Genomic DNA, 56,496 nt, shown 5'->3' with positions numbered 1-56,496 from the left:
GGGAGTCTCGACCGTGCCGCCGCTCACAGTCACGCTTGCGTACCTAAGAAATGTTGTGTTCGTTGTGCTCGCCGGGTTCGACGCACGTGACGTCGAGTCGGAGGGAACAAGCGGCCCAGACTCCCGTCGTCAATGGGCAAATTATTGTCGCTTCGCGATAAAGGACGAGGTCACCCGTCACTTTGCGACCCCGCTGAGGCTACTGACGTTCACCGCGTCGATGCACAACCGTGATCACTGATCTACGCTCGCGGGCGGCCGGTTTCTTCTCGAACGTCAATAGACCGGCGGATGGGTGGTGCGGCATGGAGGCCAATGGGCCGGACGTCGTCCAAGATGCGCATCCGACCGTGTCGCGGACGTCGTTCGTGGGCTGGCCGTTGCGATGGAAAGTCGCGGCGATCCTGATCCTCCCTGTCCTGCTCGCTGCGACGTTCGGTGCGCTGCGGATCCAGAACGAACTCTCGGCGGCGTCGAAGTTGAGTGTCGCGTCCGGCGACGTCGGGATCGTGGTGCCTGCGGTCGAGTTCGTCGACCGGCTCGACGGTCTTGCCTACGCCGCCGCCACGGGTGCGCCGATCGACGAACCGCTCACAGAGTTCGACGCGGCCGCGGCGGCCCTGACCACATCCGCGGAATTCCATCCATCTGTCGCTGCGGCGCTGGCCACCGCGACCTCGGCGGCGAAGACGTTTCGCGACGAGGTCGCATTGGGCCCCGTGCCGCAGCTACGGATTGCCGAGCAAGCGGAGAGCGCGGCGACCGGTGTCATCACGGCGATCGCCACGACAATGGCGACCGTCGGTGACGGTGCCGTACAGGCGCTCACGGACCGGCTAGTCACCGTCCTTTCGGCGCAACGATCGCTGACAACGCAGCGGGTGTTGTCGGCGGCGCCGGATTTCGTCGACTCCGTCGCGCTGCGGACCAAGGTGGCGAAAGCGGCAGGTGCAGAAGCGGCGGCGATCGATCGACTCGCCCAGCTGACGCCATCTGCGCCGCGGGCGAGCGCCGATCAATATCACGCCATGGCGCAACAACTTTCGGCTGAGCTCGAGCAAACGGTGCATGCTCGGGCCAACGCGCTGCGGTCCGCGGCCCTTCGCGACACCGCCATCATCCTCGGCGCGGTGCTGACCGCACTCGTCGTTGCGCTCGCGGTCGGCCGCTCGCTCATCCGATCGATCGGCGATCTACGCCGCGGCGCACTTCAGGTCGCGCAGGTCCAGCTGCCCGAGGAGATCGAACGACTCAGCAAGGGTGGTGGCGTGCCGGAGATTACGGCGCTGCCGGTGCACACCAACGAAGAGGTGGGGCAGCTGGCGCGCGCGATCGACGACATCCACTTCCAAGCGGTCCGCCTGGCCGGCGAGCACGGCGTCCGCCTGCAGATCGGCGAGATGTTCGAAACCCTCTCCCGCCGAAGCAGATCCCTCGTAGAAGAGCAGCTGGGCCTGATCGAGACACTCGAGCTCGACGAAGACGATCCCGTCCGGCTCGACCACCTGTTTCGGCTCGACCACCTCGTCACGCGCATGCGCCGCAACGGCGACAATCTGCTCGTGCTTGCCGACACGGTGGAACGGCATCGCAGGTCGGCGCCAGTGCGGCTGCCGGAGGTGCTGCGCGCGGCAATGTCCGAGGTCGAGGAGTACGGTCGCGTCACGCTCGGCCCCACCGGCGACGTCTCGATCGTCGGCGCGGCGGCAGGTGACGTCGGCCACCTGATCGCGGAGCTGCTCGACAATGCATTGCGGTACTCGCCGCCCGAATCGTCGGTATCGGTGATGGTCTCGCGCGCGGTCGACGCCGGGATCCTCATCGAGGTGGCCGATCGCGGACTCGGCATGCCCGCGGACGACTTGAGCGCGGCCAACGAACGGCTCGCACTGGGCGGCGAGGTGACCTCCGAAACCGCAAAGCGGATGGGCCTTTTCGTCGTCGGTCGACTTGCTCGACGCCACGATGCGACGGTTCGGCTCCGCACCACCAACGCGTTGAACGGTCAGCCCGGTGTGACGGCGAGTGTGTACCTACCAGGCGCGCTGATCGCCCCGCCGGCCGAAATCGTCGATCCACTCGACGATCCGCTTGCCGGTTCGTTCGGCGACGCGCCGCTTCCGATCGTTGAGCACGCGCTGATACCGGATGTTGAGCTCGCGATTGAACCGGCCACACCGACGAACGGATCAGATGCGTCGTCGCGCAACGGACTCCCGAAGCGGTCGCCTGGTGCAAGCGGTGTCAACGGCGTCGCGGAGCCGGTGGCAGCCGCGGAACAGGCACCGGCACGCCAGTCGACATCGAATTCATTTTCCTACTTCACCAATCGGTCGACGCCCGAGGCGCAGCCTTCGCAGTCCACGCCAGCCGCCGAACCTGTGAGGCCGAACATCGAGGCCGAGACTGCGCCGATCTTCGAGCGGATGGTGTCCGAGTGGCTGATGGATCCGACCGCACTCGAATCACGCGACGGGGCTTGGGCCACCGCCGCCGACGCCGGCTGGGCTGCCGCTGAGCAGGCAGTCGAGCAGAAACCGCAGCGGCACACCGAATCCGGGCTGCCGGTCCGCGAACGCGGCGCGCGGCTAGTGCCGGGCCGTGCCAGGACCGGATCCGACCCCGGCGCCGACGTCGGGCGTGACGCCGCGGCGGTTGGAGACATGCTGAGCCGAGCGCTGGCCGGTGTACGCAGCGGACGAGCCGAAAGCAGTGCGGCACACCGCCGAATCGAAGGAGACGAATGACTGAGGGCACCGAACGGCACGGGCGGTCCGCTAGCTCCGCTGGTGCCACCACCCCGACGCTCGACTGGTTCGTGTCCAACTTCGTCCGTGACGTGCCTGGCGTGTCACACGCGATTCTCGTGTCGGCCGACGGTCTGCGGATGGCGTCGAACTCGCAACTGCCGGCTGATCGCGCGGACCAACTGGCAGCCGTCACATCGGGTTTGGCGAGCCTGTCGAGCGGCGCCGCCCGGTTGTTCGAGGCAGGCGAGGTCCGTCAGTCGCTCGTTGAGATGGACGATGGCTACCTGCTGTTGATGGGTGTCGGGAACGGATCGTATCTCGCTGCGCTGGCGTCGATCTCGTGCGATGTCGGCCAGGTCGGGTACGAGATGGCGCTGCTCGTCGACCGGGTTGGCAAGGCTGTACAGGCGACTCCGCGTGCGGCGGCGCAGGGAGTTCGATGACGCTGAGCATGGACAGGCGTGAGACGAAACGATCACCCAATCCCGCCCGGCCGTACACGCTCACGGGTGGGCGAACCCGCGCCCGGATGGAGCTGCCGATCGAGGTCACGGTGGAGACTCTGGTGTCGAGCGACGAGCTCGATTGGGCGCCAGACGATGTCCGCGCTGTGATCGTCCGGTTGTGCCGCGACCGGCCGTCGATCGCCGAGATCTCGTCCTATGCCGCTCTGCCGATCGGGGTGACCCGGGTGCTGGTGGGGGATCTGGTGGAGAGCGGCCATCTTCGTGTGCACGTCACGCTGACCGACAGTTCGACCGTTTCGGATCGCCGCCGCCTGATCGAAAGGACCCTCGATGGGCTACGCGCACTCTGACCCCGGCGCCACGTTGTCGTCGACGAAGATCGTGATTGCCGGCGGCTTCGGAGTCGGCAAGACCACATTCGTCGGCGCGGTGTCGGAGATCGTGCCGTTGCGCACCGAGGCCCTCGTCACGAACGTCTCGCAGGGTCACGATGACCTCGAGGTGATCCCTGGCAAGGAGAGCACCACCGTCGCAATGGACTTCGGCCGCATCACGATCGCCGACGACCTCGTGCTGTACCTCTTCGGCACACCGGGACAACGTCGGTTCTGGTTCATGTGGGACGACCTGGTGCGTGGCGCGATCGGTGCCGTGGTGCTGATCGACACCCGCAGGCTCGAGGAAAGCTTCGCGGCCGTCGACTTCTTCGAGGCACGCGACCTGCCGTTTCTCATCGCCGTCAACGAGTTCGAGGATGCCCCGACCTATGGCGCCGAGGAGCTGCGCGAGGCCCTGGCCGTGCCGCCGAACGTCCCGATCATCAATGTCGATGCACGGGAACGTGATTCGGCGAAGAACGCGTTGATCGCGATTGCGTCCTATGCACTCGATCGCCTGCCGACGACAGTGCCCTGATCCCTTGTCCGCCTGCGCAATCTCGAGGAACCGACCATGAACATGAACCATGAAATGCACCACTTCGACATGGGTCTGTGGCTGCTGTTTCTGGCGTACATCGTCTCGGTGACCGGTTCGGTCGTCGGGCTCGCGTGCACCCGGCTCAGCGCCGCGGCGTCCGACGAACGGACTCGGCTGCGCTGGCTCGCCATGGCGTCGATCGCCATCGGCGGGGTGGCGATCTGGCTGATGCACTTCATCGCGATGCTCGGCTTCGCGATCCCAAACAGCGCGGTCCGGTACAACCTTGGATGGACGGTCGCGTCGGCGGCGCTGTCGATTTCGGCCGTGTTCGTCGGGCTGATCACCATCGGTCGGACCCTTGATGTGCGCCGGCTCATCGCCGGTGGCGTGATCACGGGCCTGGCCGTCGCCCTGATGCACTACACGGGCATGTGGGCGATGCAGATCCAGGGCGAGATCACCTACGACAAGGGCCTTGTCGCCCTGTCGATCGTGATCGCCGTGGTCGCGGCCACGGCCGCGCTGTGGTTCACGCTCGTCCTCGAGTCCCCGGTGCTGCGATTCGTCGCCGGGCTCGTGATGGGCGTCGCCGTCGTCGGAATGCACTATACGGGCATGGCCGCGGTCCGTGTGACGGTCGATCCCGCTGCGCCTGTACCCGGCGGGCCGGAGGTCTTCTCGTTCCTGTTCCCGGTGTTCGTGATCGGCCTACTCGCGCTTGCCGTCCCGATCACTGCCGTGATGCTGGCTTCCGATCGCGTCGCTGCCGGAAGTCAGCCCGCGCCTGACCCCGTCGCTGCGGGGGCCGGGCGGCATCGGTGAAGAGCCACCTCGTCGGCGCTGCCGTGACCGGCTAACCATTCCCGAGGGCGAAGGCGACCGCCTCGTCGAAGGTGAGCGAATCGCCCTCCCGCTGGGCCGCTTCGAATACGTCCGCGTCGAGCGCGTCCCGTGCCCGGCGCTCGCACTCCTCGTGGAAGACGACCAAATGCGGAAGCACCACGGTGGACGCACCTACGGTGTGGCCAACCGCTTCAGCGGCGGTCATCAATACGGCAGCACGCCGACTGTCGTGCTGGTCCGCGGCGATCCACGCCAGTCCCTCCAGACAGGCGGCGGCCTGGCGCGGGTCGTCCACCAGGTGCGTCACTCGAAGCGCTTCTTTCAGCAGTTCTTCGGCGAGGTCGGGCTTGCGATGCCGCCACCACCCCACTCCCAGCGACCACAAGGCGTAGCCGCGATACACCGACTCGCCGTGGGATTCGGCAAGGGCAAGAGCCTTCTCCTGCCAGATCAGGGCCCGGCCAATCTCGCCGCCGAACTCCAGGCTCCAGCCCAGCAACACCATCGCCGCGGCTCGCGGTGCGGGCGCGTCGACCGCGGTGAGGGCATCCTCGAATCGTGTGCACGCGCGGTCGAATTCACCGCTGACCAAGGCGGTGAGCCCGTCGGCGATGTCGACCATGCCGCGCGCCTCGGCGTCAGCCATCTGCTCGACGAGGGCCCGCGCCTGCCGGACCCAGTCCGTCGCGGCCGGCACGTCGCCCTGCAGCCCGGCGATGAGCACCGCCCCATAGAGCGCTTGGATCCGCTCGATGGTGGGTTCGGGCGCCGTAGCAGCCAGCGCGCGATCCAACCAGCTGCGGGTCATGGTGAGACGTCCGCGGGCTATCCCAAATGGATGGACGGCGCCGATCATTTCCAGCGCGGTCTCGGGTGAGTCGGTCAGGCTGAATTCGAGTGCCTCCCAGATGTTCAGCCCCTCCCGCTCGAGGCGCTGCATCCATTGCACCTGACGCGGACTGAACCAATCTGCCACAGCGTCGTGCACCAACCGCCGGCACCAATCCAGGTGTCGCCGGCGCAGTTCCAGGTAGTCGTCGGTGTCCTGGATCCGCTCCCTGCCGTAGTCCCGAAGCGTCTCGAGCAACCGGAACCGAACCGCGCCGTTGGCTTCGGTGCGGGTCAGGATGGACTTGTCCACCAACGCCGATAGTAGATCGAGGAGTTCGTCTGACGCGGGGTCGCCCTGGCAAACGTCTTCTGCCGCTTCGAGTTCGAAGCTGCCGGCGAAAACAGATAGCTGGCCCCACAGCCGTTGCTCGGCGGGGGTGCACAGGTCGTAGCTCCACCCGACGCTCCACGACAGCGTTTGTTGCCGCGCAGGTGCGCCGCGGCTACCGCGGGTCAGCACCGCATACCGGTCGTCCAATCGCTCCAGGAGTTGCGTGGGCGAGATCGCCCGCAATCGGGCCGCCGCCAACTCGATCGCCAACGGCAACCCGTCCAGCTTCGCGCAAATCCGCGCCACGATTGGCTCGTTGTCGTCGCCGAGTTGGAACTCCGGTACGGCAGCGGCGGCGCGATCGGCGAACAGCGTCATCGCATCGAAGTTCGGCAGGCCACCAAGCATGGGTTCGGCGTTCCCGGACGGGAACGCTAGCGGCGACAGCCGCAGCACCGCTTCCCCGCCGATGCCCAGCGGCTCGCGGCTGGTCGCGAGGACCCGCAGCTCCGGGCAAGCCCGCAGCAGTGTTTCGGTCAGCTTGGCAGTCGACTCCACCACCTGCTCGCAGTTGTCGAGGACCAGCAACAACCTTCGCGAGCCCAGGAAATCGCCAAGCACGTCGCGCAACGGTCTGGCCGACTCGTCACGCACACCAAGACTGGTGGCCACGACGTCCACCAACAGGGATCCGTCGTGCAGGTCGCTCAATTCGACGAGCCACACCCCGTCGGGAAACTCCCGCCCCGACCCGGTTGCGGCCCGCAGCGCCAGTCGGGTCTTGCCGACGCCGCCGATCCCGGCCAATGTCACCAGCCGGGAGGACTTGAGCAGGTCCTTCACCTCCGCCAGTTCGCTGCTGCGGCCGACGAAGCTGGTGAGCTCCAACGGAAGGTTGCCGACGGGACGGCGCGCACCGGCCGCGACTACCCGTGGTTCTTCTCGACCGGTCTCCGGATCCGGGGGCAGCGCCAGTTCGTCGACGGTGTAGCCGTGCCGCTGCTGTATCCGCTGGATCTCCTCACCCAATGACGCGGCGGACGGTCGATCTGCCGGGGCGGGCGACATTGCCCTTTCGACGGCGGTGGAGATGTCGTCGGGGATACCTGTCTCGCGCAGGTCCGGTGCCGACTCGCTGGCGATGCGCAGGAACTGCGCCACCAGCTGCTCACCGCTGAGGCGTTCGAACGCGGCGTGACCGGTGAGTGCGGCGAACAGAGTGGCGCCCAGCCCGTAGACATCGGAAGACTCGCTGGGCGGATCACCGCTGAGAGTTTCCGGGGCGGCGAACGCAGGGGAGCCGGTGAAGGTGCCACTGGCGGTCTCGAATCCGCCTGGCATGTGGGCGATTCCGAAGTCGCCCAACGCCGGTTCTCCGTAGTCGGTGAGCAAGATGTTGGCCGGCTTGACGTCTCGGTGCAGGATCCCGACACGATGCGCAGTCGCCAGTGCGCCTGCCATCTTCACCCCGAGCCGCACCACCTCGTCCAGCGGCAGGGGACCCAACTGGCGAATCCGCGCCTCCAGAGAGCCTTGCTTGTGGTACTGCATCACCAGGTACGGGTGGCCGCTCTCGGTTTCGCCGACCTGCAGGACTCCCACGATGTTCGGATGGCCGGTGAGCCGACCCATGGCTCGTTGCTCACGCAGGAACCGCTCGCGCTTTTCGTCGAGTTTGGCCATGAGCACCTTCACCGCCACCCGGCGGTCCAGTGCAAGCTGGGTGCACCGGTAGACGATGCCGAAACCACCACGCCCCACCTCTTCGGCATAGGCGAATCCGGCCGCGCTCAACTCCGTGACGATGGCTGAGCCCACGTCGCGCTGGGTCGTGAACGGGTCTTTGTCCATCACCGGCTCCCTGCGATGTGCTTGAGCATAGTCCCGGAGCAAACCGCCGAAACGGCTTTTACCAGTGCGGACCGCCCAAGCGAGGTACACACGGGCCGACTGTTGGGGCAGCATCGGTGAAGACAACAGGAACGAGGCACAACCCATGACCACAGATTTGCCTGACAGTGCACTGGAACTGCGTTCGACGGTGACATCGCACGGCACGTTGGAGCTCTCACTGCACGACGTCCCAATTCCAACCCCAGCCGCCAATGAGGTGTTGGTACGTGTGGAAGCCTCGCCGATCAATCCGTCGGACTTGGGCGTGCTCATCCCCGGCGCGGATATGGCCACCGCGACGGTGGCGGGCACGCCGGAGCGCCCCATCGTCACGGCATCGTTGGGAGCCGACGCCCTGACGGGGCTTTCGGCGCGAATCGACAAACCGCTTCCCGTGGGCAATGAGGCCGCGGGCACGGTCGTGGCCGCGGGGTCGTCGTCAGCGGCGCAGGCCCTGTTGGGGAAGACGGTCGGAATTGCCGGCGGAGGGATGTACGCGCAGTACCGCATCGCTGATGCTTCCGCATGTCTCGTCTTGCCGAAGGGGACGACGGCGAAGGATGCGGCGTCGTCGTTCGTCAACCCGTTGACGGCGCTTGGCATGTTGGAAACCATGCGCCGCGAAGGTCATTCAGGCCTGGTGCATACGGCCGCGGCGTCGAATCTTGGCCAGATGCTCGTCAAGCTCTGCATCAAGGACGGGGTGCCGCTCGTCAACATCGTCCGCAAGCCCGACCAAGAGGAGTTGCTCCGCTCGCTCGGCGCGGTGCACGTCTGCAACACGGGATCGCCGTCGTTCACCTCAGATCTCACCGAAGCGCTCAAAGCGACGTCCGCGACGCTTGCCTTCGACGCGACGGGTGGCGGACCGCTCGCCAGTCAGATCCTCAACGGCATGGAGCAAGCGGCCAGTTCAACCGCGGTGGAGTACTCACGCTATGGGTCGTCCGTCCACAAGCAGGTGTACATCTACGGCGGACTCGACACGGGTCCGACGGTGCTCACCAGAAACTTCGGCATGGCGTGGGGTCTTGGTGGGTGGCTGCTCACCCCATTCCTTCAGAGCGCCGGGGCCGAGACCATTGGTCGGCTCCGAGCCAGGGTGGCCGCCGAGCTCACCACGACTTTCGCGAGTACCTACACGCGGGAGGTCTCACTCGCAGGCATGCTCAAGCCCGACGCTTTCGACGCCTACGTGAAGCGTGCGACCGGGGAGAAGTTCCTCGTCACTCCGCAAGCGCTTCCGTGACTGCGCAAGGCTCTGGTCCGCGAAGACCGCTGGGCCGGAAGTGCTATTTTCATGTCACTGCAATGATGCAGTGAAGTGAAAGTACGCGTACCTGGAGGAACACATGACATCGACCGTCGACGAGGTCCTTGCCGGCGTTGACCTGACTGGGAAGATCTGCGTAGTCACCGGCGCCACGAGCGGGCTGGGTCTGATGACTGCCCGCGGTCTTGCCTCGGCTGGCGCCACGATCGTCCTCGCGGGGCGCGACGGTGGGCGGCTCCGGGCAGTGGCCGAGGAGATCAACACCGAGACACCCGCGGCAGCGGTCGAGACGGCCGAAATCGAGCTCGATAGCCTGGCCAGCGTTCGGTCGGCTGCCGCCGATATCGCCAGCAGGTTCCCGCGCCTCGACGTGCTCGTCAACAACGCGGGAGTGATGTTCACGCCTCTTGAACGAACGAAGGACGGGTGTGAACTTCAGTTCGGCGTCAATCACCTCGGCCATTTCGAGCTGACGCGCGGTGTGCTGCCGTCGCTGCTCAACGCCCAGTCAGCGCGGGTGGTGAATCTCAGTTCGGATGGGCACGGGATCTCCGACATCGATCTCGACGATCCCAACTGGGAGCACCGGCCGTACGACAAGTTCAAGGCCTATGGTGCGGCCAAGACGGCCAACGTGTTGTTCACGGTGGCGCTGGACGCGCGGTACCGCGACAGCGGTGTCAGGAGCTTCGCCGTTCATCCCGGCACCGTCGCAACGTCGCTGTCCCGCTACATGTCGAAGGGTGACATGAAGGCGATGATGGCGCTCGGGTCGGTCGGCCGAGATCCATCGGCTGCACCTCCCAGGCTCGAGGTCGTCCCGGTGGAACGAGGCGCGGCAACGTCGGTGTGGGCCGCGACGTCGGACGAGTTGGCCGGCCTGGGCGGCCTCTATCTCGCCGACTGCGCGATCAGCGCGCACGTGGCGGCCCATGCGATCGATCCGCAACGCGCTGAGCGGCTTTGGGCGATATCGGAGCGTTTGTGCGACCTACCCGCTCGACGATGACCCTCCGGCCTGCGCGTGATGGTTGCATATAACTGCACTATTGCGTTTGTCTGCATTTAGTCGTACCGTCTAGGGGTAGTGGCCCCACGGACTGGAGAGCAGATGAGCCTGACGGAGCAGTCAGCACAACCGGTTACCGACTTCATGGACGACCCCATCGGGTTCTTCGGACAGTCACTGACCCAGATGCACGGCATCCCTCGCGCCGAGTTGGAAGACTTCCAGCGAAAGGCCATGAGCATCCGGTTCCAGCAGCACCGCGACAGCATCGAAATGCTGCGCAAGCTCGCCGACCGGCTCGGCATCACGGAAGTGAACGAATTCAATGACGTTGTTCCGCTGTTCTTCTCGCATACGGCGTTCAAGTCCTACCCAGCGGCGCTGATCGACAACAAGCGCTTCGACTTGATGACGAAGTGGCTCGACAAACTCACCAGCCATGACCTGTCCCAGTTCGATGCGAAGGGGTGCAACAGCATCGACGAGTGGATCGACCGGCTCGACGAACACACGCCGCTCGAAGTGATCACGTCCAGCGGCACGACCGGCACCCTGTCGATCCTTCCCAAGGACAAGCACGGGGCGCGCGAGGGCATGGTGCTCTGGAAGATCTGTCTGTTCCAGACGTTCGGCATCGAACCCACTCCAGCGCAACTCAAGCCGGTGGTGGACGTGATCTGGCCAAACTACGCCAGCGGCAAGCTCGGCCACCTGCGCATCGCGAACATGCTCAAGGGTGGGTTCACGGGCGGCGACGAAACCAAGTTCCACTCGCTGTACTCCGACGCGATCGACACCGATCTGATGTTCTTGGCGTCCAAGATGCGTGCGGCCGCGTCCCGCGGCGAACTCGATCGGCTCGTCATCGACCCAGCGCTGGCGGCGCGCAAGGACGAGTTCATCGCCATGCAAATGCGTCAGCCCCAGGAGCTCGACGCGTTCTTCACCGAGATGTCCGAAAAGCTGCGCGGCAAGCGAATCTTCATGATCGGCACCTACAACCTGATGTACGACGTCGCCAAGGCCGGCTTGGAGCGCGGCATCAAGGGTGTGTTCGCCGAGGACTCGGTGATATTGACCGGTGGCGGCTCGAAGGGATTCGTCCTGCCCGACGGGTACATGGACGTCATCCGCGAGTTCCTCGGCGTCGAGCGCATTCAGGAGGGCTACGGCTTCTCCGAACAGAGCGCCTTCCACTTCGCCTGCAGCGAGGGGCGGTATCACGTGCAGCCTTGGGTCATCCCGTTCATCCTGGATCCGGAGACGAGTGAACCGTTGCCGCGCAAGGGCGTACAGACCGGTCGTGCCGCCGTCTACGACGTGCTGCTCAAGGCCCACTGGGGCGGGGTCATCTCCGGCGACGAGGTGACCATCGACTGGGATCTGCAGTGCCCGTGTGGCCAGACCAGCGTCGCGTTCGAGCACGACATCATCCGCTACAGCGAGAAGAAGGGGGTCGAGGACGATCGCATCACATGCGCCGCGACCCACGAAGTCCACAACGAGGCCGTCAACTTCATGAAGGAGTTCGAGTCGTGAGCGGCGCCTTCACCGTTCCGCTATTCCTTCGCGGCGAGGTCATCACCGATGATCTGGTCTCGTTCGGGACCCGTTCGGGCGGTTCGGAATTCCAGGCCCCCGACATGAGCAAGTACGTCGAACGCCTGCCGCTGGCGAACCCCATGCAGATGTCGGACCTGTACGACCTCAGCTTCGACGAGATCCTCGACGTCCTGCAGGCGGTGGGCGACGCGCTGGTGTTCGAGAAGAACACCCACCTGCAGGAGGCGTATGAAGCTGCGCTGCTTGCGAATCCATTGCCGGCGGCGATGCTGAAGAACAGCTACCAGATTCTGCAGCCGCTGTTTGCGCGGGCCAACGTGCTCGAGGTCGCCGACAGTCAGGTCGGTCTCGACTATCTGAACGGGTGGGTTCCGCAGCACCTTGCCGACGGCCGCGAACTCCGGGTGCGGGCCTTCGGTTCACGGGTGCTGCACATTCCCGCGGGTAACGGCGGACTCGTCTCGGCGGTCACCATTCTGCGGTCGGTCATCGCCCGCTGCGACACCATCATCAAGGCACCCTCGAACGACCCGTTGACCGCGATCGCCATCGCAAGAACCCTTGCCGACGTCGCGCCGGATCACCCCATCACCAAGCACCTCGTGGTCGGCTACTGGAAGGGCGGCGACCTCAGCGTCGAAGAGGAGCTGTACCAGCCGCAGCACGTCGAGAAGATCGTCGCGTGGGGAGGTCTGGCCTCGGTCAAGCACGTCACCCGCTACATCCAGCCGGGTCTGGAGCTGATCGCCCTCGACCCCAAGCGCAGCGCGACCATCATCGGGGCGGAGGCGTTCCAGGACGAGGCCACCATGCGCGACGTCGCGGGTCGGGCCGCAGTCGACATCGGAGTCGCCAATCAAGAGGGTTGCGCCAACGCCCGGGTGATCTACGTGATGAGCGGCACCGATGCCGCAGGCATCGCCAACGCCAACCGTCTTGGCGAGATGATCTACGACGCGTTGATCGGGCTGCCGGAGTTCATCAGCACCCCTCCGCTGCATCCGAGCCGTGAGATGTTCGAGCACCTCGAGGCGTCACGCATGACCGAAGACTGGTATCGCGTCATCGGCGGCGAGCACCGCGAGGGCGCGATCATCGTGTCCCAGTTCGATTCCCCCGTCGACTATTCGGCGATGTTGTCCGGTCGCGTCGCCAACATCGTGCCCGTCGATTCCCTCGACAAGGTGACTGCCGCGGTCAATGCCTACACCCAGACCATCGGCATCTTCCCCGAGAGCCTCAAACGCCAACTCCGCGACCAGCTTCCGCTGTTCGGTGCCCAACGGCTGACCACCCTCGGCTACGCGTGCAACGTCGCGATCGCGATGCCGCAGGACGCCATCGAACCGATCCGCCGGATGTGCAAGTGGATCGTGGACGAAGAGTGTGACCCTGCCGTGGTAGTTCCGCTGTGGCGACTGGGCGCGGCCCCCGACGCCGATCTGGCGCAGGTCTAGCCGAACTCGTGCCTGCACTAAGTCCGAAGGTTCGGGCGCACGCCGCCACGGGCAGGATCTTCCGGTACGAGTTGAATGTCATCGCCTCCAGCGGGGCCGACGTCGTACAGGCGGCCGGCGGGTGGTTGTTCGACAGATGCATGGCGGGCTGGGAAGTCAATGTGCTCTTGCCCAACCGAAACGACGCGCGATCGCTACGGATCCTGGGTGCCACGACCGTCGACCTGCACGCCGGGTTGACGTCGTTTCTTCGCGGATCGGACCGCGCGGCCGCACTCGCAGTTGCTGCGGACCTGCTTGCGATCGACGACCGCGTTCGGGAGGAAGTACTCGAAGCGGTGCGATCGGGGCTCACCGAAGTCGCACTCTGGGGAGTCAGCCGGCCAACCAACGTTGGCGGACACGTCGAATCGATGCGATACCGGCTGAGCGCGGCGGCCCGGGTCTTCAAGGGTCACGCCATGGCCGCAGCTGGGCTCGCCGACCAGGAGGTCGGACACACCGAAAGTCTGTATCGCAGTGGGTACCAACCGCTCGATTCCGACCTGACTCCGGTCGGCTGACGGCCGCCGCTGCAGTTCGATGCAAAGATGCATTCGGATAGGGTGGTGACCGTGAACCGCACCGACCGGCGCAAGCAAGAGATCCGAGACCGGATACTGCAGGCCGCGTTCGAGCTGTTCCTCTCCCAGGGTATCGACGCCACCAAGATCGAGGACATCTGCGAGCGGGCCGACGTTGCCAACCGAACCTTCTTCAACCACTTCGCCACGCGGCAGGAAATGATCCAAGCCCTCGCCGAGAAGCGCCTGCTCAATCTGCGCGAGGTGGTGTTGGACCGCTCGGCCGAGCCGGTCCCCAGTCGGCTCACTGGAGTCTTCGGTGACATCGCTGCGGCGCTCGTTGAGGCTGGGGACACTTACCGCGCGATGATCGGCGCGATGCTGGTGACGACCGTCGGCTCGGGCACCCAGCGTGGCTTCGGCCTACACGACGCGTTTCTCGAACTCGTCAAGGACGGCGTCGCCAAGGGGGAGATCAGCTCGAAGCACGATCCCCAGATCCTCGCCGACCTCTTGGTGGGCGGGTTGGTGGTGGGCATCGTGAATTGGACGATCGACACGACGTACAGCCTGGAAACCGGCCTGCGCGACTCGGCCGCGGCACTCGTCGAATTGCTGGCCGCAGAACCGCCGCCACCAAAGTCAGCGCGGCGCCGCGTTCGGTAGCAGTCAGAGAATCCGTTCGAGCAGGTTCTTGAATTCCCGTTGCTGTGCCTTGGTGAGGCGTTCCAGGCGCGCTCCGAACGCGCCCGCTAACAGCGCGAGGCCGGCTTTGGCCGTTCGACGCCCGGCCGGGGTGAGCTGGAGGCGATGGCGTCGCAGATCGGCGGGGTCGATCTCGCGGCTCACGTAGCCGGCGGCCTCAAGGCGTTTGAGGTAGAGCGTCACCGTTGCCTTGGGCATGCTCATCGTCGCTGCCAGTTCGGCAGGGTAGGGATGCTCGTCGATCTCGGCGAGCAGGAACAGATCCTTGGAGTCGAGTCCCAACGCGGTGATGTCGGCCTCGACGGAGGAGACCACCGACACCAGCACGCGATAGTTCAGCGACCAGATCTTCGCCGCATCGTCGGTTGACATGTGACCCTTGCACCTTCGGTAGTTCAGATCTAAACTAGTTCAGAAGTAAACAAACAGGTGAGTGAACAATTTACCAGAAGGAGACCACCAATGGCCTTGGATCACTACGTGACACTCGGACGATCCGGACTGCGCGTGAGCCCGCTGTGCCTAGGGGCGATGACGTTCGGCGAAGACCTCGGCTGGGGGTCCAGTGTCGAGGAATCGCAACAGCTCATCGACCGGTTCGTCGACCTCGGCGGCAACTTCATCGACACCGCCAACTTCTACACCAAGAGCCACTCCGAGAAGATCATCGGCGACCACGTCGGACGCCATCCCGCCCGCCGCGATCGCCTGGTGATCGCCACCAAGTTCAGCGGCAACCTGTATCCGGGCGATCCCAACGGCGGTGGCTCGGGCCGCAAATCACTGATCAACGCGTGCGAGAACTCGCTGCGGCGCCTTCAAACCGACTACATCGACCTGTACTGGCTGCACTTGTGGGACGCCAACACTCCGATCGACGAGACGATGGCCGCACTCGACGACCTCGTTCAGGCCGGAAAGGTGCGCTACCTCGGGGTCTCGGACACCCCGGCGTGGAAGATCGCCGAAGCAAACCTCATCGCGCGTTTCCGCGGCTGGTCGTCGTTCATCGGCCTGCAGATCGAGTACTCGCTACTGCAACGCACCGTCGAACAAGACCTGGTTCCCATGGCCCGCGAATTCGGCCTCGGGATCACGCCGTGGTCACCGCTCTCTGGAGGCGCACTCAGCGGCAAGTACACGCGAAGCAACGCTGGCCAGAACACGTCCGATCGTGCCGCGTTGGTGGACGGGTTCCTCAACGAGAAGACCTACGAGGTCGTCGACGAACTCGAGATCATCGCCAAGGCGCACGAGACCAATGTCGCCAGCGTGGCGCTGGCTTGGCTCCACGGGCAGCCAGGCGTGACGTCGATCATCATTGGGGCGCGCAAACTCTCACAGTTCGAGGACAACATCCGCGCCCTCGACGTGAACCTCACCGCCGAGGAGATCGCCCGGCTCAACGCGATCACCGAGCCGACGTTCGGATTTCCGCAGAGCATGCTGCCGATGGCCCCCGGCATCACCAACGGCGGAACCACGGTCAACGGTGTCACCGCACCAGTCTCCGATTTCGTGATGCCCAAGGGCGATCAGCCCTACTGACGTGTCAGGGCACGACGATGTGGTGTTCGTAGGCGTAGACGATGGCTGCGGCGCGGTCGCGCAGCCCGAGCTTGGTGAAGATGCGGCCGATGTGTGTCTTGACGGTGAGGCCCGAGATGACGAGTTCGTCGGCGATCTCGGAGTTGCTGCGGCCCTTGGCAATCAGCGTCAGCACGTCCTGCTCGCGCGGGGTGAGTTCGTCGACGTCGATCACGCACGCGGCCGGCGAGGTCGTGCTGCGGTAGGTCGTCAGGACGCGAGCCGTCACCGCGGGGTCGAGATAGCTGCTTCCGCTGCCGACGGCCCGGACGGCCCGAATCAGTTCCTCGGCGGGCGAGTCCTTCAGCACGAAGCCGGCGGCGCCGGCCCGCAGCACACCGGAGAGCAGTTCGTCGTCGTGAAACGTGGTGAGCGCCAAGACCGGTGGGCCGCCTGCATCGGTCAGGAGCTTGGTCGCCTCGATTCCGCCGACACGCTTCATGCGTAGATCCATGACGACGACGTCGGGGTGGTGTCGTTCGACGGCGGCAGGCACCTCATCGCCGTCGGAGCATTCTGCGACGACCACGATCCCGTACTTCTCGCGCAGGATCATCGACAGGCCCGACCGCACGAGTTCCTGATCGTCGACGATGAGCGCCGAGACCGTGGGCTGTTCGTCGTTCACGATGCACACGCCGGCATCGGCCAGCGGGTTTCGGGGCGTTCGACCGGGACGGTGGCGCGCACCGACCAACCTTCGGGACTGGGTCCGACATCGATGGTGCCGCCCAACAACTCGATGCGTTGGCGCATACCGCGTATCCCGCGGCCGGGTGTCGATGCGGTCGCCTCGTGAGTCGATGACAGGTGATTGACGACGTACAACTCGGCGCGAGTGGCCGTGACGACGAGGCCGATGGTCGTCGGTGAGCTCGGCGCGTGCTTGGCGATGTTGGCCAGCGACTCCTGCGCGACGCGGTACATCGCGAGCCCGGCGGCCGCCGAGACCCGACTGACGTCTCCACTGGTTTGGAACGTGACGTTCAACCCCGCGCGGACGAATTCTGCTGTGAGGGTGGGGATGTCCGAGATGCACGGCTCGGGCGCGCGCGAACCGGAGTCGTCGTCGAGCAGGCCAACGGTGTGGCGGATGTCGGTCATCGCTTGTCTGCCAGAACTTTCCGCCTGTTGCAGGGCGACGACGGCGAGCTCGTCCTGGCCGTCGTCCTGCAGCGCGTGGCGGGCCGCGGTGAGGTGCAGCAGCGTGATGCTCAAGGTGTGTGCGATGACGTCGTGCACCTCTCGCGCGATGCGGCGGCGTTCGTCGGCGACGGCGTGCGCCGCCAGTTGGGCCTGCGCCTGGTGCTGTTTCGTCAGTAGTTCCTGCTGAAAGCGCATGAGTTGGCCGATGAGCACACCCATGCCGATGAAGGCGAAGTACAGAAGCGGGGTGTCCAGGCGATGCTGTACGGCCGCGACCACGAGTATCGCAGTGGCAGCGGCGGCCGCAATGGCGCCGCCGCGCAACGACGTGAGGGCAGTGACGACGCCGACCGTCAGGCTGAGCAGCAGCGGTGCGAAGTCGCCGGGAATGGGCGTCGACGTGGCGAACAGCAGGATCGCCGTCCCAGCCGTCCACGCCGTTCCGATCGCGAAGCCTTCCATGGTGGAGATGTCGAAGATGAAGAACAGCAGCCACGGCGTGAACGCCACGGCCATCGCGGCCAGGCACATTGGCCATTCCGCGAGGGGGCGCTGAGCGGTGGCGACCGCGCCGATGGCCACCATTGTCGCGTCCACGCTCACGATGAATATCCAGCTGAAGCCGAAGGGGATGATCTGCTCCTTGTGGCGCGCCCAGTTCTGCAGGCCGCGCGTGGCCGCATCCAGCATCGTGTCATGGTACGGCTGGCCGGTGCGGTCCCACATCAGTCCGGGGCAGGACTCGGTGTCCTACTGCGGTAGTACGTCTACAGCCTGAACATTTCTCGTTTCAGGGCGGCGTTCTCGATGAAGGCCTCCCGGTGGGCCGGGTGCGGCTTTGGTGGCGTTGGCGTTCGATCCGTCGACGTTTGGAACGTCGCACGCAGCGCCTTAACGGCTCGCGCCGCGAGGTCGGCGAACGGCCGCGCGACCGAACCGTGGATTCGGAGCACTCCTGATGTCATGCCTCGACGCTACGAATTCGCCACCCGATCCACATCGTGCTGCGGGCTGAACTCCCGGGTGCGACCGTAGTAGGACATCCGTACCACCCTCGGCTGATGAGCGACCGTCAGTAGCGCAGCCCGGAGTACATGACGCCGTCCGGGTCGTACTTGCGCCGGACGTCGGCCAGCCGGCCGAGATTGTCGCCGAAGTAGCGGGCCGCCGGGGTGTCGGGTTCGACGTAGTTGACGTAGCCGCCCACCGAATGCGCTTGCACCGCTTGGTGTGCGCTTGCCAGCCATGTCTCGGCGGAGTCGATCGCGGCCTGCGACGGTGGTTCGGCGTACCACTGCACGCAGGCCGCTTGACGCCGCCATGGAAACGCGGTGTCGCCCGTACCGACGTCGCCGACCGCCCCGGACAGCGACTCGACCACTGCGGTCGCCGCTCCCGCACCCTGGGGCCACGCCGACGTCGCCGCGACGATCGCCTGGGCCGCCGCGGGTGTCAGCTCGCCGATGACGTCGGAACCCGCCACGAAAGCGCGTGGGCGCGTCGCGTCGGCGCCTCCTTCGAAGTAGCGCACGAAGTCCAGATGGCCCAACGTGCGCAGCGCCGTGTCGACCGGCTGCACGCCGATCGCGGCACTGAGTTCTGCTGCGCGGCTTCGCCCGTCGCCCGGGTCGGTCGCCAACACGATGGTGGCTCCGCCCGATCCCGCGCCCACCGTGATGTTGACCATGCCCCAAATCGCGCGATCCGCGTCGCGCAGCCACTCGGCCCAGCCGGCGAGGGCCTGCGCCGTCGCGCCTTCGCCGAAGGTGAGGGTCACGACGTCCCTTTCGGTCACCGGAAACGTCTGGAACGTCAAAGACGTGACCACGCCGATGTTTCCGCCTCCGCCACCACGCAGCGCCCAGAACAGGTCGTCGTGGTCGTCGGGTGCGGCCGTGACCGCTTCGCCACTGGGCAGCACGACGGATGCCGCGACCAACGCATCGCACGTCAGTCCCCACCGTCGGGCCGCAGCCCCCAACCCGCCGCCCAGCGTGAGACCGGCGGCACCGGCGGACGGGCAGCTGCCGGTGGGGATCGACCGCCCGTACGGGGCGAGCGCCGTCTGCACCGAATCCAGTTGTGCTGCAGCGGGAACCGTGGCGAGCCCGCGACTCTCGTCGTAGTCGACGCGGCCCGGCAGCTGCCGCAGGTCGATCACCATGGCGCCGTTCGCGGCCGACGCGCCGATGTAGGAGTGACCGCCGCTGCGCGCCGCGATGGGGATGCCGTGCTCGGCCGCGAACGCGACGGCCTTCCGTACGTCGTCGATCGTCGTCGCGGCGACCACCGCCGCAGGCGTCGAGTCGTCGAACCGCGTGTTGAAGACGTCCTTGGCCGCGGCGAACTCGGGGTTCGACGGCAGCGTGACGCGGCCGTCGACGCCGAGGGCGGCCCAGTCCGGCGGGCGGGCAGGCGCATGCGACGTCGTCGGCCCCAGGGTCTCGGACGGCACGTCGGTCCTTTGAGTTGCGGTAGAGCGGCACGCAACCGACAGCGCGCCAGCGGTCGCCGCACCGAGTGCGTCACGCAGAAACGCTTGACGTGAAAGCTCCCGCGTCATGGTCGGATCGTAGTGGCGGTCACTGACGGCCTCGAGGGCAATCGTGAACGGGAGGCCAACCAGTAGTGACCAGCACGGTTCGGCGCGGCTGTCGCCGTCCTCATGCACGATCGGATGTCGTCACCCTATTGTTTACCCGTGCCTGAGATGAACCGTCGCAAGATCATGATGATGACCGGGTTCGGTGCGCTGGCCGCAGCGCTCCCGATTCCCAAGGCCGCGGCCGAGCCGGTGCCACCGCCGAAGGCAGGAGTGCCGACATACCTCTTCCACGACGAGTTCGACGGCCCGGCAGGCTCAGCCCCGGATCCCTCGAAGTGGACGGTGATGAAGGCCCGCGAAACCATCAGGAACCCCGTGTTCTGGGACCGGCCCGAGAACATGGGCCAGTACCGCGACGACCGTCAGCACGTGTTCCTCGACGGCAATTCCAACCTCGTCATCCGCGCGACGAGGTCGCCGCAGAACAAGTACGTCAGCGGCAAGATCACCGGCAACTGGTGGGGCGGCATCAACACGACCTGGGAAGCACGCATCAAACTCAACTGCCTGACGGCCGGTTGTTGGCCCGCCTGGTGGTTGTCCAACGATCACCCCGTCGCCGGTGGCGAGATCGACATGCTCGAGTGGTACGGCAACGGAAACTGGCCTTCGGGTACCACCGTCCACGCCCGGTCCGATGGCACCTCGTTCGCCACCCAACCCGGCCCGGTGGACGGCGGCTGGCACACGTACCGATGCACGTGGAACGACTCCGGCCTGTTCTTCTGGCAGGACTACGTCGACGGCATGCCGCCGTACTTCGAGGTTCCCGCGAACTCGCTCGAGGATTGGCCGTTCAACCTTCCCGACTACCGGGTGTTCCCGGTGCTCAACGTGGCAGTCGCCGGTTCCGGCGGCGGTGACCCCGCCGGGGGCACGTACCCCGCCGACATGCTCGTCGATTGGGTCCGCGTCTTTTGAGTTCAGACGCCGTGACCCGGCTCGCTGGACGAGCCGTGTCGCGGCGGTGGGGGCTGGGTCCGCCCACGACGCGCTACCGGGTCACGCGCGGCGTGCGCGTGCCGATGCGCGACGGCGTTGAGCTGCTGGCCGACCACTACGCGCCGGTGACGGACGAGCCCGCGGGCACGCTGTTGCTGCGCGGTCCCTACGTGCGGGACGCGCTGCTGACGAAGGTCACCGTCGGCACCTACGCCGCGCGCGGATATCACGTCGTATTGCAAAGCACGCGTGGCAGTTTCGGGTCCGGCGGGACGTTCGAGCCGGGTCATGGCGAGGTGGACGACGGCGTTGACACCGCCGCGTGGCTGCGTCGCCAAACCTGGTTCACCGGCACGTTCGCAACCGTTGGGGGCTCCTACCTTGGATTCACCCAGTGGGCGCTGCTGTCGGATCCGCCGCCCGAGCTCACCACGGCCGTCGTCACGATGGGCCCGCACGACATCGGCCACGCCGCATGGGGCACCGGATCTTTTGCCCTCCTGGACTACCTGACGTGGGGCTACCAGATGGCCTGGCACGAACGCGGGGGAGCGACTCGCCAGCTCATCCGCGGTGCATTGACTCCCCGCCGATTGCGGCCGGTCCTCGACACCCTGCCCCTAGCCGCGGCCGCAGACGCGGTCATGGGTGGTGGCGCACCGTTCTACGAATCCTGGTTGGACAACGCGGACCCCGCCGGGGAGTACTGGCGCGGTCGGGGAGTCCCCATCGCGGCGGCCAGGCCGGTGCTACTCATCGGCGGCTGGCAGGACCTGTTCTTCGACCAGACGATCCGGCAGTTCCACGCGCTGCGGGAGCAAGGCGCCGACGTCGAGCTCGTCATCGGGCCCTGGACGCATGGCGAAGGCGGCGGCGTAGCGATCCGTGAGTCGCTCGACTGGCTGGCCGGGCGTCGTCGAACGGAGCCCGTCCGAATCTGCGTCACCGGCGACGGCGGCTGGCGCGACCTGGCCGACTGGCCGCCTCCCTCGACCGACGTGGTGTGCTACCCACACCCGGACGGCGTGCTGACCGACGCGCCGGCCTCGGATGCCTCGCCGGCGCACTTCGTCTACGACCCGGCCGATCCGACGCCGACCATCGGCGGACGGCTGCTGTCGGTTGCCGCGGCCGGCTACCGCGACGACGGCGCGCTCGCCCAACGCAGCGACGTGCTGGCCTTCACCGGAGCCGCGCTCGCCGCCGACCTCGAAGTCATCGGGGTGCCGTACGTCGAGCTCGCACACCGCACCGACACGCCGTCGGCCGACGTGTCCGTGCGGATCAGCGACGTCGACCCGAGCGGCCGCTCGCACAACGTCACCGATGGCTACGTGCGCATCGGAACTGGCGCGCCGACGCCGCTGCGGATCGAGCTCGACCCAATCGCGCACCGGTTCCGGGCGGGCCACCGGATCCGGCTGCTGATCGCGGGTGGATCGTTTCCCCGGTACGCACGCAACCTCGGTACGGTCGAGCCCCTTGCGACGGCGACTGAGTTCGTCCGGTCCACCCACACCCTCGGCTGCGCAGGGTCACGGCTGGTGCTGCCCGTCCCGTCGTAGGTCCGGAAGAACGCTCTCCAAAAAGTGTCTCCTCGTGCCTCCGGCGGTGCTCCTACTCCTGCGGGCCCGATTTGGGCTGCGCGGCTTCGGCCGGTCAACGAAGGAGAAATCAATGAACACCGCACCTCAAGAGTCCAACCAGTCCGCCCGTCAGCCGAACGCCTGGTTGAGCTACCTCGGGCTCACCGTCGCATTCACCCTCTACGGGCTCAGCTACGACGTGACGTCGACCCTCGCCCACACCTTGCTCATCCTGGGGTTCTTCGCACTGCTGTTCGTGCCGTACGTGATCCAGCGCGTCCGGACCGGGCGTTGGACGACCCCCCAGTGGGGCGAGCAGCGCGTCGACCTTCCGCTGATCCTGGTCATGATCGCGGTGATCGCGGCCCTTCTGACCATCGGCTTCGCCGGGCCCAGGCTGTTGACCGCGCTCGGCGCTCCGCTGCCGCACACCCTGTGCTGGCTCGCGGTGGGCTTGCTGTTGTTCACAGGCATCCCGCTGAACCGGTGGGCGGCCAATCGTTCCCAGTAGATTTCGGCGGTCACTACCGGATCTTGACGACGACCTTGCCGGTGGCGGTGCGGTCCTCGAGCGATGCGATCGCGTCGGCGGCGCGGTCCAGCGGGTAGACGACGGGTTCGGGTGCGGCGACGGCGCCCGACGCGAGCAGCGGCTCCAGTTCCGCCCACTGCTCGGCGAAATAGCCGGGGTGGGTGCCCGCCCACGCGCCCCAGCCCACGCCGACGGCGTCGACGTTGTTGAGCAGCAGCCGATTCACCTTCACCGTCGGGATCTCGCCGCCGGTGAAGCCGACGACCAGCAGGCGCCCGCCTGGGGCCAGCGACCGCAGCGAGTCGGTGAACCGGTCACCACCGACGGGATCGACGACGATGTCGACGCCCTTTCCGCCCATCAACTCCTTGACCGCATCCCTGAAACCGTCGGCCATCACCACGTGGGTGGCGCCCGCGGCTCTGGCCACCTCGGCCTTGGCGTCGGTGCTCACCACCGCGATGGTGCGCCGCGCCCCGAACGCGGGCGCGAGCCGCAGCGTCGACGTGCCGACCCCGCCTGCCGCGCCGTGCACCAATACCGTCTCACCGTGCGCTAGCCGCCCGCGGGTGCGCAGCGCGCAGTGCACCGTGAGGTCGTTGAACAGTAGGCCTGCGCCCTCCTCGAACGACACCGAGTCGGGGAGCTTGAACACTCGATCCGCGGGCAGCGCAACGACTTCCGCCATCGCGCCGGTCAGCAGTGTCAGCGCCGCGACGCGGTCGCCCGCGCGCACGTGGGCGTCGGCGGGTGCACTGCGCACGACGCCCGCGACCTCGGCGCCAGGTATGTACGGCAGTTCCGCCTTGTGCTGATAGAGCCCGCGGGTCTGCAACGCATCCGGGAAGGCGACCCCGGCGGCATGGACGTCGATCACGACACCGTCGGGCAAGGCGGGTTCGTCGATCTCGACCAACTCCGCAGCCTGTGGACCGTCTAGCCGAGGGATCTGTATGGCGCGCATTCGCACCATTTAACCTCCCCGCATCATCGCTGCGGGGCCTGCTCGACGAAGGCCGGTAAACTCGCTGTCCCGGCAGCGTTGCCGAACCCGATCGGAGCAAACGATGAGTCGTCGACCCCGACACTATGGCCCCACCGACGCCATGCCGCCCGGCCGCACGGTGGAGGTCCGCTCGCCGGACGGTACCCGGCTGCACACCGAGGTGTTCGGGCCGCAGGACGGTTATCCGATCGTGCTCGCCCACGGCATCACGTGCGCGATCCGGGTGTGGGCACACCAGATCGCCGACCTGTCGCCCGACTACCGCGTCATCGCCTTCGACCACCGCGGACACGGCCGAAGCGGGGTACCGAAGCGCCGCGGGAACTACGGCCTTGACTTCCTGGCCGCCGACCTCGACGCGGTGCTCGCGGCGACGCTCGCGCCGGGCGAGCGCGCAGTGCTCGCCGGACACTCGATGGGTGGCATCGCGATCACGTCGTGGTCGCAGCGGTACCCCATGCGGGTCCGGCAGTGTGCGGATGCCGTCGCGCTCATCAACACCACCACGGGCGACCTGCTGAAGAACGTGCAGCTCGTACCCGTTCCGCGCCCGCTGGTCGGCAGCCGCGTGCTCGCTGCGGGCCAGCTGCTCAAGCGGTTCGGCGCGGCGCCGCTGGTGCCGGGGTCTGCAGAAGCCAGCCGCCGGTTTGTCGCCGCCATCGCCGTCGGACGCGATGCCGACCCGGCGGTCGTCGACTTCGTGTTCGATCTGTTCGCCGCAACCCCGCCCGCGGGCCGCGGCGGTTGGGCGCGGGCGCTGGTCGATTCGCTTGGCCCCAAGCACATCTCGCTGAGGAACCTGACCGTGCCGACGTTGGTCATCGGGAGCCGCGAGGATCGGCTGCTGCCCATCAAGGCGTCGCGCCGGATCGCCGCGGACGCACCTCAGCTGGCTGCGTTCGTGGAGCTCACCGGCGGGCACTGCGCCATCCTGGAGCGCCCCGACGAGGTCAACGGCTACCTGCGCAACTTGGTGGAGTCAGCGCGCGAAACCCGGCTCAGCTCGTGACCGACAGGTAGTCGCGCACCTCGGCGGCCGCCCGCTGACCGGACCGCACGGCGCCGTCGAGGAAGCCGGTCCACTCGTCGGCGGTCTCGGTGCCCGCCCAGAAGACGTCGCCGACGGGCTTGCGCAGCCACTGACCGTAGTCCGTCCAGGAGCCCGGTGGCACCGCCGCGGTCGGGCCGCCCGGCGCGAATTCTTCGCTCCCCCAACGGTGGTCGACGTAGTCGATGGGGCTGCGCGCGGCCTCGCCGAACAGCGTGGCGAAGCCGTCCAGTGCCTTGGCGCGCCGTTGGTCGGCGGGCAGCGGATCGAACGTGCGCGCATCGGTGAAGCCCAGCAGGATGCCGGGACCGTCGTCGCTCGGGCTGACGTCGAACGTGATGAAGACGGGACCCTCGTCCGACAGCGCCTCGCCCGAACAGCCGTCGGCCCGCCAGAACGGCGTGTCGTAGGCGGCGTAGGCCTTGCTCAGGCTGCCCTGCGGCCAGTGCTGCGCCAACGCGGTGAACTGTTCGGGCAGTGCGGGTTCGAACGCGATGCCCACCCGGTGCTGCGGCGGGACGGCGACGACGACGGCCCGCGTGCGAATGGCGCCCGAGTCGGTGTGCACGAGCGTGCCGTCGGCGTCGCGCACGATGCGTCGGACCGGGCTCGACAGCGTCACCCGGTCGCCCAACGCGTCGGCCATGCGGATGGCCAGCTGTTGGGTGCCACCGGGGAACCGGTCCTGCTGGGCACCACCGTCGACGTCGAGCATGGTGCCGATGCCGCCGGCGGCCTTGACGTAGCGCACGGCGTGCAGCATCGATACCTGGTTGGGTTCGCAGCCCCAGGTCACCCGCGCCATGATCGCCATCAGGTCCCGCGTTCCGGCCCCGGCGTGCTTCGACCGCAACCACGATTCGAGCGTCTGGGCGTCCAGCTTGTACGCGATGGAGGAGGTCCATGGCTCGGCGAGCGGTACCTGACGGGTGAGTCGCTCGAACCGCCACTGGATGCGCGAAACGTCGAGCAACTCGAGGATCGAGAGCCGCGGAATCGTGCTGCGGTACGACCGGACCCGGCCTCGCCAGTGGATCAGGTTGTTGCCCGAGTTGTGGGTGGGGACAGTGGAACAGCCGAGTTCGGCGGCCAGTTTGAGCACCTCCACCTGCGTCGGCCCGACGAACGTGCCGCCGAGGTCGACCGGGACGTCGGCGATGGTCGTCGTGTACGAACGTCCGCCAACCCGGTCGCGGCCCTCCAGCACGACGACGTCGTACCCAAGCTTGACCAGTTCACGCGCGGCGGTGAGCCCGGCGTACCCCGCTCCCACGACAACGACATCAGCCATGCCCCCAGTCTGGCGATTTCGGCGTGTGCACGTGCGCCTACCGCCGGTTTCCACGCCGAAATCGCGCTAAGGGGTGGCGCTCCATACCTGAGCGCATAGGGTGTTTGGTACGCATCAGGACCAAGGGAGGTTCTCCATGGGCGAGCCGGAGTATTCGGACGTACTGATCATCGGCGCGGGCATCTCGGGGTTGGGTGCGGCGTACCGCATCCACGAGCGCAACCCGCAGCTGAGCTACACGATCCTCGAGCGCCGTGAGCGCATCGGCGGCACCTGGGACCTCTTCCGATATCCGGGCATCCGCTCCGACAGCGACATCTTCACGCTGAGCTTCTCGTACGAGCCGTGGACGCGGCCGGAGAATCTGGCCGACGGCCAGCACATCCGCGAGTACCTGACGGAGACGGCGCGCAAGAACGGAATCGACAGTCACATCCGATTCAACACGCACGTCCAATCCGTCGACTGGGACTCGACGACGGATACCTGGACAGTGCGTGCCACGCGCGACGGTGTCGAGACGCTTCACCGCGGTCGATTCCTCTTCTTCGGCACGGGCTACTACAACTACGACGCGCCCTACACGCCGGAATTTCCCGGACTCGAGAACTTCACCGGGCAGGTGATTCATCCGCAGTACTGGCCGGAGTCGTTCGACTACGCGGACAAGAAGCTCGTCGTCATCGGCAGCGGCGCGACCGCCATCAGCATGATCCCGTCGCTGACGAAGACAGCGGCGCACGTCACGATGCTGCAGCGCTCGCCGACCTATCTGATGTCGGTGGCGAAGATCAACCCCGCGCTGGACGTGGCCCGAAAAGTATTACCGCGTAAGGTATCCCACGCGATCGCACGTGCCTACTTCAAGTTCGTCACCGTGGGTAGCTACGCCTTCGCCCGCAAGGCACCGGAGACCTTCAAGAAGGTCGCCCGGGCAACGGCCCTCCGGCACTTGCCCGCGGACTACGACGTGGACACCCACTTCAAGCCGCGCTACAACCCGTGGGACCAGCGCTTGTGCGTCATTCTCGGCGGCGATTTCTACGAGGAGATCAAGCAGGGTCGCGTCGAGGTGGTGACCGACCAAATCGACCACATGGATGCCACGGGCATCGTGCTGAAATCGGGCGGCCACCTCGAGGCCGACGTGATCGTCACCGCAACCGGCCTGCAGTTGCAGGCACTCGGCGGTGTCGCAGTGAGCGTCGACGGCGCCGAGATCAAGCCCACCGAGCGGTTCGCCTACAAGGAGTACCTGCTCGAGGACGTGCCGAACATGGCCTGGTGCATTGGATACACCAATGCGTCGTGGACGTTGCGCGCCGACATGACCGCACGTGCCGTGGCGAAGTTGTTGGAGTTCATGGGTTCTCACGGCTACACCCACGCCTATCCGCACCTCGGCGACACGCCAATGCCGGAGAAGCCCACCTTCGACCTGCAGTCCGGCTACGTGCAGCGCGCTCTTCATGCGTTGCCGAAGTCGGGGGTCCGCCGCCCGTGGAAGGTCAGGCACAACTACGTGCTCGACGTCATCGACCACCGCTTCGACCGGATCGAGGAGTCGATGGTGTTCGGCCGCGTGCAAGCCCAGGCGGTCAAGCAGCCCAAGGAGTCCCAGACCGCCTAGCCTTCTTGCGCGATGCCCGGGGCGTTGACCCTCAGCCCGGTCGCCAGCAGCTGCGAAGCGGTCAGCCCGAACGTCGACTTGAACTTGTCCGCGAGGTGCGACGGGCTGGCGAACCCAGCGTCCGCCGCAGCCGTGGTCAGGTTCTGACCGGCGCTGATCGATGAGCCTGCGTGCATGAGGCGGACCCACAGCCGGTAGCGGCGCAGACTGGTGCCGACCTCGTGCCGAAACAGGTGCAGGAAGCGGGATTCCGACAGCCCGACGTGCTCGGCAAGCTGGCGCGATGACGGGCTCGCCGCCGGGTCCTCGCGAATGAGCTTGGCCGCAAGGGCGATCCGCGGATCGATCAGGTGCGGGGTGGCCGGTGCCGCGACGGCCAACCAGTGGCGGGCCGATTCGTCGTCGACGGGCATGGCGGCCAACTCGGCTTCGTCGAGGTGGCCAGCTGCCAGGTCGCCGCGCGAGTCACGAAACCTGGCCCGGCAGCTCGACGCGCGATCCGATGTTGGATCGAGGTAGCAGGACACCAACCGTCCGCCGCGTGACGCGAGGTGGTGGGTGAGGCGCGGCGGGATCAACACACTGCGGGCGACGATGCGGACGCCATCGGCAGTCACGGTCAGCGGTCCGTCGACACCCACCGCCAGGCACCACACCGATCCCGAGTGCGGATCGAGGTCGAGTCCCGGTCCGGCATACAGTGCCTGCCCTGGCCACAACCACACGGATGGGTAGCACGTTTGTGGAAGCGCGTCGGCGACTCGGGCTGTCATGGTGACCTCCTACGTCAATGAACTGGAGGTTAGCGTGACTCTGATCGTCATCGTCGTGACCGGCGTGTTCTTCGCCGGAATGGGCGTCTTCGCACTGGCGGCGCCGGCACGGCTGGTCGCGCCGTTCGGCATCACGCTCGCGGCCGCAACCGGCAGGTCCGAGGTGCGGGCGGTGTATGGAGGGTTCGGGTTGGCGATCGCGGCGGTGCTGGCCGCGGCCGCCGCGTTGCCCGACCTCCGTACCGGCGTGCTCATCACCGTCGGGGCGGCACTCGCCGGTATGGCGGCAGGCCGGGTCGTGTCGGCATTGGACGGTCCAAGCGCGTTCTACCCGAACTGGTTCTACTGCATCGTCGAGGCGGTGGCTGCTTGTGCGCTGTTCCTTACGGCGCGACAGTGAGCCAGTCGGCGAACCCCGACGGGTCGTGACGGCCGAGCGCGCCGTGCTCGAACAGCCCCCAACCCTCGGCGGAAGGCTTGTTTCCTTCTGTACACACGGCACGGCCGACGTGGTCGATGACGCCGAAGCCCGAGCGCCCGATGATCGCGGGGTCGGTCATGTCGTAGGTGAGCCGCTCGGTGAACTTCTCGCCCCTCCACATGCCGTGGATCCAGTCCGAGTCGCCACCGTAGCCGCCGCCCACGTGAATGGGCACGGGTAGCTTCGACTCCACTTCGAACCGGACCGGTGTGCCGTCCTGCGCGGTCGCGTCGATGGTTGCGCCGGTGGGGATCCGGGTTCCGGACGTGTAGTGGATCTTGACCCGCGGCCAGCCCAACTGCTCGACGCGGCCGTCCTTCCAGATGCGGGTGCAGTCGTTCAGCGAGCGGAAGCCGCTGGGCTCTTCCTGGATGATGACGACGATCGAGAAGTCGTCGAAGGCCATCGGCACGTACAGCCACCACATGCCCTCGAACGGTGGATCCGCAGGGCGCCCAGCGGGTTCGGCCTCGCCGATGGGCCGGATGCCCCACGAGCGGTCGCGCGACCCGATCCACACCGACGGGTCGACCGTGAGTTCCTCACCATCGATCACCAGAGTGCCACTCCAAGAGCCCAATTGGGCGAACCGTTGCGCGTCCAGCGTGACGCGGGTGCCTGCGCGCAGGATGTGCCGTTGCTCCTGGACGACGTCGAACAGTCCGTTCCACGTCAGATCGGCGGCGATGCCCTCGGTCTCGTCCATGACGATGCGCAGCGAGTGCAGCGGGTCCTTGACCTCGACGCGGTAGCCCAGCACGTTTTGGTTCAGCCGGTCCTGATCGATGGCGTCCGACAGGTGGACGGCGGTCTGCGCGTCACCGCGTCGCACCAGCAGGAAGGCGTCCTTGACGCCGAGGTTGGGGTAGTAGCCGATGCCGGTGATCAGGAAGATGTCGCCGGTGCGGTCGTGGGCGTTGAAGTACGACCGGTCGTAGAAGTTGCGGTCCGACGAACCTGGCCACGCGATGGGCTGGGGAATCTGGTGGACGGGGAATTCGTCCATGGGGCCGAGCATTACGCCTCCTCGATGAGTCGTCTGAGTAGGGATGCGTGATAGAACGCCGACTCCACGTCGTCGGGCTGCTCCATCTCGCCGAAGTGCACCCGGCGCGCGGTGGTGCGCATGAACACGCAACACCAGATCACGCCGGAGTAGACGTAGAACCACGTCAGGTCGCCGAGCGCGGCGCCGGTGAGCTGCTCGTAAGTGGCGCGCACGTCCTCCTCGCGCATGACGTCGGGCAGCCCGGGCATCCCGGCCAGGCCGGCGAGCTCCTGGAACACCATGTGCGCGAAGATGATCCATGAGACATCGAGTTCGCGCGGCCCGACGGTGGCCATCTCCCAGTCGAGCACGGCGACGGGCCGGAAGTCCTGGTAGAGCACGTTGCCGATGCGCGAGTCGCCCCAGGCCAGCACGGGCTCGGTGGCTGCGACGTCGTCGGGGAAGTTGTCCTCCAACCAGCCAAGCGCACGCTCGACCAACGGCGACGCGCCGATGTCGGGTACCGCGAATGCATACCAGTCCTTGAGCCAGCCGAAGTGGCGGCGCAGCGGATTGGGTCCCGGCGGATCGATCTCGGTCAGGTACCCAAAGGTCGCCTCGGCGTTGGGAATCGAGTGCAGCTTCGCCAGCACCTCGACGGTGGAGTCCTGCAGTTCACGGCGCTTCTCGGCCGGGGCGTCGAAGAACCAGTTGTCCCCGAACGTGTAGGGCATCACGTCCGGCGGGACGATGCCGTCTACACAATCCATCAGGAAGAAGGGGGTACCGAGCACCGCGCCGTCGGCGTCGATCCATCGGACGCGGGGGACGGGCACGTCGGTCAACTCGCCGACTTGTCGGATCACGTCGAATTGGTGGTCGAGTCGGTACGTCGGGAACACCGGCACGTCCTCGGCCGTCGGCGCCACTCGCGCCACCCACTTCTGCTCGACCGGCGTGCCGTCCTGCGACCATCGGCCGGTCAAGATGATGGTCTCCGAGGACATTCCGTTGGACTCGACGCCACTCTCGATCGTCACGTCGGGCGTCACGCCACCGGGCATCACGGTCGACAGCCACTGCGACAGCACCGATGGGAGGGTGGTGACGTCGCGCGAGGAGTGTTGCAGGCGGCCGACGTCTTCGACAGCCGGTTCGGTAGCCACAGATGTACCCTTCCGAATAATTACGCTACGATCAGTAGCGTTATGAAAGCAGACCTGCGCGACGTTGACAAGGGCCCGGCGGCCGGACGCCCGCGCGATCCACGCATCGACGCTGCCATATTGGAGGCGACGGCGGAGCTGCTCGTCGAAATCGGATATTCAAACCTGACGATGGCCGCGGTGGCCGAGCGGGCAGGCACCACCAAGACGGCGTTGTACCGCCGCTGGTCGAGTAAGGCCGAACTGGTCCACGAGGCGGCGTTCCCCACGGCACCGACGGCGCTGACCACCCCGGAAGGCGACATCGGCGGCGACATCCGGGCCATGATCGCAGCAGCGCGGGACGTGTTCACCAGCCCGGTCGTGCGGGCGGCGCTACCAGGGCTGGTCGCCGACATGGCCGCTGACGCCGAGCTCAACGCCCGCGTCATGAGCCGTTTCACCGGGCTGTTCGGTGTCGTGCGGGAGCGGTTGGTGCACGCCGTCGACCGCGGCGAGGTGCACTCCGACGTCGATCCCGACCGGCTCATCGAGCTGATCGGCGGCGCCACTCTGCTGAGGATGCTGCTGCTGCCCGACCAGGAGCTCGACGACACGTGGGTCGACCAGACTTCCGCGATCGTCACCCACGGAGTGAAGGCATGACACCACAACCGTTTCCGGACGGCTGGCGCCGTGCCCTGGTCCTGGTGCCACACCCAGACGACCCCGAGTATGGGATCGGAGCCGCGGTCGCCAAGTGGACGTCGACGGGCAAAGACCGTCGTCTACGCGCTTGCGTCGCGGGGCGAGCGGGGCATCGCGGGAATGTCACCGGAGCTGGCCGGCCCGCTCCGCGAAGGCGAACAGCGGCGGTCCGCGGCCGTGGTGGGCGTGGACGACGTCCGGTTCTGGGACTTCCCGGACAGCGACATCCGCAACACGCCGGAACTGCGGGCGCGGATCGTTGCGGAGCTCACCTCAGTGCGTCCCGACGTCGTCGTCACCATCTACAGCGGTGCGGAATGGGCTCCGGGGCAACTCAATCAGCGCGACCACGTGGAGTTCGCGACGGCGGTGGCGCGGGCCTTCGATGGGTTGGATGCGCTGGCGCAGCGGCCGCGCTGGCTGTTCGAGAACGGCCCGGAGCCCACCCACTGCGAGTCCGTCGACGGCTTCGTCGAACTCGCCGTCGCCTCACTCGCCGAGCACGAAAATTACCTGTCGGTGCTCGACCCCGACACCCCGGTCGTCGAACAGGCGCGCAGCCAGGTCGACGCCACCACGGCCCCACGTGACGACTTCGGGGGGCGGCGCGCGGTGGACTTCATCCTGCGCCGCACTGGCTAGTCGCCGCCGAGTTGGCTCTTGTTGCGTTCGGATACCGACCGGAACCGTTCGCCGAGCCCGGCCTGGTCGTGCTCCTGCGACCCGGCGATGTCGTCCTCGGCGGCCAGGGCGGGATCGATGACGGCCGAAGCCCCGCGCACGTAGATCTCCTTGAGCCCCAGCATCGTTGGCCCTGGCACTTCGGCGACCTGTGCGGCCAGTTCGACGGCACGCTCCACCACGCGTTCGTGCGAGACGACTTCGGTGACCAACCCGATGCGTTCGGCCCGCTTCGCGTCGACCACCTCGCCGGTCATCGACAGCCGACGCGCCATCGCGCCACCGACGACCTGCGGGAGGCGCGCCGTCATGCCGCCCCCGGGCAGGATCCCCACCCGCGCATGGGTATCGGCGAACACGGCTCGCTCCGAGGCGACGAGGAAGTCGCAGCCGAGTGCCACCTCCAGGCCACCGGTGAAGGTCGCGCCGTTGATCGCGCCGATGATCGGCGTGCGCATCTCGGCGACCGCGGTGATGCAGCTCTGGGTCTTGAACTCCTCGAAGTACTTCAGCCCGTCGCGGGCCGCCTCCTTCAGATCGATGCCTGCGCAGAATGCGGGGTCGGTTCCGGTGAGCACGACGGCGAGCACGGCTTCGTCGGCATCGGCCGCCTTGAGTGCCGCGTAGAGGGCCCTGATGAGGCCGCGGTTCAACGCGTTTCGGGATCCGGGCCGATTCAACGTCAGCACCCGGACTGGCCCAAGGTCGGCGACCAAAACGTCGTCAGTCATGGTCGCACGCTAGCGCACGAATTGATTCGCGTGGTTCACCAGGTCGAGCAGCGGCTGCGGCAAGGCGCCCAGCGCCAGCGTGATGGCCGCGGTCAACGTCACCGTCGCGGTGCTCAGGAAGGTTGGCACGATCACGGTCGGGGCGTCCTCCGGCGGTTCGGTGAAGAACATCAACACGATGACGCGGACGTAGAAGTAGGCGGCGACGGCGCTGGCGATGACACCCACGATCACCAGCGGTGCCGCACCGCCCTCGGCGGCGGCCTTGAATACGGCGAACTTGCCGACGAACCCACTCGTGAGGGGGATACCGGCGAATGCCAGCAGGAACAACGAGAACACCACGCCGACAAGGGGATGGCGGCGGCCGAGCCCCGCCCACTTGGTCATGTCAGTCTCCTCGTCGCCGTCGGCATCGCGGACGATGCTGACGACGGCGAACGCACCCAGTGTGCTGAAACCGTAGACGAACAAATAGAACAACGTTGCCGCAACGCCACTCTCGTTCAACGCGATGACACCGGTGAGGATGAACCCGGCATGCGCCACCGACGAGTAGCCCAGCATCCGCTTGACGTCGGACTGTGACACCGCCGTCACCGTGCCCACCGCCATCGTGAGGATCGCAATCGCCCACATCAACGGCCGCCAGTCGTGCGCCAGCCCGGGCAGTCCGACGTAGAAGATGCGGAGCATCGCGCCGAATGCGGCGATCTTTGTGGCCGCGGCCATGAAGGCAGTCACTGGGGTCGGGGCGCCCTGGTACACGTCGGGAATCCACGAATGGAATGGCACCGCACCGACTTTGAACAGGATTCCGACCGAAAGCAGGCCGATGCCGACGAGGGCTAGCGGCGTGTTGCCGGAGCCCGCGGCCACTGCGTCCTGGATGCCGGCCAGGCTCAGCCCGCCGGAGTAGCCGTAGAGCAAGGCGATGCCGTACAGGAAGAACGCCGAGGAGAACGCACCGAGCAGGAAGTACTTCACCGCCGATTCCTGCGAGAGCAGCCGACGCCGTCGGGCCAGCCCGCACATCAGGTACAGCGGAAGCGAGAACACCTCCAGCGCAATGAACATCGTCAACAGGTCGTTGGAGGCCGGGAACAGCATCATCCCGCCGAGCGCGAACATGGTCAGCGGAAAGATCTCCGTCTGCGCCACCCCGGCCTTGGTCGCGAGTTTCTCCGCGACGCTGCCAGGCACGGCCGACGCCTGCGGCGTGAACGAATCGAGCCCGCCACGCTTCTCGTCGGGTTCGGCCGGGGTGCGGCGTTCGGCGATGAGCAGGGTGGCGAGAATGCCGACGAGCAACAGGGTGGCTTGAAGGAACAGCGCCGGCTTGTCGACGGCGATGGCGCCGACGGCCGCCACCTGGCCTCCGGAGTTCCCGAGGTCCACGGCCTCCTTGACCACGGCGACCAGCGCGGCGACCTGACCGCCGATCGCGAGCACCAGCTGCGTCCGGTACCGGGCGCCTCGGGGCAGGAACGCCTCGACGAGCACGCCGACGACCGCGACGCCGAACACGATCAGCATCGGTGACAGCAAGCCGTACTCGACGGAGGGGGGCACGATGTTCACTTCGCCGGTCCTTCCGCCACTCGCGGCGCGGGATCCTGCACCCCGATCGTCGTCATCACGTGCCCTACCGACGGGTCGATGACGTCCAGTGCGGGTTTGGGATACACGCCGAGCACGAGCAGCAGCGCGATCAGCGGCGTCACGACGACGAGCTCACGCGGCACCAGGTCGCGCAGCTTCTCGTTGCCGTCCCGTACCGGCCCGGTCATCATCCGCTGATAGGCCCAGAGGATGTAGATGGCCGAGAGCACCAGGGCCGAAGCCGCGAAGACGGCGAACGCCGGGTAGCGGGTGAAGGTGCCGATCAGCACCAGGAACTCGCTGATGAACGGGGCCAGGCCCGGCAACGAGAGGGTGGCCAGTCCGGCGATCAGGAACGTGCCCGCGAGCACCGGTGCCACCTTCTGAACGCCGCCGTAATCGGCGATGACGCGACTTCCCCGCCGCGACACCAGGAATCCGGCGACCAGGAACAAGGCCGCGGTGGAGATCCCGTGGTTGACCATGTAGAGCGTCGCCCCGGACTGGCCCTGGCTGGTCATGACGAAGATGCCCAAGATGATGAACCCGAAGTGGGAGATCGACGTATAGGCGATGAGCCGCATGACGTCGGTCTGGCCGATGGCAACGATGGCGCCGTAGATGATTCCGATGACGGCCAGCGTGATGATCAGCGGCTGGAACGTGTGGGACGCGTCCGGGAACAACTGCAGGCAGTAGCGCAGCATGCCGAAGGTGCCGACCTTGTCGACGACGGCCATCATCAGCACCGCCGTCGCAGGCGTCGCCTCGACGGCGGCGCCGGGCAGCCAGCGATGGAACGGCCACAGCGGGGCCTTGACCGCGAACGCGAACATGAACCCGAGGAACAATGCGTTCAGCACGGCGGGGCTCGCGCCGAGTTCGCCGTTGGCGACCGCGGCGACGATGGCCCGGAAGTCGAAGGTGCCCGCCGTGAACGCGTCGCTGCCCGCGGTGGCCACGTACAGCCCGATGACGGCGGCCAACATGATGAGTCCGCCGAAGAGGTTGTACAGCAGGAACTTCACCGCAGCCTTCGAGCGCTTCGGCCCACCGAACCCGCCGATGAGGAAGTACATCGGGATGAGCATCGCTTCGAAGAACACGTAGAACAGCAGGATGTCGAGTGCCACCAGCGAGATCAGCACCATGCCCTCGACGGCGAGCGTCAGGGCCAGGTACGTGTGCACGGAGCGGGCCTGGGTGCCGTCGCCGTCGCCGTCGTTCCAGCCGGCGACGATGAGCAGAGGGACCAGCACCGCGGTGAGTACCACGAGGGCCAGGGCGATGCCGTCGAGGCCCAGGATGTAGCCGGTGCCGAACGACGGGATCCATTGGTGGTCTTCGACGAACTGGTACTGCGCGCCCGCCGGATCGAACTCGACTGCGAGCAGCACGGCGAGCACCAAGACGGCCAGCGACAGCGACAGCGCCAGGTACTTGGCGAAGCTCCGTGCCGCCGACGGCAGCAGGATCACCACGCCCGCCCCGAACATCGGCACGGCCCACAGGACGGTCAACCACGGCATGCCGTTCACCAGACCCTCACCACCAGAACGGCGCCGATCACCAGGGCAGCGCCGCCGAGCATCGAGAGCGCATACGACCGGGCGAACCCGGTCTGCAAGCGCCCCAACCTGTTCGACCCCCCACCGACCGCCCACCCGAGGCCCTGCGAGACTCCGTCGATCGCCTCGTCATCGATCTCGACGAGGCCGGCCGTCAGATGCTGTCCGGGCCGCATGAAGACGTCCTCGTTGAACGCGTCGCCGTAGAGGTCGTTGCGGGCGGCGACGGTCAGCGCCGACACCTTCTCGGGCGCCGTCTCGGGAATGGGTCGGGTGGCGTACATCCGATAGGCGATCGCGATGCCCGCGGCGATCACGGCGAGCGTGATGGCCGTCATCACCCAGGCTGGCACCGCGTGATGCGCCTCCGGGTGGGCGCCGACGACGGGTTCGAGCCAGTGCTCCAACGTCCCGCCGACCGCGAGCAGCCCACCCGCAAACACCGAGCCGACGGCGAGCACGATCATGGGCCAGGTCATTGTCTTCGGTGATTCGTGCGGATGCGTGTCAGGCTTCCAGCGCTTCTCGCCAAAGAACGTCATCACCATCACGCGCGTCATGTAGAAGGCCGTGATGCCGGCACCGAGCAGCGCGGCGCCGCCGAGCAGCCAGCCCCTGAGTCCGCCTGCGGCGAAGACGGTCTCGATGATCGGGTCCTTGGAGAAGAAGCCGGACAACGGCGGCACGCCGATGATCGCGAGGTAGCCGAGCCCGAACGTCACGAACGTGATCGGCATGTAGGTGCGCAACCCGCCATACCGGCGCATGTCGGTTTCGTCGTTCATGCCGTGCATCACCGACCCGGCGCCGAGGAACAACCCCGCCTTGAAGAAGCCGTGGGTCAGCAGGTGCATGATCGCGATGGCATAACCCGCGGGTCCGAGTCCGGCGGCCAGCACCATGTATCCGATCTGGCTCATCGTCGAGGCGGCGAGCGCCTTCTTGATGTCGTCCTTGGCGCAGCCGACGATGGCGCCGAACAGAAGTGTCACCGCGCCGACGATCACCACGCCGGTGCGCGCGTCGGGAGCCAGGTCGTACACGGGGCCGGACCGCACGATCAGGTAGACCCCCGCGGTCACCATGGTGGCGGCATGGATGAGCGCCGACACCGGAGTGGGGCCCTCCATGGCGTCGCCGAGCCAGGATTGCAGCGGCACCTGTGCGGACTTGCCGCATGCGGCAAGCAGCAGCAGTAGGCCGATCGCGGTCAGCGTGCCCTGCGACATCTGCTCGGCAGCACCGAAGACGCCTGCGTACGAGACGGTTCCGACGCTGGCGAACATGACCATCAGCGCGATCGCCAGCCCAATGTCGCCGACGCGGTTGACCACGAACGCCTTCTTCGCCGCAACGGCGGCCGACGGCTTGTGAGACCAGAAGCCGATGAGCAGATAGGACGCGAGGCCGACGCCCTCCCAGCCGACGTAGAGGCCGAGGTAGTTGTCGGCGAGCACCAGCAGCAGCATGGCGGCGACGAACAGGTTGAGGTACGCGAAGAACCGTCTACGTTCGGGGTCGTGCTCCATGTAGCCGACCGAGTACACGTGGATCAGCGCCCCGACGCCGGTGATCAGCAGCACGAAACACACTGACAAGGCGTCTAGTTGGAGTCCGAAGTCCACCTGAAGCGACGCCACGGGCACCCAGGAGAAGAGCGTCTCGTGGAGCACCCTGTCCTCGGCGCCGCGGCCCAGGAGGTCGACGAACAGCACAAGGCCGACGACGAACGAAGCGATGACGGCGGCGCACCCCAGCAGGTGTCCCCACGCGTTCGTCGCCCGGCCGCCCAGCAGCAGCACCGCCGCACTGGCGAGTGGTAGGGCGATGAGCAGCCACACGGGAATCGTCATCCGCTCAGTGCTTCAGCAGGTTCGCCGCGTCGACCGAGGCCGACCGTCGGGTTCGGAAGATGGTCATGATGATCGCCAGCCCAACCACCACTTCGCACGCCGCGACCACCATGGTGAAGAACGCGACCACCTGACCGTCGAGGTGGCCGTGCATGCGGGAGAACGTGACGAAGGCCAGGTTGCACGCGTTGAGCATCAGTTCGACACACATGAACATGACGATCGCGTTGCGGCGCAACAGCACTCCGGCCGCGCCGATGGTGAACAGCAGCGCCGATAGGTAGAGGTAGTGGTCGGGGCTCATCGCGCTCCGTTCCGGTCGGCACCCGCCGTCGAGGCGGATTGGGAGCGACGCGGCAGGATGGCGCTGACCGAGGTGTCTGCGTCGGAGCCATCGGGTAGCCGGGCGGGTATGTCGACCGCGTTGTGCAGTGCGTAGACACCGGGATTGGGCATCGGGGTGGGGTGGCCACCGACCGCGAATCGTTCGATCGCGAGCTCGCGCTGTGACTTGCGGCGGTCGAACCGCTCGCGGTGCGTCAGCACCATCGCGCCGAGCGTCGCGGTGATCAGCAGCGCGCTGGTGAGTTCGAAGGCCCACAGGTAGCGGGTGAAGATCAACGCGGCCAGCCCTTGGACGTTGCCCGCACTGTTCGCCTGGGTCAGGCCGGTGAACCCAACGACCGACACGTGTCCGACGCCGCCGATCAGTAGGACGCCGAAACCGATGCCCGCGACGATCGCCGCAATACGTTGTCCGCGAATGGTTTCCACCAACGAGTCGGCCGAGTCCACCCCGATGAGCATGAGCACGAACAGGAACAGCATCATCACCGCGCCGGTGTAGACGACCACCTGGACGATGCCGAGGAAAAGGGCGTCCTGCGCGATGTAGAGCACCGCAAGGATGATCATGGTGCAGGCCAGGAAGATCGCCGAGTAGACGGCCTTGGGGGCCGCGACCATGCCGATGGCGCTGACCACGGCCAGCGTGGCGAGCACCCAGAACAGCACTGCTTCGGCGTTCACTTGACCGGCACCTTCGGGATCTTCGCCGGCACCTTCGGGATGCCGAGACCCTGCGCCGTGATGTTGCCCCGGTAGTAGTCCTCGTCGGTGCTTCCCTCTGCCATCGGGTGCGGTGGCGCCAGCATGTCAGCCAGCATGGGGGCGAGCAGCTTGTCCTTGCCGTAGATCAGGTCGGAACGATTGTCGTCGGCCATTTCGTAGTCGTTGGTCATCGTCAGTGCGCGGGTGGGGCAGGCCTCGATGCACAGCCCGCACCCGATGCACCGGAGGTAGTTGATCTGGTAGACCCGGCCATACCGCTCGCCTGGTGAGAAGCGTTCCGCCTCGGTGTTGTCGGCGCCCTCGACGAAGATCGCATCGGCGGGGCACGCCCAGGCGCAGAGCTCGCAGCCGATGCACTTCTCCAAACCGTCTGCGTACCTGTTGAGTTGGTGTCGGCCGTGGTAGCGCTTGGCGGTGGGGCCGGGCTTCTCCGGGTACTGCTCGGTGACCGACTTCTTGAACATCGTCTTGAACGTCACGCCGAAACCGGCGATCGAGTCGAGGAACTTGGGCATCTAGCCAACTCCTTTCGCGGGAATCGGAGGTATCGGGAAGGCGCCCGTGTCGGCGGGTACCTCGTCGGCGCGAAGCTGTCTGCGATGCAGCTTCCGGTAGAGGTAGACGACCAATGCGAATCCGACGGCGGCGCTGGCGATGACGAGCACCACCGCCCAGTCGTCGTAGCCCCTGGTGCGCAGTGTCCGCACGATGGCGACCGTCATGATCCACCCGAGCGAGGTGGGGATGAGCACCTTCCAACCGAGGTTCATGAACTGGTCGTAACGCAGCCGCGGCAACGTGGCCCGCAGCCACATGAAGCAGAACAGGAATCCCCACACCTTGGCCACGAACCAGAGCAGCGGCCACCAGCCGCTGTTGGCGCCGTCCCACATGTTCAACGGCCACGGGGCCGCCCAGCCGCCGAGGAACAGCGTGGTGGCCAGGGCCGACACGGTGGTCATGTTCACGTACTCCGCGAGCATGAAGATCGCGAAACCCAACGACGAATATTCGGTGTGGAAGCCACCGACCAGTTCGCCCTCGGCCTCCGGGAGATCGAATGGCGCCCTGTTGGTTTCCCCGACCATCGACGTCACGTAGATGAGGAACGATGGCAGCAGCAGGAAGACGTACCAGAGCCCCTGCTGCTTGCCGATGATCTCCGAGGTGGACATGGTGCCGGAGTACAGGAACACCGCGGCGAAGGTCAGTGCCATGGCGATCTCGTAGGAGATCACCTGCGCGCTGGAGCGCAGCCCGCCGAGCAGGGGATAGGTGGACCCGGATGCCCAGCCGGCCAACACGATTCCATAGACGCCGATCGACGTCACGGCCAGCACGTAGAGCACGGCGACGGGTAGATCGGTCAGTTGCAGTGGGGTTTCGTGGCCGAACACGCTGACCATGCCACCCATCGGGATGACGGCGAAGGCCATTATCGCGGGGATCACCGAGATGATGGGCGCCAGTAGGTAGATCGGCTTCTCCACACCCGCGGGGATGAGGCCCTCCTTCAGCGCCAGCTTGACCCCATCGGCGAGGCTCTGAAGCAACCCCCATGGTCCGACCCGGTTGGGGCCCGGGCGGAACTGCATCCAGCCGAGCACCTTTCGTTCGGCCAGGATCGCGACCAACACGGTCAGCAACAGGAACACGAAGATCCCGAGGGCCTTCGCGAGCACCAGCCACCACGGGTCGTGGCCGAAGGAGCTCAGGTCGGGGTACCTCACGAGGGATCACCTCCGGGCGCGATCGCGACGATGTCCCCGATCGATGCTCGCAGCGTTGCGGCCACCGCAGAGCCCGGTGAGTTCAACGGCAGCCACACGACGCGGTCGGGCAGCTCGGTGACCTCCAGCGGTAGAGAGATCGCACCGCTCGGCGTGCTGACGGTGACGAGTTCGCCTTCGGCTGCGCCGATTTCGGTGGCCGTGGCCGCGGACAGCCGGACGACGGCCGGGCGGGCGGTCCCGGCGAGGTGCGGCTCGCCGTCCTGAAGCCGGCCCGCGTCGAGAAGCATTCGCCAACCGGTCAGGACGGCCTGTCCCGCCGCCGGGGTGGCAGGTAGTGCTGGCGCCACCTGGGGCGCGGCGGCACGCGCGCCCTGCCAGCTGCCGATGCGGGCGTGTTCGGCGCGCACGGTGGCGGCGTCACGCAGCGCGAGGTCGACACCGACCTCGTCGGCAAGCGCGGCGAGCACGCGAACGTCCGAGGTGGCGTTGGGCGGCAGGGCGGGCTCGAAGGGGCGCAGCCTGCCCTCCCAGTTGACGAAGGTGCCGGCCTTCTCGGTGACCGGGGCGACGGGGAACACCACGTCCGCGCGGTCGGTGATCGCGCTGTGTCGCAACTCCAGGCTCACCACGAACGGAGCGGCATCGACGGCGGCCAATGCTGCGCTGGGGTCGGGTAGATCGTCCACCTCGACGCCGCCGACGAGCAGCGCGCCCAGTGAACCGTCAGCTGCCGCGGCGAGGATCGTCGACGTGTCCCGCCCGGGGGTGTCGGGCAGTTCGTCGACGTGCCAGCCCGCCGCCATCTCCTTGCGCGCCACGGGGTCCGATAGCGGACGTCCGCCAGGCAGCAGGTTGGGGGCGGCTCCGGCTTCGAGCGCACCTCGGTCACCCGCGCGTCGCGGAACCCAGCCCAGCCGGGCGTCGGTGCGTTCAGCGAGGCGCAGCGCAGCCGAGTAGGCACCTGGCGAGCTCGCAAGGCGTTCACCCACCAGAATCACCGTCCCCGAGGGCAGTTCGTCCAGCCCGTCGAGCGCGACTGCCTCTGCGCCCGGCGCCGCCATTACGAGCGTGCCGCCCATCTTGGCGAGCCCGCGGGTGGCGAACGGCGCGATCGAGGTCACCTTGAGGCCGCGCTTGCGGAAGGCTTTGCGCAAGCGCAGGAAGACGATCGGCGACTCCTCCTCGGGTTCGAGGCCAACGAGCAGCACCGCGGGCGCCGCTTCGAGGTCGCCGTACGTGACGGCCAGCTGCCTGCCCGCGACCGCCGCGGCGAGGAATTCGGCCTCCTCGGCCGAGTGCGGCCTGCTACGGAAGTCGATGTCGTTGGTGCCAAGCACGATCCGGGCGAACTTCGCGTAGGCGTAGGCATCCTCGAGCGTGACGCGCCCGCCGACGAGCACACCCGTGTTCGCGCCAGCGGCGGTCAGTCCACGCACCGCGACGGCGACGGCCTCCGACCAGGACGCGGGACGTTGGCTACCGTCGGCATCGCGGACCAACGGGGTGGCGATCCGGTCGCCCTGCGTCGCGTAGGTGAACGCCCAGCGCCCCTTGTCGCAGTTCCACTCCTCGTTGACCTCGGGGTCGTCACCGGCCAAGCGGCGCAGCACCTTTCCGCGCCGGTGGTCGGTGCGTTGCGCGCACCCTGACGCGCAGTGCTCGCACACGCTCGGCGACGACACCAGGTCGAACGGCCGCGCCCGGAACCGGTAGGCGGTGCCCGTCAGCGCTCCGACGGGGCAGATCTGTACGGTGTTGCCAGAGAAGTACGAGTCGAACGGCTCGTCGGCGGCGATGCCGACCTGTTGCAGCGCACCGCGTTCGAGCAGCTCGATGAACGGGTCGCCTGCGATCTGGTTGGAGAACCGGGTGCACCGCGCGCACAGCACGCAGCGCTCGCGGTCGAGCAGCACCTGAGCGGACAGGTTGATCGGCTTGGGGAAGGTGCGCTTGACGTCGGTGAACCGGGTGTCGGCCTGGCCGTTGGACATCGCCTGGTTCTGCAGCGGGCACTCGCCGCCCTTGTCGCACACCGGGCAGTCCAGCGGGTGGTTGATGAGCAGCAGTTCCATCACTCCGTGCTGAGCCTTGTTGGCGGCTTCGGAGGTCAGTTGGGTGCGCACCACCATGTCGGGAGTGACGGTGATGGTGCACGACGCCATGGGCTTGCGTTGACCCTCGACCTCGACCAGGCATTGGCGGCATGCGCCGACGGGCTCAAGCAGGGGGTGGTCGCAGAACCGGGGGATCTGAATGCCCATCAGTTCCGCGGCGCGAATCACCAAGGTGCCCTTCGGCACACTGATCTGGTGGTCGTCGATGGTGAGCGAAACCAGCTCGACCTCGGGCTGACCGGTCACTGGTGCGGCCTTGTCCTCCGCCGTCGTCAAACCCCGACTCCTTCCGGTGCGGCGAGCATCGATGCGTGTGGGTCGAACGGGCACCCAGCGCCGAGGTGGGCGAGGTACTCGGCACGGAAGTACTTGATGGACGAGATGATCGGACTGGCGGCGCCGTCGCCGAGCGCGCAGAACGACTTACCGTTGATCGCGTCGGAGATGTCGAGCAGCTTCTCGACGTCCGACTCGCCTGCCTCGCCAGCCTCCAGCCGCTCGTAGATCTGGGCCAGCCAGTAGGTGCCCTCGCGGCACGGCGTGCACTTGCCGCACGATTCGTGGGCGTAGAACTGCGTCCAGCGCCGGACCGCGCGCACCACGCACGTCGTCTCGTCGAAGATCTGCAATGCCTTGGTGCCCAGCATCGACCCGACCTTGGCCATGTTCTCGTAATCCAGTGGTACGTCGAGGTGTTCGGCGGTCAGCAGCGGTGTCGACGATCCGCCGGGCGTCCAGAACTTGAGCTCGTGTCCGGCCCGGACGCCGCCCGCGAGGTCGAGCAGTTCGCGCAGCGTGACACCCAGCGGGGCCTCGTACTGGCCGGGTGTGGTGACGTGACCCGACAGCGAGTACAGCGTGAAGCCCGGCGACTTGTCCGTGCCCATCGACTTGAACCAGTCGACGCCATCGCGCAGGACGGCGGGCACGCTAGCGATGGACTCGACGTTGTTGACCACCGTCGGGCACGCGTACAGCCCTGCCACCGCAGGAAACGGCGGCCGCAGCCGCGGTTGGCCACGCCTGCCCTCCAACGAGTCCAGCAGCGCCGTCTCCTCACCGCAGATGTACGCGCCCGCGCCCGCGTGCACCACCAGGTCGAGGTCGAACCCCGAACCTCCGACGTTGGTGCCCAGGTAGCCCGCCTCGTACGCCTCCGCGACGGCGGCCTGCAGCCTGCGCAGCACCGGCACCACCTCGCCGCGCACGTAGATGAAGGCATGCCGGGCGCGGATCGCATAGGCGGCGATGACGGCTCCCTCGACGAGCACGTGCGGTGTCGCCATCATCAGCGGAATGTCCTTGCAGGTACCGGGTTCCGATTCGTCGGCGTTGATCACCAGGTAGTGCGGCTTGGGATCGTTCTGGTTGATGAACGACCACTTCTGCCCGGTCGGAAAGCCCGCGCCGCCACGGCCGCGCAACCCGGAGTCCTTGACCAACGCGATCACGTCGTCGGGGTTCATCGCGAGCGCCTTGGTGAGCGCCCGATACCCGTCGTGGCGCAGGTAGGTGTCGAGCGTCCACGACTGGGGGTCGTCCCAGTACGCACTGAGTACGGGGGTGAGCGTCATGTCGCCTGCCCGTTGGTCGGCGGGACGTGGGCGGACGGCGCGGGCGCCGTCATGCCCTTCTCGTGCGCAATGCGTAGCCCCGCGAGCGTGGCCGCGCCCGGTACGCCGTCATTGGCACCCGGGCGCCCGTCGGGGAAGCCGGCGAGGATTCGCGCGGTCTCGCGGAACGTGCACAGCGGGGCACCCCTGGTCGGCGTGACGGAGCTGCCACTGCGCAACTCGTCGACGAGTGCCCGTGCGGAAGAGGGTGTTTGGTTGTCGAAGAACTCCCAGTTGACCATTACGACGGGGGCGTAGTCGCAGGCCGCGTTGCATTCGACGTGCTCGAGGGTGACCTTGCCGTCGGCCGTCGTCTCGCCCGCGTGCACGTCGAGGTGCTCCTCGAGCACCTCGAGGATGGCGTCGCCACCCATCACCGCGCACAACGTGTTGGTGCACACCCCGACCAGGTACTCGCCGGTGGGCGTGCGGCGGTACATCGAGTAGAAGGTGGCGACGGCGGTGACCTCGGCCGGGCTGAGTGCCAAATGCTGTGCGCAGAAAGTGATTCCGGCGGGCGTCAGGTAGCCGTCCTCGGCTTGCACCAGGTGCAGCAGCGGTAGTAGCGCCGAGCGCGCTTCGGGATACTTCGCGACGATGAGCGCAGCATCGTCGGTGAGCCGGACGGTGACTTCGGACGAATACGACTGCGGCCCTTGGCTGATCGGCGGCCCCGGCTCGTCGGGTCGCGGCCCAAGCTGCAGCGGAATGACGGTCACCTGTCCACCCCACCCATCACCGGGTCGATCGACGCCACCGCTGAGATCGCGTCGGCCACCATGCCGCCCTCGCACATCGCCGCCACCGCCTGCAGATTGGTGAAGGACGGGTCGCGGTAGTGCACGCGATACGGGCGGGTGCCGCCGTCGCTGACCATGTGCACACCGAGCTCGCCGCGCGGGGATTCGACCGCGACGTAGACCTGCCCGGCCGGTACGCGGATGCCCTCGGTCACCAGCTTGAAGTGGTGGATGAGGGCCTCCATGGACGAGCCCATGATCTTCGCGATGTGCTCTTCGGAGTTGCCCAACCCGTCGGGCCCAAGCTTCAGGTCGGCGGGCCAGGCCAGCTTCTTGTCGGTGATCATCACGGGACCGGGCTTGAGCCGCGCCATGCACTGCTCGACGATCTTGAGTGACTCGCGCATCTCCCGCACCCGGATGATGTAGCGGCCGTAGGAGTCGCACTCGTCGGTGGTGATGACGTCGAACTCGTAGTTCTCGTAGCCGCAATAGGGTTGCGCGCGGCGCAGATCGTGCGGCAGTCCAGTGGAGCGAAGGATCGGCCCGGTGATCCCGAGCGCCATGCAGCCGGTGAGGTCCAGATAGCCGATGCCGACGGTGCGGGCCTTCCAGATGTAGTTCTCGTTGAGCAAGTTCTCCAGATCATCGAGTTTGTCGGGCATGGTCCGCAGCAGCTCCTCGAGCTGCGGCATCGCCTCGTCGGGCAGATCGGCGGCCAGCCCGCCGGGCCGGATGTAGGCGTGGTTCATGCGTAGGCCGGTGATGGTCTCGAACACCGAAAGCACCTGTTCACGTCCGAGGAAGCCGAAGAACATGGCCGACATGGCGCCCAGTTCCATGCCGCCGGTGGCCAGCGCGACCAGGTGGCTGGAGATGCGGTTGAGCTCCATCAGCATCACCCGGATGACGCTGGCACGTTCGGGGATGTCGTCGGTGACGTCGAGCAGCTTCTCGACGCCGAGGCAGTAGGCCGTCTCGTTGAAGAAGGGGGACAGGTAGTCCATGCGCGTGACGAACGTGACGCCCTGTGTCCACGTGCGGTATTCGAGGTTCTTCTCGATTCCGGTGTGCAGGTAGCCGATTCCGCAGCGGGCCTCGGTGACGGTCTCACCCTCGATCTCGAGGATGAGCCGCAGCACGCCGTGCGTGGACGGGTGTTGAGGGCCCATGTTGACGACGATGCGCTCGCCCGCGACGGAGCTCTCCTGTGCGGCGCGGACGACCTCTTCCCAGTCCTCACCGCCCACCGTGACCACGGTCTCGGTCGGGTTTTGTGAATCGGCCATCAGTTGTAGGCCCTCCGCTCGTCGGGCGGAGGGATCTCGGCGCCGTGGTAGGTCACCGGAATGCCGCCCAACGGATAGTCCTTGCGTTGCGGGTGTCCAACCCAGTCGTCGGGCATCTCGATCCGGGTCAGCGCGGGATGTCCGTCGAAGACGATGCCGAAGAAGTCGTAGGTCTCGCGTTCGTGCCAGTCGGTGGTGGGGTACACCGAGTAGAGCGACGGCACATGGGGATCCGCGTCCGGCGCGGCCACCTCGACGCGGATCCTGCGGTTGTGGGTGATCGACATCAACGGGTACACGGCGTGCAGTTCACGGCCGACGTCGCTTGGGTAGTGCACCCCCGAGACGCCAAGGCACAGTTCGAATCTCAGCGCGGGGTCGTCGCGAAGCACTTGAGCGACCGCGACGAGGTGCTCGCGGCGCACCTCAAGGGTGAGCTCGTCGCGGAACACCACGACACGTTCGACCGCGGTGGTGAACGCCTGCTCGCCAAGTGCCCCGACGAGCGCGTCGGCGACGTCGTCGAAGTACCCGCCGTAGGGCCGCGGCGAACTGCCAGGGAGCGAAAACTCGCGGACGAGCCTGCCGTACCCGGACGTGTCGCCGCTGCCCTCGACGCCGAACATGCCCCGCCTGGTGCCGATGACCTCGCGGGGATCGCCGTCGCCGTTGCCGTTGCTCTCGGTCATGACCGCAGCAGCCCCGTCATCTCGATGGTGGTGGGCGCCGCGAGCGCCGCCGCCTCGGCCGCTGCGATGGCCTCGGCCCGATTGACGCCGAGCGGCATCTCCTGAATCTTGGCGTGCAGCATCAGGATTGCGTTGAGCAGCATCTCGGGCCGCGGCGGGCAACCCGGCAGGTAGATGTCCACCGGCACGATGTGGTCGACGCCCTGGATCACCGCGTAGTTGTTGAACATCCCTCCAGAGGAGGCGCACACGCCCATCGCGAGCACCCACTTCGGTTCGGCCATCTGGTCGTAGACCTGACGCAAGACCGGTCCCATCTTCTGGCTGACCCGGCCCGCGACGATCATGAGGTCCGCCTGGCGCGGTGTCGCCGAGAACCGCTCCATGCCGAACCGCGCGATGTCGAAACGTGGTCCCGCCGTAGCCATCATCTCGATGGCGCAGCACGCCAGGCCGAACGTCGCGGGCCAGAGCGACCCCTTGCGCACGTAGCCGGCCACCTTCTCGACCGTGGACAGCAGGATGCCGCCGGGCAGCTTCTCTTCGAGTCCCATTCGGATCAGTCCCAACTCAGTCCGCCGCGACGCCACACGTAGGCGTACGCGACGAACACCGTCAACATGAAGAGCAGCATCTCGACCACGGCGAACAGGCCGAGCGAGTCGAACGTCACCGCCCACGGGTAGAGGAACACGATCTCGATGTCGAAGACGATGAACAACATCGCGGTGAGGTAGTACTTCACTGGGAAGCGTTGGCCGGTGGTTTCGTGACCCGGAGAGCCGGGGGCCATCGGTTCGATGCCGCACTCGTAGGCCTCGAGCTTGGCGCGGTTGTAGCGCCGCGGTCCGATCAGGACGGCGATGCCCACCGAACCGACCGCGAACGCGGCCGCGATGGCGCCGAGGACCAGGATGGGTAGGTAGACGTTCATGCCGCTGTGTCGCTCCCTCGCTTGGGCTGTCGATGTGAGCTACGGCACAGCTTAGTCTTGTTAATCGTTCGGTTGGTCCATTTTGGATAGGATCAAGTTTGTTACCTGGGCGTCAGTGTCGTCATGTGCGGAAATCGCGAAGGCTGAACGGCCCCAGGCTCTTTCGCGCTGGTTAGGCTACGTTTGCGCGCAGCAGCGAGGCCACCGCTTCACCCAGCTGAATGGGGTCGATCGGATGGGGCACGGCAGCCTCTGCCTGTGACCACTTGGCCAGCCAGGCATCGTCCGCCCGGCCGGTCAGAACCAGGATCGGCGGGCACTTGGCCACCTCGTCCTTGAGTTGCTTGGCCAACCCGAGCCCGCCCGTTGGCGTCGCCTCGCCGTCCAGGATCGCGAGGTCGATGCCGCCTTGGTCGATGGTCGAGACCACCACCGGTGCCGTCGCCACGTCGAGGTAGCTGAGCTCCGGCAGATCGGGATGCACGCGCTTGCCAAGGGCCGAGCGCACCTTCTCCCTGGTGCGCGCGTTACTGCTGTAGACCAGGAGCTTCAGCGGCTCGGTTCCGGGCGGGGTGGGCACGTCGCCGATGCTACGACGAGGGCACCCCCAGCGGTGTGAATACCGCGTCAGCGCTGATCCGGGCGACACCGCCGACCATGCCGAGCAGGTTGCCGTCGACGCCGAAGTCGTGGCGGTCGAACTCGGCGTGCGTCACGATCCGCACGGCGCCGTCGTCGAGCACCGTCGCCGTCGTCGCGAGGTCGACCGAGCGCTCAACGCCCTTGACCGTCACCGTGGCGCGCAGCTCGACCGTGTGCGTGCCCTCGACCGCACCGCCCTGCACCGCCACGTCGATCAGCGGAAACTCCGCGACGTTGAAGAAGTCGGCCGAGCGCAGATGGTCGTCGCGCTTGCCGATGCCCGTCCGCAGCGAGGCCGCTCCGATGTGCAGATGCCCGTTGACGTCGTGCGCCCCGGTGAGTTCGCCGGCCCCCTCGACGTCGCTGAACGTGCCCTTGACCGTGGCCGCGCCCCACATCGTCTTGGTCGCGAACCCGACCTTGGTTCGGTCGGCGTCCAGCACCCACGCCGACGGCGGACCGCACAGCAGTTCGGAAACGGTGGTCATGTGATTCCTCCTCAGAGCAACGGTGCCATGTCGGTTGGGTCGAAGTACTCGTCGATGCGGGTGATCAGACCCGTGGGGTCCACCTTGATAACGATGCATACCCGCATTTCGATCGCAATGCCGTCGGATCGGTGCGCGCGCAGGACGTGCTGCTGCACGAACCCGCCGTCGAAGAACCGCCGATCGAGGATCTCGTAGCTCCGGGTCGTCGTGACGTTCATGAACCACCTGATGACCTTGAGCGCCCGGACGCGGTCGTTGTCCTTGGGATCGCCGGTGTGCCACACCGTCACGTCGTCGGCCCACATGCCGTCGACGGTCTGGAACTCGCCACGTTCGATGGCGCCGAACAGACGGGTGGCCACGTCGTCGTACAACTGGGCGTTCATGGTTCTCCTTGTGGGGTTGACCTCAAGTAAGGTTGCGGTAGCACACTTGCGTACATGCCTAGACGAACGCGGGAACACTTCAACGACGCCTACGAAAACCGAACGGCGCCTTGGGTCATCGGCGAACCGCAGCCGGCGATTGTCGCGCTCGAGCAGACCGGCCGAATCCGCGGGAAGATCCTCGACGTCGGCTGCGGCCTCGGCGAGCACACCATTCTGCTGACCGCGCTCGACTACGACGTGCTGGGCGTCGACTTCGTGCCGAGCGCGGTCGAGCAGGCCGGTGCCAACGCCGCGGCCAAGGGCATCGACGCTCGCTTCGAGGTGGCTGATGCCATGAACCTCACCGCCGACGGCCGCTACGACACGATCCTCGACAGCGCACTGTTCCACGTGTTCGATGACGACGACCGCGGCACCTATGTCGCGAGCCTGCACGGCGCGGTCAAACCCGGTGGCTACGTCCACGTGCTGGCTCTGTCCGACGCGGGTCGTGGCTTCGGGCCGCAGGTCAGCGAGGCGCAAGTGCGCACGGCGTTCGGCGACGGGTGGGAGCTCGAGGCGCTCGACGTGACCACGTATCGCGGCGTGGTGGGCGAGATGCACGCCGAAGCGTTCGGCGTCGCCGTGGGCACCCAGGTCGACGAGCCCGCCTGGTTGGCGCGGGCCCGACGGGTGTGACCAGCTACTCGCGTTCATAGCCGGGGTGCGCGACGGCGAGGCGGTGGAGCACGAGCGTGCGCAGGGCGGCCAGTAGTTCGGGGCCGCGTTGGTCGAGCTCACCGCGCCGGATGGCCCCGGCCAGGGCTTGCTCGTCGGGGAAGCCCAGCAGCTCCGGCGCGGCGCCGTCGTCGAGTAACTCCCGCTCGACGGTGCGCAGCACGTTGGCCGCGACGCGGGCGTGGAAGTTGACGGCACCGCTTGTGTGCTCGCGGACGTCGCCCTCGAGGAATTCGGCGACTGCCGCCACCAGTTCGGCCGCTGTCGGCCGGTTGTGCAAACCCGTCACGGCGCCGTCTCCAACAAGGTGAGCAGGTCGAACTCCGTCTCGCAGACACGGCGGCCGATGGCGGCCAGTTCGACGGACCGCGTCTGGCCCGACAGGTGACGCTCGGCCTGGTAGCGGCAGATGACGCCCCAGCGCAGCGTCGACAGGACCAGCCACCAGTGCATCGCGGCCCGGTCGAGCGCGGTTCCCGAGGACTGCTCGTAGGCGAGCAAGAATTCCTCGACGCTGGCCAGGCCACCCGCACCCAAAGTGGGTGGGGCTCCGAACCGCCACGCCCTGATGCAGAACCAGGCCAGGTCCTCATAGACCTCGCCGGCGTGGGTGAGCTCCCAGTCGAGCACCGCTGCGAGCCGGGCGGGCTCGACGTCGGTGTCGACGATGAGGTTGCCCATGCGGAAGTCGCCGTGCACCAACACGTTCGGGGTCGACGGCGGGCGGTGCGCTGCGAGCCAGCGGAACGCCCACTCGAACGTCGCCGTGGTATCACCGATCTCGTCGAGTTGGGCGTGCCATTCGCCGAGCGCGTCCGATGACTTCAGTCCGATCCCCGTCGGGTCGGCCCGGTGGACCGCGGCGAGTGCATCCGCGCACTGGGTGACGAGGCTTGCGCGAGAGGCGTCGTCGAGTGCGCGCTGAATTCGGCGCACGATCGTCTCGCCGCCGATGAAGTCGCAGATCAGGAACGGATTGCCAAGGGAGTCATCGGAATCGGCAGCCACTAGTACGTGGGGGACTGGCGCCCCTGCGGCGGCCGCGCGGGTCAGTGCCGCCGCTTCGAGCTCCATGCCCGCATGTACTTCGTCGGGCGGGCCGATGCGCAGGATCAGCGCTCGGGAGGTGTCGCCCACCGCCTCGAACGCCCACGTGGCCCGGCTCGCCCCGCCAGTGAGCACCCGCAGGTTCTCGACGCGCACGTCGCCGAGCGACAATGCGAGCACCCCCGCAAGCGCAGCGTCATCGATCACTTGCGCGAGCCGAACTTGAACATGCGCTGTGCGACGCGCCGGATCTGAATCTCCTCGGCTCCCTCGGTGATCCGGTATCTGCGGTGGTGGCGGTAGATGTGCTCGAACGGTTCGTGACGGCTGTAGCCGAGCCCGCCGTGGACCTGCATGGCGCGGTCGGCCGCCTCACAGACCAGGCGGTTGGCGCGATAGTTCGCCATCGAGACCTTGTCCGACACCTCCATGTGGTGGTTGCGGTCGAGGTGCCAGGCGGCGTAGTAGACCAGCAGCCGCACCATCTGCGCCTCGGTCTGCAGTTCGACGAGCGGCCACTGCACGGCCTGGTTCACCGAAAGCGGCTTGCCGAACACCACCCGCTCCGAGGCGTACGCGGCGGCCCGGTCGATGCAGTACTGCGCCGCGCCGAGGCTGCTGGCGGCTTGGCGAATCCTGTTCTCGTGCAGGAAGGTCTGGCCGACCTCGAGCCCGTGGTCCACTTCGCCAAGCACCGCGTCCGCAGGCACCCGGACGTCAGACAGCTCGACCTCGGCGTGGTCGGTGGGCATGTTGAACGTCCACCAGTAGAACGGCACCGTGAATCCCGGGGCGTTGCAGGGCACCAGGAACGCCGTGATGCCCGTCGCCTGCCCTGGATCGCCGGACGTGCGCGCGAACACCAGGTCGTGCGTGGCTCGGTGGACACCGGTGTTCCACCGCTTCGACCCGTTGATCACCCAGTCGTCGCCGTCGCGGACGGCGGTGGTCTCCAGCCAGGTGGCGTCGGAACCGTGGCCGGGTTCGGACAGGCCGAACGCCATCGAGCGCTCGCCGGTGAGCAGCGCCTCGCCCCACTCCCTCTTCTGCGCGTCCGTGCCGAACCGGTCCATCATGATGACCTGGGGGAAGTTGCCGACGATCGACGACTCGTCCTGCAGGTCGTTGTGCAGCCCGAGTCCCTTGTGCGCCAGATGTTCCCGGATGACCGCCATGTCGAGGTTGGTGCCGTCGCGACCCCCGAACCTCGACGGTAGGCCGTAGCGCAACCAACCCGCCGCATCGGCTCGGCGACGCATCTCGTCGAGCAGGTCCTCCCACGCCCGCTGCGGGATACCGCCGTTGTCCCAGTCGGTGCGGGCGTACTCGCGCCGCTGGTCGAAGTACTGCATGTGCTCGGCCTCGAGCGGTTTGATCTCCGCCTCGATGAAGGCATCCATTTCGGCCAGCAGTCCCGGAAGGTGTTCTGGTAGAGCGAAATCCACGTTGATTTCTCCTTTGGAGACTAGAAGCCGTAGAGGGTCTTTTTCCAGATCGTCGTGAGCGTCTTGATGGCGTCGGTGTCGCCGATCTGCAACCCGAGCCCCGCCGGGCGCAGCAACACCGCGGTGAAGTTCTCGAACAGCAGCGCGATGGCCGCGCCGGTGTGATCGGGGTCGAGGTCGGCGCCGTACCCCTGCTCCTGCGCGCGCCGCACCGATGCGGCGACGATGTCAATGCCGAAGCGCCGGAACTCGTTCTGCACGGTGGCGAAACGTGGTTTGGCGTCCGCCAGCTGATTCACCGCGATCATGATGCCGATGTTCTGCTTGAACATGTTCCAGTACCCGGTCACCACGGCCGAGAAGAACGCGTCGTCCTCGGGCGAGGAGGGGAGGTGCACCGAGAGGCCGGACGGCATCACGACGTCGTGCAGGAACGATTCCGCCAGCGCGGCCAGCAGGTCTTCCTTGTCGTCGTAGTACCGGTAGAACACCGCTGGGGACTTGCCTGCCGCGGCCGTGATGTCGGCCAGGGTCGTCCCGTGAAAGCCGCGTTCGGCGAAGAGCTTCCGGGCGGCGAGTTCGATGGCCTCGCGGGTCTGGCGGCCCTTCGCGGTGAGCGTGTCGGCCATTAGCCCAGGATGCGATCGCCGGCGCGCAGCAACGCGCTGGGGAGCGGGTGGCCGACGGCACCCTCGGCGACGCCCGCCGCGTGAATCGCGGCCTGCAGGTCGACGTCCACGCCGACGCCGCTGTCGCGCAGCATGTACACCAGGTCCTCGGTGGCGATGTTGCCGCTGGCGCCTGGCGCGAACGGGCAGCCGCCGAGCCCGCCCACCGACGAGTCCAGGCGTGTCACCCCTGCACTGACGGCGGCGTACGCGCTGGCCAACCCGGTGCCGCGGGTGTTGTGGAAGTGCGCACCGAGCGGCAGGTCGTCGATCACCGGGCGCACCTGGGCGATCAGGTCGGTGACGCGCCGCGGGCTGGTGGTGCCGATGGTGTCGGCGATCGCGATGCGGTCGGCGCCGAGTTCGTAGGCGGCCGTGGCGATGTCGACGACGCGGCGCGGGTCTGTCGGCCCGTCGAACGGGCAGTCCCATGCCGTCGCGATGATCACCTCGATGGTGGCGCCGTGTTCGTGTGCGATGCGGGTGATGTCGGCGATGAGGTGTGTGGAGTCGGCCGTCGACCGACCGACGTTGGCGTGGCTGTGACCGTCGGCCGCCGAGACCACGTACTCGATGGAGCTCATCCCCGCGGCGACCGCCCGGCCCGCTCCGCCCGGCCCCGCCACCAACGCGGAGAACTCGACGCCGTGCGTCTGCCGGAAGCGGGGTAGTTCGGCGGCCACCGCGGCGGCGTCGGCCAGCGCAGGCACCTTCGACGGCGAGACGAACGCGGTGGCCTCGATCTCGCGCACTCCGGTCGCGACGACCGCCTCCAGCAGTGCCAGCTTGGCGGACAAAGGGATTGGGTCCTCGATCTGGAGGCCGTCGCGAAGGCAGACCTCGCGGATCGTGACATGGCTGGGCAACGTAGTCACAGCACCCCCTCCGCTCGCAACGCGTCCAGCTCTTCGGCGGAGCGGCCCAACAGGTCGCGGTAGATCTCGTCGTTGTGCTGTCCCGGTGAGGCGGAGCCCGCGTACCGGATGGTGCCCGGCGTCTCGGACAGCACCGGCACCACACCGGGCCCCTTGACGTTGCGCCCGATCCGCTCGTCATAGTGGTCGGCGATCATCCCGCGGGCTAGCAGTTGCGGGTCCTCGACCACCTCGGCAACGGTGTTGATCGGGCCGCTGATGACGCCTGCCGCCGACAGCGTCGCGATGACGTCGGCCGGCTGCCGTTCGGCCGCCCATGCGCCGATGATCTTGTCCAACTCGTCTTGATTGCGCCCGCGCGCTACGTGATTGACGAAGCGATCGTCTCCTGCGAGTTCGGGTTGTCCCATCGCCCCGCACAGTCTGCGGAACACGGTGTCCTGGTTGGCGGCGATCACCACCCAGCTGCCGTCGGCGGTCGGGTAGATGTTCGATGGCGCGATGCCCTCGAGCCTGGTGCCCGACGGACCGCGCACCACGCCGCCGACGTCGTAGTCGGGGATGGTGGATTCCTGCACCGCCAGACACGCTTCGGTCAAAGCAGCGTCGACGATCTGTCCGTCGCCGGTGACGGTGCGCCGGTACAGCGCGGCTAACGCACCTTGGGCGGCGAACATCCCGGCCAGGCTGTCGCCGAGCGAAAGCGCCAGGCGCGGCGGCGGGCCGCCGGGGAAGCCGTTCATGTGCCGCAGTCCGCTGGCGGCCTCGGCCACCGAGGCGTAGCCGGCCTTGTGCGCTTCCGGTCCGGTCTGGCCGTAGCCCGAGACGCGGACCAGGATGATGCCCCGATTGCGTTGGCGCAGCACGTCATAACCGAGGTCCCACTTCTCCAGCGTGCCGGGCCGGAAGTTCTCGACGATGATGTCGGAGCGCTCCACGAGGTCCAGGAAAAGCTCGCGGCCCTTGGCCTCGCGCAGGTTCAGCGTGACGGCTTTCTTGTTGCGGGCGTGCACCGTCCAGAAGAAGTGGTGGCCGTCGAGTTCGGCCTGGCCCCAGGTGCGCAGCGGGTCAGGGCTGCCTGGCGGTTCGATCTTGACCACCTCGGCGCCCATGTCGCCGAGCAGCCGCCCGGCGAACGGTCCCGAGATCAGGGTGCCGACCTCGATGACCCGGATGCCGTCCAGCGGTCCGGAAACAATCCCCGGGTCGCTGCGCTCCTGCCCACCGGAAGTCACAGCGAGAACCCATGCCGGTGCAGCCAATCGGTGACGATCCCGACGGCCTGGCGCAACGTGTCGCGCTGGTCCGGGCCGGCGTAGTAGTGGTTGGCGCCGGGGATTTCGTGCATTTCCTTGTCTGGATGCCCGATCGCTTCGAACAGTCGCCGCGTGTGACTCGGCGTGCACGCGTCGTCGGCCAGGTTGCCGATCACCAGCGCCGGCACCGCGATGTCGGGGCCGGCGTCGACCGCGTCGCCGTTGGCATCGTCGTAGCTCCACTGCGAGAGCCAGCTGCGCAGCGTGCAGAACC

56 protein-coding genes and 1 pseudogene (1 of these 57 running past the window's edge) are annotated in these 56,496 nt (G+C 67.1%); 21 read left to right on the top strand and 36 right to left on the bottom strand.

Translation table 11 applies throughout. The features are described from left to right. Positions 1-305 precede the first annotated feature (305 nt). The 5 genes from SLQ33_RS29595 to SLQ33_RS29575 all read left to right on the top strand — a co-directional run bounded on the left by SLQ33_RS29595 (position 306) and on the right by SLQ33_RS29575 (position 4,960). Complete coding sequence (locus SLQ33_RS29595) at positions 306-2,747, top strand: HAMP domain-containing sensor histidine kinase (RefSeq protein ID WP_319457482.1); 2,442 nt, start codon at positions 306-308, stop codon at positions 2,745-2,747. Next, positions 2,744-3,193 (top strand): roadblock/LC7 domain-containing protein, encoded by a 450-nt coding sequence (locus SLQ33_RS29590; protein ID WP_319457481.1) that lies wholly within the window; start codon positions 2,744-2,746, stop codon positions 3,191-3,193. Before SLQ33_RS29595 ends, SLQ33_RS29590 begins: the two co-directional genes overlap by 4 nt. Positions 3,194-3,279: 86 nt before the next feature. Continuing rightward, entirely contained in the window at positions 3,280-3,567 is a 288-nt protein-coding gene (locus tag SLQ33_RS29585) for a DUF742 domain-containing protein (RefSeq protein ID WP_319457480.1), read from the top strand. Next, positions 3,548-4,132: an ATP/GTP-binding protein gene (locus SLQ33_RS29580; RefSeq protein WP_319457479.1), complete on the top strand. Its 585-nt coding sequence runs from the start codon at positions 3,548-3,550 to the stop codon at positions 4,130-4,132. The genes SLQ33_RS29585 and SLQ33_RS29580 overlap by 20 nt, the downstream gene beginning before the upstream one ends. Before the next feature lie 42 nt (positions 4,133-4,174). Continuing rightward, a complete protein-coding gene (locus SLQ33_RS29575; RefSeq protein ID WP_413467734.1) occupies positions 4,175-4,960 on the top strand; it encodes an MHYT domain-containing protein in 786 nt (261 codons plus the stop codon). A gap of 31 nt (positions 4,961-4,991) precedes the next feature. On the opposite strand, the gene SLQ33_RS29570 is transcribed toward SLQ33_RS29575, so the two are convergent. Beyond that, complete coding sequence (locus tag SLQ33_RS29570) at positions 4,992-7,994, bottom strand: protein kinase domain-containing protein (RefSeq protein ID WP_319457477.1); 3,003 nt, start codon at positions 7,992-7,994, stop codon at positions 4,992-4,994. A 145-nt stretch (positions 7,995-8,139) separates the two neighbouring features. Between SLQ33_RS29570 and SLQ33_RS29565 the strand changes: the two genes are divergently transcribed. The 6 genes from SLQ33_RS29565 to SLQ33_RS29540 all read left to right on the top strand — a co-directional run bounded on the left by SLQ33_RS29565 (position 8,140) and on the right by SLQ33_RS29540 (position 14,567). Then, the gene (locus SLQ33_RS29565) at positions 8,140-9,285 is read left to right on the top strand and encodes a zinc-binding dehydrogenase (protein WP_319457476.1); all 1,146 of its coding nucleotides are present in this window, start codon (positions 8,140-8,142) and stop codon (positions 9,283-9,285) included. 103 nt (positions 9,286-9,388) lie between these two features. Beyond that, positions 9,389-10,318 (top strand): SDR family NAD(P)-dependent oxidoreductase, encoded by a 930-nt coding sequence (locus SLQ33_RS29560; protein WP_319457475.1) that lies wholly within the window; start codon positions 9,389-9,391, stop codon positions 10,316-10,318. Between the two features lie 102 nt (positions 10,319-10,420). Continuing rightward, a complete protein-coding gene (locus SLQ33_RS29555; protein WP_319457474.1) occupies positions 10,421-11,857 on the top strand; it encodes a hypothetical protein in 1,437 nt (478 codons plus the stop codon). Beyond that, positions 11,854-13,338, top strand: a complete 1,485-nt coding sequence (locus SLQ33_RS29550; protein ID WP_319457473.1) for an acyl-CoA reductase — start codon at positions 11,854-11,856, stop codon at positions 13,336-13,338. Before SLQ33_RS29555 ends, SLQ33_RS29550 begins: the two co-directional genes overlap by 4 nt. Before the next feature lie 8 nt (positions 13,339-13,346). After that, positions 13,347-13,901 carry a hypothetical protein gene (locus SLQ33_RS29545; RefSeq protein ID WP_319457472.1) on the top strand — a complete coding sequence of 185 codons (555 nt, stop codon included), beginning with the start codon at positions 13,347-13,349 and terminating at the stop codon, positions 13,899-13,901. A 51-nt stretch (positions 13,902-13,952) separates the two neighbouring features. Next, positions 13,953-14,567, top strand: coding sequence for a TetR/AcrR family transcriptional regulator (locus tag SLQ33_RS29540; protein WP_319457471.1), 615 nt, complete (start codon positions 13,953-13,955; stop codon positions 14,565-14,567). A 3-nt stretch (positions 14,568-14,570) separates the two neighbouring features. On the opposite strand, the gene SLQ33_RS29535 is transcribed toward SLQ33_RS29540, so the two are convergent. Next, complete coding sequence (locus SLQ33_RS29535) at positions 14,571-14,978, bottom strand: MarR family winged helix-turn-helix transcriptional regulator (RefSeq protein WP_319457470.1); 408 nt, start codon at positions 14,976-14,978, stop codon at positions 14,571-14,573. A gap of 90 nt (positions 14,979-15,068) precedes the next feature. On the opposite strand from SLQ33_RS29535, the gene SLQ33_RS29530 reads away from it, so the two are divergent. Then, positions 15,069-16,154, top strand: coding sequence for an aldo/keto reductase (locus SLQ33_RS29530; protein WP_319457469.1), 1,086 nt, complete (start codon positions 15,069-15,071; stop codon positions 16,152-16,154). A 4-nt stretch (positions 16,155-16,158) separates the two neighbouring features. On the opposite strand, the gene SLQ33_RS29525 is transcribed toward SLQ33_RS29530, so the two are convergent. The 4 genes from SLQ33_RS29525 to SLQ33_RS29510 all read right to left on the bottom strand — a co-directional run bounded on the left by SLQ33_RS29525 (position 16,159) and on the right by SLQ33_RS29510 (position 19,902). Beyond that, positions 16,159-16,821, bottom strand: a complete 663-nt coding sequence (locus SLQ33_RS29525) for a response regulator transcription factor (protein ID WP_319457468.1) — start codon at positions 16,819-16,821, stop codon at positions 16,159-16,161. Next, a complete protein-coding gene (locus tag SLQ33_RS29520; protein ID WP_319457467.1) occupies positions 16,818-18,029 on the bottom strand; it encodes a sensor histidine kinase in 1,212 nt (403 codons plus the stop codon). Before SLQ33_RS29520 ends, SLQ33_RS29525 begins: the two co-directional genes overlap by 4 nt. A 77-nt stretch (positions 18,030-18,106) precedes the next feature. Beyond that, the gene (locus SLQ33_RS29515) at positions 18,107-18,304 is read right to left on the bottom strand and encodes a hypothetical protein (protein WP_319457466.1); all 198 of its coding nucleotides are present in this window, start codon (positions 18,302-18,304) and stop codon (positions 18,107-18,109) included. Between the two features lie 107 nt (positions 18,305-18,411). After that, positions 18,412-19,902, bottom strand: coding sequence for an FAD-binding oxidoreductase (locus SLQ33_RS29510; RefSeq protein WP_319457465.1), 1,491 nt, complete (start codon positions 19,900-19,902; stop codon positions 18,412-18,414). Positions 19,903-20,049: 147 nt separating this feature from the next. On the opposite strand from SLQ33_RS29510, the gene SLQ33_RS29505 reads away from it, so the two are divergent. The 3 genes from SLQ33_RS29505 to SLQ33_RS29495 all read left to right on the top strand — a co-directional run bounded on the left by SLQ33_RS29505 (position 20,050) and on the right by SLQ33_RS29495 (position 22,983). Beyond that, positions 20,050-20,865, top strand: coding sequence for a glycoside hydrolase family 16 protein (locus tag SLQ33_RS29505; RefSeq protein ID WP_319457541.1), 816 nt, complete (start codon positions 20,050-20,052; stop codon positions 20,863-20,865). Between the two features lie 11 nt (positions 20,866-20,876). Beyond that, entirely contained in the window at positions 20,877-22,451 is a 1,575-nt protein-coding gene (locus tag SLQ33_RS29500) for a CocE/NonD family hydrolase (protein WP_319457464.1), read from the top strand. A gap of 112 nt (positions 22,452-22,563) precedes the next feature. Further along, positions 22,564-22,983 (top strand): hypothetical protein, encoded by a 420-nt coding sequence (locus tag SLQ33_RS29495; protein ID WP_319457463.1) that lies wholly within the window; start codon positions 22,564-22,566, stop codon positions 22,981-22,983. Between the two features lie 13 nt (positions 22,984-22,996). On the opposite strand, the gene SLQ33_RS29490 is transcribed toward SLQ33_RS29495, so the two are convergent. Then, the gene (locus SLQ33_RS29490) at positions 22,997-23,968 is read right to left on the bottom strand and encodes an NADPH:quinone oxidoreductase family protein (RefSeq protein WP_319457462.1); all 972 of its coding nucleotides are present in this window, start codon (positions 23,966-23,968) and stop codon (positions 22,997-22,999) included. 103 nt (positions 23,969-24,071) lie between these two features. Between SLQ33_RS29490 and SLQ33_RS29485 the strand changes: the two genes are divergently transcribed. After that, positions 24,072-25,019: an alpha/beta hydrolase gene (locus SLQ33_RS29485; protein ID WP_319457461.1), complete on the top strand. Its 948-nt coding sequence runs from the start codon at positions 24,072-24,074 to the stop codon at positions 25,017-25,019. Here the strand turns inward: SLQ33_RS29485 and SLQ33_RS29480 are convergent. Beyond that, complete coding sequence (locus SLQ33_RS29480) at positions 25,009-26,403, bottom strand: flavin monoamine oxidase family protein (RefSeq protein ID WP_413467730.1); 1,395 nt, start codon at positions 26,401-26,403, stop codon at positions 25,009-25,011. The two genes, SLQ33_RS29485 and SLQ33_RS29480, sit on opposite strands and share 11 nt — an antisense overlap. An 82-nt stretch (positions 26,404-26,485) precedes the next feature. Between SLQ33_RS29480 and SLQ33_RS29475 the strand changes: the two genes are divergently transcribed. After that, the gene (locus SLQ33_RS29475; protein ID WP_319457459.1) at positions 26,486-27,979 is read left to right on the top strand and encodes an NAD(P)/FAD-dependent oxidoreductase; all 1,494 of its coding nucleotides are present in this window, start codon (positions 26,486-26,488) and stop codon (positions 27,977-27,979) included. On the opposite strand, the gene SLQ33_RS29470 is transcribed toward SLQ33_RS29475, so the two are convergent. After that, positions 27,976-28,752: an AraC family transcriptional regulator gene (locus SLQ33_RS29470; protein ID WP_319457458.1), complete on the bottom strand. Its 777-nt coding sequence runs from the start codon at positions 28,750-28,752 to the stop codon at positions 27,976-27,978. The genes SLQ33_RS29475 and SLQ33_RS29470 overlap by 4 nt on opposite strands. 34 nt (positions 28,753-28,786) lie before the next feature. Between SLQ33_RS29470 and SLQ33_RS29465 the strand changes: the two genes are divergently transcribed. After that, positions 28,787-29,152, top strand: coding sequence for a DUF4345 family protein (locus tag SLQ33_RS29465; RefSeq protein ID WP_319457457.1), 366 nt, complete (start codon positions 28,787-28,789; stop codon positions 29,150-29,152). Here SLQ33_RS29465 and SLQ33_RS29460 read toward each other — a convergent pair. Continuing rightward, on the bottom strand, positions 29,136-30,251 hold the full coding sequence (locus SLQ33_RS29460) for a hypothetical protein (RefSeq protein WP_319457456.1): 1,116 nt from the start codon (positions 30,249-30,251) through the stop codon (positions 29,136-29,138). The genes SLQ33_RS29465 and SLQ33_RS29460 overlap by 17 nt on opposite strands. Next, positions 30,251-31,387, bottom strand: coding sequence for a phosphotransferase family protein (locus SLQ33_RS29455; RefSeq protein WP_319457455.1), 1,137 nt, complete (start codon positions 31,385-31,387; stop codon positions 30,251-30,253). Before SLQ33_RS29455 ends, SLQ33_RS29460 begins: the two co-directional genes overlap by 1 nt. Positions 31,388-31,429: 42 nt before the next feature. Between SLQ33_RS29455 and SLQ33_RS29450 the strand changes: the two genes are divergently transcribed. Next, positions 31,430-32,032, top strand: a complete 603-nt coding sequence (locus SLQ33_RS29450; RefSeq protein ID WP_319457454.1) for a TetR/AcrR family transcriptional regulator — start codon at positions 31,430-31,432, stop codon at positions 32,030-32,032. Next, a pseudogene (locus tag SLQ33_RS29445) lies at positions 32,029-32,716 on the top strand (PIG-L deacetylase family protein). The gene SLQ33_RS29450 and the pseudogene SLQ33_RS29445 overlap by 4 nt, the downstream one beginning before the upstream one ends. Here SLQ33_RS29445 and SLQ33_RS29440 read toward each other — a convergent pair. The 18 genes from SLQ33_RS29440 to SLQ33_RS29355 form a co-directional block, all read right to left on the bottom strand. Continuing rightward, complete coding sequence (locus tag SLQ33_RS29440) at positions 32,713-33,486, bottom strand: enoyl-CoA hydratase (RefSeq protein WP_319457453.1); 774 nt, start codon at positions 33,484-33,486, stop codon at positions 32,713-32,715. The pseudogene SLQ33_RS29445 and the gene SLQ33_RS29440 sit on opposite strands and share 4 nt — an antisense overlap. Positions 33,487-33,495: 9 nt before the next feature. Then, on the bottom strand, positions 33,496-35,061 hold the full coding sequence (gene nuoN, locus SLQ33_RS29435; protein ID WP_319457540.1) for an NADH-quinone oxidoreductase subunit NuoN: 1,566 nt from the start codon (positions 35,059-35,061) through the stop codon (positions 33,496-33,498). A gap of 2 nt (positions 35,062-35,063) precedes the next feature. Beyond that, positions 35,064-36,617: an NADH-quinone oxidoreductase subunit M gene (locus tag SLQ33_RS29430; RefSeq protein WP_319457452.1), complete on the bottom strand. Its 1,554-nt coding sequence runs from the start codon at positions 36,615-36,617 to the stop codon at positions 35,064-35,066. Between the two features lie 5 nt (positions 36,618-36,622). Further along, complete coding sequence (gene nuoL, locus SLQ33_RS29425) at positions 36,623-38,509, bottom strand: NADH-quinone oxidoreductase subunit L (RefSeq protein ID WP_319457451.1); 1,887 nt, start codon at positions 38,507-38,509, stop codon at positions 36,623-36,625. A gap of 4 nt (positions 38,510-38,513) precedes the next feature. Next, on the bottom strand, positions 38,514-38,813 hold the full coding sequence (gene nuoK / locus SLQ33_RS29420) for an NADH-quinone oxidoreductase subunit NuoK (RefSeq protein WP_319457450.1): 300 nt from the start codon (positions 38,811-38,813) through the stop codon (positions 38,514-38,516). Beyond that, positions 38,810-39,538: an NADH-quinone oxidoreductase subunit J gene (locus tag SLQ33_RS29415; RefSeq protein WP_319457449.1), complete on the bottom strand. Its 729-nt coding sequence runs from the start codon at positions 39,536-39,538 to the stop codon at positions 38,810-38,812. The genes nuoK and SLQ33_RS29415 overlap by 4 nt, the downstream gene beginning before the upstream one ends. Further along, complete coding sequence (nuoI, locus tag SLQ33_RS29410) at positions 39,535-40,095, bottom strand: NADH-quinone oxidoreductase subunit NuoI (RefSeq protein ID WP_319457448.1); 561 nt, start codon at positions 40,093-40,095, stop codon at positions 39,535-39,537. The genes SLQ33_RS29415 and nuoI overlap by 4 nt, the downstream gene beginning before the upstream one ends. Then, entirely contained in the window at positions 40,096-41,310 is a 1,215-nt protein-coding gene (nuoH, locus tag SLQ33_RS29405; RefSeq protein WP_319457447.1) for an NADH-quinone oxidoreductase subunit NuoH, read from the bottom strand. After that, complete coding sequence (locus tag SLQ33_RS29400; RefSeq protein WP_319457446.1) at positions 41,307-43,703, bottom strand: NADH-quinone oxidoreductase subunit G; 2,397 nt, start codon at positions 43,701-43,703, stop codon at positions 41,307-41,309. The genes nuoH and SLQ33_RS29400 overlap by 4 nt, the downstream gene beginning before the upstream one ends. Then, positions 43,700-45,001, bottom strand: coding sequence for an NADH-quinone oxidoreductase subunit NuoF (gene nuoF, locus SLQ33_RS29395; protein ID WP_319457445.1), 1,302 nt, complete (start codon positions 44,999-45,001; stop codon positions 43,700-43,702). The genes SLQ33_RS29400 and nuoF overlap by 4 nt, the downstream gene beginning before the upstream one ends. Beyond that, positions 44,998-45,759 (bottom strand): NADH-quinone oxidoreductase subunit NuoE, encoded by a 762-nt coding sequence (gene nuoE / locus SLQ33_RS29390; protein ID WP_319457444.1) that lies wholly within the window; start codon positions 45,757-45,759, stop codon positions 44,998-45,000. The genes nuoF and nuoE overlap by 4 nt, the downstream gene beginning before the upstream one ends. Further along, complete coding sequence (gene nuoD / locus SLQ33_RS29385) at positions 45,756-47,069, bottom strand: NADH dehydrogenase (quinone) subunit D (RefSeq protein WP_319457443.1); 1,314 nt, start codon at positions 47,067-47,069, stop codon at positions 45,756-45,758. Before nuoD ends, nuoE begins: the two co-directional genes overlap by 4 nt. Continuing rightward, the gene (locus SLQ33_RS29380; protein WP_319457442.1) at positions 47,069-47,758 is read right to left on the bottom strand and encodes an NADH-quinone oxidoreductase subunit C; all 690 of its coding nucleotides are present in this window, start codon (positions 47,756-47,758) and stop codon (positions 47,069-47,071) included. Before SLQ33_RS29380 ends, nuoD begins: the two co-directional genes overlap by 1 nt. Beyond that, on the bottom strand, positions 47,755-48,312 hold the full coding sequence (locus SLQ33_RS29375) for an NADH-quinone oxidoreductase subunit B family protein (protein WP_319457441.1): 558 nt from the start codon (positions 48,310-48,312) through the stop codon (positions 47,755-47,757). Before SLQ33_RS29375 ends, SLQ33_RS29380 begins: the two co-directional genes overlap by 4 nt. Before the next feature lie 5 nt (positions 48,313-48,317). Next, positions 48,318-48,692 (bottom strand): NADH-quinone oxidoreductase subunit A, encoded by a 375-nt coding sequence (locus SLQ33_RS29370; protein WP_319457440.1) that lies wholly within the window; start codon positions 48,690-48,692, stop codon positions 48,318-48,320. A gap of 172 nt (positions 48,693-48,864) precedes the next feature. Next, positions 48,865-49,272, bottom strand: coding sequence for a hypothetical protein (locus SLQ33_RS29365; protein ID WP_319457439.1), 408 nt, complete (start codon positions 49,270-49,272; stop codon positions 48,865-48,867). A gap of 10 nt (positions 49,273-49,282) precedes the next feature. Beyond that, positions 49,283-49,822 (bottom strand): YceI family protein, encoded by a 540-nt coding sequence (locus SLQ33_RS29360; protein WP_319457438.1) that lies wholly within the window; start codon positions 49,820-49,822, stop codon positions 49,283-49,285. Positions 49,823-49,833: 11 nt separating this feature from the next. Then, the gene (locus tag SLQ33_RS29355; protein WP_319457437.1) at positions 49,834-50,211 is read right to left on the bottom strand and encodes a nuclear transport factor 2 family protein; all 378 of its coding nucleotides are present in this window, start codon (positions 50,209-50,211) and stop codon (positions 49,834-49,836) included. 54 nt (positions 50,212-50,265) lie between these two features. Here SLQ33_RS29355 and SLQ33_RS29350 point away from each other — a divergent pair, with 54 nt between their 5' ends. Continuing rightward, entirely contained in the window at positions 50,266-50,892 is a 627-nt protein-coding gene (locus SLQ33_RS29350) for a class I SAM-dependent methyltransferase (protein ID WP_319457436.1), read from the top strand. Between the two features lie 4 nt (positions 50,893-50,896). Here the strand turns inward: SLQ33_RS29350 and SLQ33_RS29345 are convergent, their stop codons facing one another. The 7 genes in view from SLQ33_RS29345 to SLQ33_RS29315 are tightly spaced (at most 32 nt apart) and all read right to left on the bottom strand, a layout consistent with a single transcriptional unit that may run on beyond the window. Continuing rightward, the gene (locus SLQ33_RS29345) at positions 50,897-51,220 is read right to left on the bottom strand and encodes a DUF6285 domain-containing protein (protein ID WP_319457435.1); all 324 of its coding nucleotides are present in this window, start codon (positions 51,218-51,220) and stop codon (positions 50,897-50,899) included. Further along, positions 51,217-52,185, bottom strand: coding sequence for a phosphotransferase family protein (locus tag SLQ33_RS29340; RefSeq protein WP_319457434.1), 969 nt, complete (start codon positions 52,183-52,185; stop codon positions 51,217-51,219). The genes SLQ33_RS29345 and SLQ33_RS29340 overlap by 4 nt, the downstream gene beginning before the upstream one ends. Then, on the bottom strand, positions 52,182-53,423 hold the full coding sequence (locus SLQ33_RS29335) for an acyl-CoA dehydrogenase family protein (protein ID WP_319457433.1): 1,242 nt from the start codon (positions 53,421-53,423) through the stop codon (positions 52,182-52,184). Before SLQ33_RS29335 ends, SLQ33_RS29340 begins: the two co-directional genes overlap by 4 nt. A gap of 20 nt (positions 53,424-53,443) precedes the next feature. After that, positions 53,444-54,052 (bottom strand): TetR/AcrR family transcriptional regulator, encoded by a 609-nt coding sequence (locus tag SLQ33_RS29330; RefSeq protein WP_319457432.1) that lies wholly within the window; start codon positions 54,050-54,052, stop codon positions 53,444-53,446. Then, a complete protein-coding gene (locus SLQ33_RS29325) occupies positions 54,052-54,966 on the bottom strand; it encodes a hydroxymethylglutaryl-CoA lyase (protein WP_319457431.1) in 915 nt (304 codons plus the stop codon). Before SLQ33_RS29325 ends, SLQ33_RS29330 begins: the two co-directional genes overlap by 1 nt. Beyond that, the gene (locus SLQ33_RS29320) at positions 54,963-56,165 is read right to left on the bottom strand and encodes a CoA transferase (protein WP_319457539.1); all 1,203 of its coding nucleotides are present in this window, start codon (positions 56,163-56,165) and stop codon (positions 54,963-54,965) included. The genes SLQ33_RS29325 and SLQ33_RS29320 overlap by 4 nt, the downstream gene beginning before the upstream one ends. A 32-nt stretch (positions 56,166-56,197) precedes the next feature. After that, a protein-coding gene (locus SLQ33_RS29315) for an alpha/beta fold hydrolase (protein WP_319457430.1) crosses the window boundary here: on the bottom strand, positions 56,198-56,496 show its 3' portion. It continues 892 nt past the right edge of the window; 299 of the gene's 1,191 nt are visible here — the last part of the coding sequence; the start codon falls outside the window, past its right edge — the gene reads right to left on this strand; it ends in the stop codon at positions 56,198-56,200.

Origin of the sequence: Mycobacterium sp. RTGN6 (assembly GCF_033804605.1) — a bacterium.
Classification (GTDB): domain Bacteria; phylum Actinomycetota; class Actinomycetes; order Mycobacteriales; family Mycobacteriaceae; genus Mycobacterium.
The sequence above is the reverse complement of the archived record's forward strand: the minus strand, read 5'-3'. Positions and strand labels throughout refer to the sequence as shown.

Coding starts and splice junctions, on each gene's coding strand:
- SLQ33_RS29515 (WP_319457466.1), bottom strand. CDS start 18,304: ATGACATCAGGAGTGCTCCGAATCCACGGTTCGGTCGCGCGGCCGTTC.
- SLQ33_RS29590 (WP_319457481.1), top strand. CDS start 2,744: ATGACTGAGGGCACCGAACGGCACGGGCGGTCCGCTAGCTCCGCTGGT.
- nuoD (WP_319457443.1), bottom strand. CDS start 47,069: ATGGCCGATTCACAAAACCCGACCGAGACCGTGGTCACGGTGGGCGGT.
- SLQ33_RS29595 (WP_319457482.1), top strand. CDS start 306: ATGGAGGCCAATGGGCCGGACGTCGTCCAAGATGCGCATCCGACCGTG.
- SLQ33_RS29520 (WP_319457467.1), bottom strand. CDS start 18,029: ATGCTGGATGCGGCCACGCGCGGCCTGCAGAACTGGGCGCGCCACAAG.
- SLQ33_RS29430 (WP_319457452.1), bottom strand. CDS start 36,617: ATGCCGTGGTTGACCGTCCTGTGGGCCGTGCCGATGTTCGGGGCGGGC.
- SLQ33_RS29375 (WP_319457441.1), bottom strand. CDS start 48,312: ATGGGACTCGAAGAGAAGCTGCCCGGCGGCATCCTGCTGTCCACGGTC.
- SLQ33_RS29470 (WP_319457458.1), bottom strand. CDS start 28,752: ATGACAGCCCGAGTCGCCGACGCGCTTCCACAAACGTGCTACCCATCC.
- SLQ33_RS29495 (WP_319457463.1), top strand. CDS start 22,564: ATGAACACCGCACCTCAAGAGTCCAACCAGTCCGCCCGTCAGCCGAAC.
- SLQ33_RS29360 (WP_319457438.1), bottom strand. CDS start 49,822: ATGACCACCGTTTCCGAACTGCTGTGCGGTCCGCCGTCGGCGTGGGTG.
- SLQ33_RS29475 (WP_319457459.1), top strand. CDS start 26,486: ATGGGCGAGCCGGAGTATTCGGACGTACTGATCATCGGCGCGGGCATC.
- nuoL (WP_319457451.1), bottom strand. CDS start 38,509: ATGACGATTCCCGTGTGGCTGCTCATCGCCCTACCACTCGCCAGTGCG.
- SLQ33_RS29555 (WP_319457474.1), top strand. CDS start 10,421: ATGAGCCTGACGGAGCAGTCAGCACAACCGGTTACCGACTTCATGGAC.
- SLQ33_RS29330 (WP_319457432.1), bottom strand. CDS start 54,052: ATGGCCGACACGCTCACCGCGAAGGGCCGCCAGACCCGCGAGGCCATC.
- SLQ33_RS29485 (WP_319457461.1), top strand. CDS start 24,072: ATGAGTCGTCGACCCCGACACTATGGCCCCACCGACGCCATGCCGCCC.
- SLQ33_RS29575 (WP_413467734.1), top strand. CDS start 4,175: ATGAACCATGAAATGCACCACTTCGACATGGGTCTGTGGCTGCTGTTT.
- SLQ33_RS29580 (WP_319457479.1), top strand. CDS start 3,548: ATGGGCTACGCGCACTCTGACCCCGGCGCCACGTTGTCGTCGACGAAG.
- nuoK (WP_319457450.1), bottom strand. CDS start 38,813: ATGAGCCCCGACCACTACCTCTACCTATCGGCGCTGCTGTTCACCATC.
- SLQ33_RS29355 (WP_319457437.1), bottom strand. CDS start 50,211: ATGAACGCCCAGTTGTACGACGACGTGGCCACCCGTCTGTTCGGCGCC.
- nuoF (WP_319457445.1), bottom strand. CDS start 45,001: ATGACGCTCACCCCCGTACTCAGTGCGTACTGGGACGACCCCCAGTCG.
- SLQ33_RS29370 (WP_319457440.1), bottom strand. CDS start 48,692: ATGAACGTCTACCTACCCATCCTGGTCCTCGGCGCCATCGCGGCCGCG.
- SLQ33_RS29350 (WP_319457436.1), top strand. CDS start 50,266: ATGCCTAGACGAACGCGGGAACACTTCAACGACGCCTACGAAAACCGA.
- SLQ33_RS29505 (WP_319457541.1), top strand. CDS start 20,050: ATGAACCGTCGCAAGATCATGATGATGACCGGGTTCGGTGCGCTGGCC.
- SLQ33_RS29440 (WP_319457453.1), bottom strand. CDS start 33,486: ATGACTGACGACGTTTTGGTCGCCGACCTTGGGCCAGTCCGGGTGCTG.
- SLQ33_RS29570 (WP_319457477.1), bottom strand. CDS start 7,994: ATGGACAAAGACCCGTTCACGACCCAGCGCGACGTGGGCTCAGCCATC.
- nuoI (WP_319457448.1), bottom strand. CDS start 40,095: ATGCCCAAGTTCCTCGACTCGATCGCCGGTTTCGGCGTGACGTTCAAG.
- SLQ33_RS29460 (WP_319457456.1), bottom strand. CDS start 30,251: ATGCTCGGCCCCATGGACGAATTCCCCGTCCACCAGATTCCCCAGCCC.
- SLQ33_RS29565 (WP_319457476.1), top strand. CDS start 8,140: ATGACCACAGATTTGCCTGACAGTGCACTGGAACTGCGTTCGACGGTG.
- SLQ33_RS29560 (WP_319457475.1), top strand. CDS start 9,389: ATGACATCGACCGTCGACGAGGTCCTTGCCGGCGTTGACCTGACTGGG.
- SLQ33_RS29585 (WP_319457480.1), top strand. CDS start 3,280: ATGGAGCTGCCGATCGAGGTCACGGTGGAGACTCTGGTGTCGAGCGAC.
- SLQ33_RS29490 (WP_319457462.1), bottom strand. CDS start 23,968: ATGCGCGCCATACAGATCCCTCGGCTAGACGGTCCACAGGCTGCGGAG.
- SLQ33_RS29380 (WP_319457442.1), bottom strand. CDS start 47,758: ATGACCGAGAGCAACGGCAACGGCGACGGCGATCCCCGCGAGGTCATC.
- SLQ33_RS29450 (WP_319457454.1), top strand. CDS start 31,430: ATGAAAGCAGACCTGCGCGACGTTGACAAGGGCCCGGCGGCCGGACGC.
- SLQ33_RS29535 (WP_319457470.1), bottom strand. CDS start 14,978: ATGTCAACCGACGATGCGGCGAAGATCTGGTCGCTGAACTATCGCGTG.
- SLQ33_RS29530 (WP_319457469.1), top strand. CDS start 15,069: ATGGCCTTGGATCACTACGTGACACTCGGACGATCCGGACTGCGCGTG.
- SLQ33_RS29510 (WP_319457465.1), bottom strand. CDS start 19,902: ATGACGCGGGAGCTTTCACGTCAAGCGTTTCTGCGTGACGCACTCGGT.